This window comes from Pseudomonas sp. Tav-5-1A (assembly GCF_055755055.1).
Genome location: NZ_CM146901.1, coordinates 4565906 through 4620496 on the forward strand (window position 1 = coordinate 4565906; position 54591 = coordinate 4620496).

The 54591-nt window shown below is 65.9% G+C and carries 54 protein-coding genes and 1 pseudogene (2 of these 55 only partly in view); 31 read left to right on the forward strand and 24 right to left on the reverse strand.

Annotated elements, in window-relative coordinates:
* On the forward strand, positions 1-483 hold the 3' portion of the coding sequence (locus AC0J42_RS20650; RefSeq protein ID WP_473003476.1) for an ATP-binding protein. It extends 411 nt beyond the left edge of the window; 483 of the gene's 894 nt are visible here — the last part of the coding sequence; its start codon lies off the left edge, out of view; the stop codon is at positions 481-483.
* Here the strand turns inward: AC0J42_RS20650 and ptrR are convergent.
* Positions 453-1331 carry a putrescine utilization regulator PtrR gene (gene ptrR / locus AC0J42_RS20655; protein ID WP_473003477.1) on the reverse strand — a complete coding sequence of 293 codons (879 nt, stop codon included), beginning with the start codon at positions 1329-1331 and terminating at the stop codon, positions 453-455. The genes AC0J42_RS20650 and ptrR overlap by 31 nt on opposite strands.
* Before the next feature lie 102 nt (positions 1332-1433).
* Here ptrR and AC0J42_RS20660 point away from each other — a divergent pair, with 102 nt between their 5' ends.
* Complete coding sequence (locus AC0J42_RS20660; protein WP_473003479.1) at positions 1434-2825, forward strand: aldehyde dehydrogenase family protein; 1392 nt, start codon at positions 1434-1436, stop codon at positions 2823-2825.
* Between the two features lie 92 nt (positions 2826-2917).
* Positions 2918-3220 carry a hypothetical protein gene (locus AC0J42_RS20665; protein ID WP_416425527.1) on the forward strand — a complete coding sequence of 101 codons (303 nt, stop codon included), beginning with the start codon at positions 2918-2920 and terminating at the stop codon, positions 3218-3220.
* A 113-nt stretch (positions 3221-3333) separates the two neighbouring features.
* Here the strand turns inward: AC0J42_RS20665 and AC0J42_RS20670 are convergent, their stop codons facing one another.
* From AC0J42_RS20670 to AC0J42_RS20680, 3 genes are all read right to left on the reverse strand, one after another.
* Positions 3334-3876: a GGDEF domain-containing protein gene (locus tag AC0J42_RS20670; RefSeq protein WP_416425528.1), complete on the reverse strand. Its 543-nt coding sequence runs from the start codon at positions 3874-3876 to the stop codon at positions 3334-3336.
* A 154-nt stretch (positions 3877-4030) separates the two neighbouring features.
* The gene (locus tag AC0J42_RS20675) at positions 4031-5149 is read right to left on the reverse strand and encodes an L-dopachrome tautomerase-related protein (RefSeq protein WP_473003481.1); all 1119 of its coding nucleotides are present in this window, start codon (positions 5147-5149) and stop codon (positions 4031-4033) included.
* A 30-nt stretch (positions 5150-5179) separates the two neighbouring features.
* Positions 5180-6340: an SMP-30/gluconolactonase/LRE family protein gene (locus AC0J42_RS20680; protein ID WP_473003483.1), complete on the reverse strand. Its 1161-nt coding sequence runs from the start codon at positions 6338-6340 to the stop codon at positions 5180-5182.
* A gap of 191 nt (positions 6341-6531) precedes the next feature.
* Here AC0J42_RS20680 and AC0J42_RS20685 point away from each other — a divergent pair, with 191 nt between their 5' ends.
* Positions 6532-7056, forward strand: coding sequence for a GlcG/HbpS family heme-binding protein (locus AC0J42_RS20685; RefSeq protein ID WP_416425531.1), 525 nt, complete (start codon positions 6532-6534; stop codon positions 7054-7056).
* A gap of 254 nt (positions 7057-7310) precedes the next feature.
* Here AC0J42_RS20685 and AC0J42_RS20690 read toward each other — a convergent pair whose 3' ends face one another.
* Positions 7311-7517 (reverse strand): hypothetical protein, encoded by a 207-nt coding sequence (locus tag AC0J42_RS20690; protein ID WP_416425532.1) that lies wholly within the window; start codon positions 7515-7517, stop codon positions 7311-7313.
* Positions 7518-7744: 227 nt separating this feature from the next.
* Between AC0J42_RS20690 and AC0J42_RS20695 the strand changes: the two genes are divergently transcribed.
* The 5 genes from AC0J42_RS20695 (at position 7745) to AC0J42_RS20715 (ending at position 14026) form a co-directional block, all read left to right on the forward strand.
* Positions 7745-8752: an iron ABC transporter substrate-binding protein gene (locus AC0J42_RS20695; protein ID WP_473003485.1), complete on the forward strand. Its 1008-nt coding sequence runs from the start codon at positions 7745-7747 to the stop codon at positions 8750-8752.
* A gap of 55 nt (positions 8753-8807) precedes the next feature.
* Positions 8808-10343, forward strand: coding sequence for an ABC transporter permease (locus AC0J42_RS20700; RefSeq protein WP_473006888.1), 1536 nt, complete (start codon positions 8808-8810; stop codon positions 10341-10343).
* Complete coding sequence (locus AC0J42_RS20705) at positions 10340-11380, forward strand: ABC transporter ATP-binding protein (protein ID WP_473003487.1); 1041 nt, start codon at positions 10340-10342, stop codon at positions 11378-11380. Before AC0J42_RS20700 ends, AC0J42_RS20705 begins: the two co-directional genes overlap by 4 nt.
* 154 nt (positions 11381-11534) lie before the next feature.
* Entirely contained in the window at positions 11535-13349 is a 1815-nt protein-coding gene (locus AC0J42_RS20710; protein WP_416425535.1) for a monovalent cation:proton antiporter-2 (CPA2) family protein, read from the forward strand.
* Positions 13350-13459: 110 nt separating this feature from the next.
* Positions 13460-14026, forward strand: a complete 567-nt coding sequence (locus AC0J42_RS20715; protein ID WP_416425536.1) for a DUF4337 domain-containing protein — start codon at positions 13460-13462, stop codon at positions 14024-14026.
* Between the two features lie 319 nt (positions 14027-14345).
* On the opposite strand, the gene AC0J42_RS20720 is transcribed toward AC0J42_RS20715, so the two are convergent.
* Positions 14346-15485: an N-acetylmuramoyl-L-alanine amidase gene (locus AC0J42_RS20720; protein WP_416425537.1), complete on the reverse strand. Its 1140-nt coding sequence runs from the start codon at positions 15483-15485 to the stop codon at positions 14346-14348.
* 175 nt (positions 15486-15660) lie between these two features.
* Between AC0J42_RS20720 and AC0J42_RS20725 the strand changes: the two genes are divergently transcribed.
* The 3 genes from AC0J42_RS20725 to AC0J42_RS20735 all read left to right on the forward strand — a co-directional run bounded on the left by AC0J42_RS20725 (position 15661) and on the right by AC0J42_RS20735 (position 19066).
* Entirely contained in the window at positions 15661-16338 is a 678-nt protein-coding gene (locus tag AC0J42_RS20725; RefSeq protein WP_416425538.1) for a response regulator transcription factor, read from the forward strand.
* Positions 16316-17689: a sensor histidine kinase gene (locus AC0J42_RS20730; protein WP_473003489.1), complete on the forward strand. Its 1374-nt coding sequence runs from the start codon at positions 16316-16318 to the stop codon at positions 17687-17689. Before AC0J42_RS20725 ends, AC0J42_RS20730 begins: the two co-directional genes overlap by 23 nt.
* 201 nt (positions 17690-17890) lie before the next feature.
* The gene (locus AC0J42_RS20735; RefSeq protein ID WP_473003490.1) at positions 17891-19066 is read left to right on the forward strand and encodes a D-alanyl-D-alanine carboxypeptidase family protein; all 1176 of its coding nucleotides are present in this window, start codon (positions 17891-17893) and stop codon (positions 19064-19066) included.
* A 376-nt stretch (positions 19067-19442) separates the two neighbouring features.
* Here AC0J42_RS20735 and AC0J42_RS20740 read toward each other — a convergent pair whose 3' ends face one another.
* The 6 genes from AC0J42_RS20740 to AC0J42_RS20765 form a co-directional block, all read right to left on the reverse strand.
* Positions 19443-20798 carry an MATE family efflux transporter gene (locus AC0J42_RS20740; RefSeq protein WP_473003492.1) on the reverse strand — a complete coding sequence of 452 codons (1356 nt, stop codon included), beginning with the start codon at positions 20796-20798 and terminating at the stop codon, positions 19443-19445.
* Positions 20799-20860: 62 nt separating this feature from the next.
* Positions 20861-21316 (reverse strand): DUF5625 family protein, encoded by a 456-nt coding sequence (locus tag AC0J42_RS20745; RefSeq protein ID WP_473003494.1) that lies wholly within the window; start codon positions 21314-21316, stop codon positions 20861-20863.
* Positions 21317-21473: 157 nt separating this feature from the next.
* Positions 21474-22307 (reverse strand): sugar phosphate isomerase/epimerase family protein, encoded by an 834-nt coding sequence (locus tag AC0J42_RS20750; RefSeq protein WP_473003495.1) that lies wholly within the window; start codon positions 22305-22307, stop codon positions 21474-21476.
* Positions 22308-22309: 2 nt separating this feature from the next.
* Complete coding sequence (locus tag AC0J42_RS20755; RefSeq protein ID WP_473003497.1) at positions 22310-23542, reverse strand: NAD(P)/FAD-dependent oxidoreductase; 1233 nt, start codon at positions 23540-23542, stop codon at positions 22310-22312.
* Positions 23539-23859, reverse strand: a complete 321-nt coding sequence (locus tag AC0J42_RS20760; RefSeq protein WP_416425545.1) for a MocE family 2Fe-2S type ferredoxin — start codon at positions 23857-23859, stop codon at positions 23539-23541. Before AC0J42_RS20760 ends, AC0J42_RS20755 begins: the two co-directional genes overlap by 4 nt.
* Positions 23856-24947 carry a fatty acid desaturase family protein gene (locus AC0J42_RS20765; RefSeq protein WP_473003499.1) on the reverse strand — a complete coding sequence of 364 codons (1092 nt, stop codon included), beginning with the start codon at positions 24945-24947 and terminating at the stop codon, positions 23856-23858. The genes AC0J42_RS20760 and AC0J42_RS20765 overlap by 4 nt, the downstream gene beginning before the upstream one ends.
* A gap of 169 nt (positions 24948-25116) precedes the next feature.
* Between AC0J42_RS20765 and AC0J42_RS20770 the strand changes: the two genes are divergently transcribed.
* Positions 25117-26160, forward strand: a complete 1044-nt coding sequence (locus AC0J42_RS20770) for a LacI family DNA-binding transcriptional regulator (protein ID WP_473003501.1) — start codon at positions 25117-25119, stop codon at positions 26158-26160.
* Between the two features lie 90 nt (positions 26161-26250).
* Here AC0J42_RS20770 and AC0J42_RS20775 read toward each other — a convergent pair whose 3' ends face one another.
* From AC0J42_RS20775 to AC0J42_RS20785, 3 genes are all read right to left on the reverse strand, one after another.
* A complete protein-coding gene (locus AC0J42_RS20775) occupies positions 26251-27444 on the reverse strand; it encodes an amino acid aminotransferase (protein ID WP_473003504.1) in 1194 nt (397 codons plus the stop codon).
* 27 nt (positions 27445-27471) lie between these two features.
* Complete coding sequence (locus AC0J42_RS20780; protein WP_473003505.1) at positions 27472-28083, reverse strand: YitT family protein; 612 nt, start codon at positions 28081-28083, stop codon at positions 27472-27474.
* Positions 28084-28280: 197 nt separating this feature from the next.
* Positions 28281-28739 (reverse strand): Lrp/AsnC family transcriptional regulator, encoded by a 459-nt coding sequence (locus AC0J42_RS20785; protein ID WP_416425550.1) that lies wholly within the window; start codon positions 28737-28739, stop codon positions 28281-28283.
* A 132-nt stretch (positions 28740-28871) separates the two neighbouring features.
* Between AC0J42_RS20785 and AC0J42_RS20790 the strand changes: the two genes are divergently transcribed.
* The 3 genes from AC0J42_RS20790 (at position 28872) to AC0J42_RS20800 (ending at position 32292) form a co-directional block, all read left to right on the forward strand.
* Positions 28872-30245 (forward strand): amino acid permease, encoded by a 1374-nt coding sequence (locus AC0J42_RS20790; protein WP_416425551.1) that lies wholly within the window; start codon positions 28872-28874, stop codon positions 30243-30245.
* A 135-nt stretch (positions 30246-30380) separates the two neighbouring features.
* On the forward strand, positions 30381-31346 hold the full coding sequence (locus tag AC0J42_RS20795) for a 5'-nucleotidase (RefSeq protein ID WP_473003507.1): 966 nt from the start codon (positions 30381-30383) through the stop codon (positions 31344-31346).
* Positions 31347-31416: 70 nt separating this feature from the next.
* Positions 31417-32292, forward strand: a complete 876-nt coding sequence (locus AC0J42_RS20800) for an undecaprenyl-diphosphate phosphatase (protein ID WP_416425553.1) — start codon at positions 31417-31419, stop codon at positions 32290-32292.
* A gap of 117 nt (positions 32293-32409) precedes the next feature.
* On the opposite strand, the gene AC0J42_RS20805 is transcribed toward AC0J42_RS20800, so the two are convergent.
* Genes AC0J42_RS20805 through AC0J42_RS20820 form a run of 4 tightly spaced genes read right to left on the reverse strand, consistent with a single transcriptional unit; the run spans position 32410 to position 36619 of the window.
* Complete coding sequence (locus AC0J42_RS20805) at positions 32410-33525, reverse strand: acetoin dehydrogenase dihydrolipoyllysine-residue acetyltransferase subunit (protein ID WP_416425554.1); 1116 nt, start codon at positions 33523-33525, stop codon at positions 32410-32412.
* Complete coding sequence (locus tag AC0J42_RS20810) at positions 33525-34541, reverse strand: alpha-ketoacid dehydrogenase subunit beta (RefSeq protein ID WP_473003509.1); 1017 nt, start codon at positions 34539-34541, stop codon at positions 33525-33527. The genes AC0J42_RS20805 and AC0J42_RS20810 overlap by 1 nt, the downstream gene beginning before the upstream one ends.
* 20 nt (positions 34542-34561) lie before the next feature.
* Positions 34562-35539 carry a thiamine pyrophosphate-dependent dehydrogenase E1 component subunit alpha gene (locus tag AC0J42_RS20815; protein WP_416425556.1) on the reverse strand — a complete coding sequence of 326 codons (978 nt, stop codon included), beginning with the start codon at positions 35537-35539 and terminating at the stop codon, positions 34562-34564.
* A gap of 3 nt (positions 35540-35542) precedes the next feature.
* Complete coding sequence (locus tag AC0J42_RS20820) at positions 35543-36619, reverse strand: ATP-NAD kinase family protein (protein WP_473003510.1); 1077 nt, start codon at positions 36617-36619, stop codon at positions 35543-35545.
* Positions 36620-36900: 281 nt separating this feature from the next.
* Between AC0J42_RS20820 and AC0J42_RS20825 the strand changes: the two genes are divergently transcribed.
* The 7 genes from AC0J42_RS20825 to AC0J42_RS20855 all read left to right on the forward strand — a co-directional run bounded on the left by AC0J42_RS20825 (position 36901) and on the right by AC0J42_RS20855 (position 45763).
* Positions 36901-38763, forward strand: a complete 1863-nt coding sequence (locus AC0J42_RS20825; protein ID WP_473003511.1) for a sigma-54-dependent Fis family transcriptional regulator — start codon at positions 36901-36903, stop codon at positions 38761-38763.
* Positions 38764-39143: 380 nt separating this feature from the next.
* Complete coding sequence (locus tag AC0J42_RS20830; RefSeq protein WP_416425559.1) at positions 39144-39551, forward strand: ExbD/TolR family protein; 408 nt, start codon at positions 39144-39146, stop codon at positions 39549-39551.
* Between the two features lie 3 nt (positions 39552-39554).
* Positions 39555-40292 (forward strand): energy transducer TonB family protein, encoded by a 738-nt coding sequence (locus AC0J42_RS20835; protein ID WP_473003512.1) that lies wholly within the window; start codon positions 39555-39557, stop codon positions 40290-40292.
* Positions 40293-40333: 41 nt separating this feature from the next.
* Entirely contained in the window at positions 40334-42565 is a 2232-nt protein-coding gene (locus tag AC0J42_RS20840) for a TonB-dependent receptor family protein (protein WP_473003514.1), read from the forward strand.
* Between the two features lie 51 nt (positions 42566-42616).
* Positions 42617-43261 (forward strand): MotA/TolQ/ExbB proton channel family protein, encoded by a 645-nt coding sequence (locus AC0J42_RS20845; protein ID WP_473003515.1) that lies wholly within the window; start codon positions 42617-42619, stop codon positions 43259-43261.
* Between the two features lie 18 nt (positions 43262-43279).
* Positions 43280-44980, forward strand: coding sequence for a bifunctional metallophosphatase/5'-nucleotidase (locus AC0J42_RS20850; RefSeq protein WP_416425563.1), 1701 nt, complete (start codon positions 43280-43282; stop codon positions 44978-44980).
* Between the two features lie 162 nt (positions 44981-45142).
* A complete protein-coding gene (locus AC0J42_RS20855) occupies positions 45143-45763 on the forward strand; it encodes a TetR/AcrR family transcriptional regulator (RefSeq protein ID WP_416425564.1) in 621 nt (206 codons plus the stop codon).
* A gap of 82 nt (positions 45764-45845) precedes the next feature.
* Here AC0J42_RS20855 and AC0J42_RS20860 read toward each other — a convergent pair whose 3' ends face one another.
* Positions 45846-46976 carry an SMP-30/gluconolactonase/LRE family protein gene (locus tag AC0J42_RS20860; RefSeq protein WP_473003516.1) on the reverse strand — a complete coding sequence of 377 codons (1131 nt, stop codon included), beginning with the start codon at positions 46974-46976 and terminating at the stop codon, positions 45846-45848.
* 204 nt (positions 46977-47180) lie between these two features.
* Between AC0J42_RS20860 and AC0J42_RS20865 the strand changes: the two genes are divergently transcribed.
* From AC0J42_RS20865 to AC0J42_RS20890, 6 genes and pseudogenes are all read left to right on the forward strand, one after another.
* Positions 47181-48707, forward strand: a complete 1527-nt coding sequence (locus AC0J42_RS20865) for a nucleobase:cation symporter-2 family protein (protein ID WP_416425566.1) — start codon at positions 47181-47183, stop codon at positions 48705-48707.
* A gap of 304 nt (positions 48708-49011) precedes the next feature.
* The gene (locus AC0J42_RS20870) at positions 49012-49194 is read left to right on the forward strand and encodes a hypothetical protein (RefSeq protein WP_473003517.1); all 183 of its coding nucleotides are present in this window, start codon (positions 49012-49014) and stop codon (positions 49192-49194) included.
* Positions 49195-49491: 297 nt separating this feature from the next.
* Entirely contained in the window at positions 49492-49722 is a 231-nt protein-coding gene (locus AC0J42_RS20875; RefSeq protein WP_473003518.1) for a hypothetical protein, read from the forward strand.
* A gap of 981 nt (positions 49723-50703) precedes the next feature.
* A complete protein-coding gene (locus AC0J42_RS20880) occupies positions 50704-51138 on the forward strand; it encodes a hypothetical protein (RefSeq protein WP_473003520.1) in 435 nt (144 codons plus the stop codon).
* 3 nt (positions 51139-51141) lie between these two features.
* Positions 51142-51252 (forward strand): annotated as a pseudogene (locus tag AC0J42_RS20885) (transposase); the annotation flags it as partial.
* Between the two features lie 747 nt (positions 51253-51999).
* The gene (locus AC0J42_RS20890) at positions 52000-52200 is read left to right on the forward strand and encodes a hypothetical protein (protein ID WP_473003521.1); all 201 of its coding nucleotides are present in this window, start codon (positions 52000-52002) and stop codon (positions 52198-52200) included.
* Between the two features lie 356 nt (positions 52201-52556).
* On the opposite strand, the gene AC0J42_RS20895 is transcribed toward AC0J42_RS20890, so the two are convergent.
* The gene (locus tag AC0J42_RS20895) at positions 52557-52853 is read right to left on the reverse strand and encodes a hypothetical protein (RefSeq protein WP_473003523.1); all 297 of its coding nucleotides are present in this window, start codon (positions 52851-52853) and stop codon (positions 52557-52559) included.
* Entirely contained in the window at positions 52853-53077 is a 225-nt protein-coding gene (locus tag AC0J42_RS20900) for a hypothetical protein (RefSeq protein ID WP_473003524.1), read from the reverse strand. The genes AC0J42_RS20895 and AC0J42_RS20900 overlap by 1 nt, the downstream gene beginning before the upstream one ends.
* A gap of 302 nt (positions 53078-53379) precedes the next feature.
* Between AC0J42_RS20900 and AC0J42_RS20905 the strand changes: the two genes are divergently transcribed.
* Positions 53380-53715: a hypothetical protein gene (locus AC0J42_RS20905; RefSeq protein ID WP_473003525.1), complete on the forward strand. Its 336-nt coding sequence runs from the start codon at positions 53380-53382 to the stop codon at positions 53713-53715.
* A 61-nt stretch (positions 53716-53776) separates the two neighbouring features.
* Positions 53777-54043 carry a hypothetical protein gene (locus AC0J42_RS20910; RefSeq protein ID WP_473003526.1) on the forward strand — a complete coding sequence of 89 codons (267 nt, stop codon included), beginning with the start codon at positions 53777-53779 and terminating at the stop codon, positions 54041-54043.
* A gap of 212 nt (positions 54044-54255) precedes the next feature.
* Here the strand turns inward: AC0J42_RS20910 and AC0J42_RS20915 are convergent, their stop codons facing one another.
* Both AC0J42_RS20915 and AC0J42_RS20920 read right to left on the reverse strand, forming a co-directional pair.
* Positions 54256-54516, reverse strand: coding sequence for a hypothetical protein (locus tag AC0J42_RS20915; RefSeq protein WP_473003528.1), 261 nt, complete (start codon positions 54514-54516; stop codon positions 54256-54258).
* On the reverse strand, positions 54513-54591 hold the 3' end of the coding sequence (locus AC0J42_RS20920) for a hypothetical protein (protein WP_473003529.1). 296 nt of this gene lie beyond the right edge of the window; only the last 79 of its 375 coding nucleotides appear in the window; its start codon lies off the right edge, out of view; its stop codon occupies positions 54513-54515. Before AC0J42_RS20920 ends, AC0J42_RS20915 begins: the two co-directional genes overlap by 4 nt.

Sequence of the window (54591 nt, forward strand, 5' to 3'; positions counted from 1 at the left end):
CTCGACTTCACCACCGGCCGCCCCGAGCGCTTCATCCTGTTCTGCGACGACCTGTCCTTCGAGCAAGGCGATATTGGCTACAAGAGCCTGAAGACCGTGCTCGACGGCTCGGTGGCTGGCCAGGCGGCCAACACGCTGATCTACGCCACCTCCAACCGCCGCCACCTGATGGCCGAGCGCGCCAGCGACAACCTCAACTGGAAACGCGGCGAAAATGGCGACCTGCACCCCGGCGAGGAGTCGGAAGAAAAGATCTCGTTGTCGGAGCGCTTCGGCCTGTGGATCTCGTTCTACCCCTTCTCCCAGGACGAGTTCCTTGGCGCGGTGAACGAATGGCTGGCGGCCTGCGGGGTGCCCGCGGACGCCTTTGCCCAGGCCCACGTCGAAGCCCTGCGCTGGGCCACCCAGCGCGGCTCGCGCTCAGGGCGCATCGCCGCGCAGTTTGCTCGCGACTACGCCGGGCGCGTGGCCGCCGAGGCCTGACTCTCCAGCATCTCCTGCATGCCCAGCAAATTGGGCGAACGCGTGCCGCGGCGCCAGGTCAGCCAGGTCTGGCGCCAGCTGTATTCACCGCCCAGGGGCCAGGCGCTGACGTTGCTGCTGCCCGGCATGCTTTCCAGCATGCTGCGCGGCACCATGGCCAGCCCGGCGCCGGCGCTGACGCAGGCGAGCATGCCGTGGTAGCTCTCCATCTCGAAAATGCGCCCCGGGGTGGCGCCGTCGGCGATGAACCAGCTCTCCAGGTGCCGCCGGTACGAACAGTTGGCGCGGAAGGCGTACACCGTCTCGCCACTCACATCCAGGGCGCGGGTCACCGGCGCATGGCCCTTGGCGGTCACCAGCAGCATTTCTTCCTCGAACACCGCAATGCCGTCGAGCAGCGGGTGCAGCGGGCCGTCGACGAACGCCGCAGCGAAGCGCCCGGCCAGCACGCCGTCGATCATGTCGCCTGAGGGCCCGGTGGACAGGTCCAGCTCCACCTTGGGGTAGCGCTGGTGGTAGGCCGCCAGCAAGGGCGGGATGCGCACCGCCGCCGTGCTTTCCAGCGAGCCCAGGGTAAACACGCCCTGGGGCTCGCCGCTGGACACGGCCAGCCTGGCCTCGTCCACCAGGTCGAGAATGCGCCGGGTGTAGTCGAGGAAGCTGTGGCCGTTGGCCGACAGCCGCAGGCGCAGTTTCTCGCGGATGAACAGGTCCACGCCCAACTCGCTTTCCAGCTGCTTGATGCGCGTGGTCAGGTTCGACGGCACCCGGTGAACCTTGGCGGCAGCGGCAGTGATGCTGCCCTCCTCGGCGACGGCCTTGAACAGTTCGAGCTGGGTCAGGTCCATGATACTTTCTCGTTTCGTGAGCATTTCACTTATTATTATTCATTATTCATGAAGCGATCAAGGGCATAAGGTAACGCTCATCTACTGCCTTGGAGGTTTGCCATGAATGCCCCCGCCGTTATCGACTACGCCGTTTCCCTGAACCCGGCCACCGGTGAAGAACTGGCGCGCTACCCGTTCCAGACCGCCACCCAGCTGGACCAGGCCCTGGCCCGCAGCGCCGACGCCTACCGCCAGTGGCGCCAGGTATCGGTGGCCGACCGCGCCGCCGTGCTGGTCAACGTCGCCACTGCCCTGCGCAACAACAGCGAGGCCCTGGCCCGCAGCATGACCCTGGAAATGGGCAAGCCGATTCTGCAAGCCCGCGCCGAAGTGGAAAAATGCGCCGGCCTGTGCGAGTGGTACGCCGCCCAGGGCCCGGAACTGCTGGCGCCTGAGCCGACCCAGGTGCCGGGCGACAAGGCCTTTATCGAATACCGCCCGATCGGCCCGATCCTGGCCGTGATGCCGTGGAACTTCCCCATCTGGCAGGTGCTGCGTGGCGCCGTGCCGATCCTGCTGGCGGGCAACACCTACGTGCTCAAGCATGCGCCGAACGTGATGGGCAGCGCGCTGCTGCTGGCCCAGGCCCTGCGCGAGGGCGGCGTGCCGGAAGGTGCGTTCGAAGTGCTGAACGTGGGCAACGACGGCGTCTCCAGCGCCATCAATGACCCGCGCATCGCCGCCGTGACTGTCACCGGCAGCGTGCGCGCCGGCGCCGCCATCGCCTCCCAGGCCGGTGCCGCGCTGAAGAAATGCGTGCTGGAACTGGGCGGCTCCGACCCGTTCATCGTGCTGGCCGACGCCGACCTCGACGAAGCCGTGAAGGCCGCCGCCATCGGCCGCTTCCAGAACGTGGGCCAGGTGTGCATCGCCGCCAAGCGCTTCATCATCGAAGACAGCGTGCTGCCGGCCTTTACCGAGAAACTGGTGGCGGCGGTCCAGGCCATGCAGGTCGGCGACCCGCTGGAAGAAGGCAACTACATCGGCCCCATGGCCCGCTACGACCTGCGCGACGAGCTGGACGGCCAGGTGCAACAGACCCTGGCCGAAGGCGCCACCCTGCTGCTGGGCGGCCACAAGGTGGAAGGCGTGGGCAACTACTACGCGCCGACCATCCTGGGCGACGTGACGCCGGACATGACCTCGTTCAAGCAGGAGCTGTTCGGCCCGGTGGCCTCGATCATTGCCTGCCGCGACGCCGCGCATGCGGTTGAGTTGGCCAACGACAGCGAGTTCGGCCTGGCCGGCAGCGTCTGGACCGCCGACGTCGCGCTGGCCAAGCGCCTGGCCGCAGCGCTGGACACCGGCGGTGTGTTCATCAACGGCTACTGCGCCTCCGACCCCCGCGTGGCCATTGGCGGCGTGAAGAAAAGCGGTTTCGGCCGCGAGCTGTCGCACTTCGGCCTGCGCGAGTTCTGCAACGCCCAGACCGTGTGGGTTGACCGCCGGTAAGATGAAATATCGCCGTCGGTCGCAACATTGGATCGACGGCGCCCCGCCCCCTGCCTAAGCTGGTGAAACGTCCTTATCGAGGGAGCGCTACCATGTTCAGGAAAACCTTGCTTACCCTGGCGGTCGCCAGCCTGCTGTCCGCCACCTCGGCGGTGGCCCTGGCGGCGTCCGACATTTCCATCAACAACGGCACCGATGCCTCGCCGTCCAGCCCTGGCGCCGACCCGCGTACGCAAGGCGCCGACCCGGGCCGCAGCGGCGGCACCGACAACGGTGGCGGTGGCTACAGCGGCAAGCAGGACACCTCGGGTGGCGCTGGCACCAGTGATGACGATGACGACGATGATGATGGTGGCGACAGCGGCGGCGACAGCGCTTCGGCCCCGCCTAACTGATCGCGTCTTTTTGTGGGAGCTGGCTTGCCAGCGAGCTTTAGGGCCTCAACAGCTCGCTGGCAAGCCAGCTCCCACACGTCCACGTGGATCTGTAGAAACGGATTCCCCCATCTTCAGGCGCGCATGGCACCGGTGTAGGACTGGCCGAAATGCCGCGTTGCCACGCGATCGCCGCCCGCCCGGGCGGCTTCGTCGCACAACTGCGCCACCGCATTGAAGAACGCCGAATGCCCCGCCTCGCTGCGGGGTATCAGCGTGCCTGCGCCAATGCTGGCGGTCAGTGGGTGTTCGGCCTGGGCTGCGCGAATGGCCTGGTGGCAGCGCTCGGCCACCACTTGCGCGCCGTCTGCCGGGGTTTCCGGCAGCACCAGCATGAACGCATCGGCAGAGCAGCGCCCGGCGCTGTCGCGGGCCCGCCGGGCGATGGCGTCGAGCAATTGGCCTAAGTGGCCCAGATGCACCTCGCCCTGCTCGCGGCCCTGCTGGCGGCAGAACGCCGGGAACTGGTCGACGGTCACCACGATCAACGACAAGGGTTGCCGCAACCGCAGGGCCTGGGCCCATTCGGTTGCCAGCAGCGTCGCCACCGCCCCCGTGGGGGCGTCCTGGGCAGCGTCGCTGGCGACGCCCATCAGCCGTTCTCTGTGCAAGCTCACCGTCGGCTCCTTGAGGGACATGCATTGACGAAAACGCCGGGCGGCGATGTTCGCCCCCGACGTGGCGAATACCTTATCGCCTGCGCTTTCGCACTGTCCAGCATAGAGCCTGGCTGGCGGGTAGCCAGTGAGTAACAGGCCCGGTACGCAGTTTTTACATTGCCGTCTTGAACCGCAGGATGTTGTACGGCGCGGTGCGCAGGTCCTTGCCGCCGTGCAGCCCCGGCACCCGCTGCCATTGCCCTACGGTGACGTACAGGTAGCCGCCCTGCCAGTACAGGCCATCCGGCCAGATCAACCGCGGGTCGCGGCCCACCAGCGCAAATTGCCCGGCGTTGTCGCGGCTGATGATGGAGTAGCGCGAGGCGTCGCCGAAGTACAGCGTGCCCTTGGCGTCCACGGCGATGCCGCCGTTGGAGGCAACCTGGCCCTCGAAGTGAATGTCCTTGACCAGCGCGTCCTCAGGGCGGTTGAAGTCGCTGAGCGCGGCGGTGTCGATGCTGTAGTAGTTGGGGTTGGTGGGAATGGTCCAGTACAGCTTCTTGTGGTCCGGCGACAGCTCGATGCCGTTGACCCCGCCCTGGGGCATGGTCGGGTGGTCGAGGCTGTAGGCGTGGGGCTGGCCTTCGACGTAGGTCATGTAGCCGGGCGCGGGCGAGGTCTGCGGCAGGTTGTGGAACAGCTCGCGCATCTTGCCCGTGGCGATGTCCACCACGATCAGCGAACAATCCGAGGGGCTGGAAAAACCATTGTTGGAGATGTACACCGTGCCCTGGGCGCCGTGGTCGGGGTCGATGCGCAGGTCGTTGAGCTGCACGCTGTCGCGCAGGAACGGCTTGTGGAAGACGATGGTCTTGAGCACCTTGCGCGTGGTGATGTCGATGCCCACAAGCTTCGCCGAGCCGTCGGGAATGCCGTCGATGCCCGGGCGCTTGCCCTCGTCCAGCACCCACAGGGTGTTGCCGGCCAGCGTCAGGCCCAGGGGCGACACCAGCCAATCGGTGAGCGGCTTGCCGGTGTCGGTGGTGGTGGCAAGGTCGGGGAACGGCACCTGCTTGCCCTTCACCAGTTCCACCACCGAGGGGAATGTGTGGTTGCTGCCGGCCCGGGGCAGCGTCAGGAAGGTGCGGCCGCCGGGGGTGACGACAATGCCGCTGGCCTCGGTGTTCTGCAGGGCGGCCACCAACTCGCCCTGTGGCGCAAGGGCTGGCTGGGCGTTAGCGACAGAGGCGACTGCCAGCAGCGCCAGGGTCATGGGTTTTATCGCGTTCATTGCGGGGGGTGCCTCCATGTCAGTGAGCAATCAGTGCGGCTGCGCGTCGTACACCGGCGTGCCGTCGATGGGCGTGCGAATCAGCAGGTAGGGCGGCTTGCGGGTGTCGCTGTGCTGGCCCAGGCGGTCCCACTGGCCCAAGGTCACGTAGACCTGGTTGCCGGCCACGAAGATGCCGTCCGGCCACACCAGCCGCGGGTCGCGCAGCACCACGTCGAAATGACCGTCGGGCCAGCGGCGCAGGATCTGCCGGTGTTCGGAGTCGGTCAGGTAGATACGGTCTTGGGCATCGGTGGCGATGCCGTCGGTCATGACCTTCTCGCCCTCGTCACGAATCTGCGCGGCGAGCTGCTTGTCGCTGTAGTCGAAATTGGCCAGGGCGCCGGTGGGAATGCTCCACAGGTGGCGGCTGGTCAGCGGCGAGTAATACAGGCGGGTGCTGTCGGCGCTGAGGGTGATGCTGTCGACGCCGCCGTGGGGGAAGGCGCTGGCCTTGCCCTGGTAGCGCATGGGCACGCCGTCCAGTTGGGTGACGAAGTCCTGTTGCGGCAGCACCGACGGGTCTTTGCTGAGCACCCGGCGCTGATGCCCGGTGGCCAGGTCGACGACGACAATGGCCGGGGCTTCGCCAAACGACGAGTCGGCCACGTAGGCGGTGCCCTGGGCGCCATGGGTGAGATCGATGCGCAGGTCGTTCATGTGGCTGTCCTGGCGCAGGGCGTCCTTGAGCACTACCGAGGCGAACACCTTGTTGGTCTGCGGGTCGATGCCCACCACCTTGGCGGCGCCGGGCTTGATGCCGTCGATACCGCCACGCTTGCCGTCGTCGATCAGCCACAGGCGGCCCTGGGTGTCGGTGGTCATGCCGTGCACGGAGATCAGTTTCTGCGCGTCGCTGCGGTCGGACGGCAGGCTGGTGGCCGCGTCGGGATACGGCACCAGTTTGCCGCCCACCAGCTCGCCCAGGGTCATGCCGGTGTGGTTGATGGCGTGGCGCGGGAAGCCGACGAAGGTGCGCCCCGACGGCGTGACGACGATGCCGGACGGGCCCAGGCCCTGGAACGCAGCCACCTCGTCCAGGGAGCCGATGGGGATATCGCTGCGGTCGACGGTTTCGGCCAGGGCCAGGGCAGGCAGGGCACTGCCCAGCAGCAGCCCCGCGGTTAACAACAGGCTTGCGGACGTTTTCACACATCATCTCCGGATTTGACTGAAACCGGTTTCAGGCCGATGCTGAAAAAAACCCGAGCAACAGCATCGGGCCTGGTCATAGCGTCTGAAACCCGATCTCAGTGAAGGTTCCAGCCGCCAGGCCAGTATTGGGAACTGCTTTCGCCACGGCGAGTGAAAGGATTTTCATCAACCTCGAAAAGGAAACTGCCATGCCCACCTCTCCCCTGCTGCGCAGCGGCGCCACCCTGGCGCTGACACTGGCCGCGCTGTGCGCCCAGGCCGCTCCCAGCCACCTGGTCAGCAGCCAGAAACTGCCCTGGCAAGTGGCCCAGCAACTGGCCGCCGAGGCCGTGCAGACCTGCGCCGCCAAGGGCTGGTCGGTGACCGCCACGGTGGTCGACCCGTCCGGCCACGCCCAAGCGGTGATCAAGGGCGATACCGTGCCGCTGCAGTCGTTGTCGGTGTCCTACCGCAAGGCGTACACCGCCTTCTCCTACGGCCAGGCGTTCGACAAGGACACCATCAGCGAACTGCTGGCCGCCAAGCTCGACGGCCCGGCCAACGGCGCGTTGAACACCGTGCCGCAGGTGCTGTTCATTCCGGGTGGGGTGACCTTGCGCAAGGCCGACCGCCAGGTGCTGGGCGGGCTGGGCGTGTCCGGCGCACCAGGCGGCGACAAGGACGAAGGCTGCGCCCTGGCGGCGGTAAAAAAATTCCAGCCACAGTTCGAATAACCCGTAGCAGGCATTGTGGGAGCTGGCTTGCCAGCGAGCTGTTGAGGCCCCAAAAGCTCGCTGGCAAGCCAGCTCCCACAGAAACAGCCGCTGCTACAGGGATCAAGAAAAGCCGCCGTAATGAAAGTATTTTCACCTTGGCGGCTTTTCACATCGCCTTCACAAAGCAAGGTGCACAGTACACCCACTCCTTTGTGATGATTCATTTAGCCCGCCTCGTTGCGGGCTTTCTTTTGCCTGGGCAAAAGTGCCGGTCAGCGCGCGCCACCGCCCGGGCCACCGCCGTTGCCACCTGGGCCACCGCCGCCACCAGGCCCGCCGCCGCCAGGGCCACTCATGCCCGGGCCGCCACCACCGCCGCCATGACCACCGCCGCCTCCATGGGGGTCAAAAATCCAGCAGCCGCCCAGGCTCGACATCAGCGCGGCGACCAGCATCAGCTTGGCAAGGTATCTGTGCATAGCATTTCTCCGGGTTGCGAACGGGAACGCCGTCCTTGTCAGTTGTGACCGGCGTTACCGCACTTTGCTCGCAGGATTTGGCAACAAACTCGATACATTTACGAAACGCCAGCATCGCCTTGACGATTTTTTGTCATTCGCCGCACTACCGTCCGGCACGAATAGTCATGCAAATGATTCGTATTGAATTATCCTTTTTCACACAAGAACAACACTGGAGCGCGGTCATGAAGTCGTCCCTACCCCTGCTGAAAACCACGGTATTGGCCTGCGCCCTGTTCGGTGCCGGTCACGCTCTGGCGCAAGACTCGGACCTGGTGGTGTACAACGCCCAGCACGAGACCCTGACCAAGGCCTGGGTCGCCGGCTTCACCCAGGACACCGGCATCAAGGTCACCCTGCGTAACGGCGATGACACCGAGATGGCCAACCAACTGGTGCAGGAAGGCGCGGCCTCGCCCGCCGACGTGTTCCTGACCGAGAACTCGCCGGCCATGATGCTGGTGCAGCACGCCGGCCTGTTCGCCCCCGTGGCGCCTACCACCCTGGAACAGGTGGGCGCGCCCTACCGTCCGGCCCAGGGCAAGTGGGTGGCCATTGCCGCGCGCTCCACGGTGTTCGTCTACAACAAGGACAAGCTCAAGGCCGACCAACTACCCGCCTCGCTGATGGACCTGGCCACCCCGGCCTGGAAGGGCCGCTGGGCCGCCTCGCCGGCCGGCGCCGACTTCCAGGCCATCGTCGCCGCGGTGCTGGCGCTCAAGGGCGAAGCCGCCACCCTCGACTGGCTCAAGGGCATGAAGGCCAACGCCACCGCCTACCGCGGCAACAGCGCGGTGCTCAAGGCAGTGAATGCCGGGCAGGCGGAAGGTGGGGTGATCTACCACTACTACAGCTTCGTCGACCAGGCCAAGACCGGCGAGAACAGCAAGAACACCGAACTGCACTACTTCAAGCACCAGGACCCGGGCGCGTTCGTCAGCCAGTCGGGCGGCGGCGTGCTGGCGTCCAGCAAGCACCAGGAGCAGGCCCAGGCGCTGCTCAAGTGGATCACCGGCCCCAAGGGCCAGGCCATCCTGAAGGACGGCAAGTCGTTCGAGTACGCGGTGGGCCAGGGTGCGGCGTCCAACCCGAAACTGGTGCCGCTGGCGCAGCTGGACGCCCCCGTGGTGGATGTTTCCAAGCTCGACAGCAAGAAGGCCGTCGAGCTGATGAACCAGGCCGGGCTGCTGTAAATTGCTGCCATCTTCAGGCTTGACCAAGGCCGCCGTACCGGCGGCCAGCTTGCCCCTGCGCCGCCGCCAGCGGCGGCGCAACGCCTGGCTGGTGGGCGCCGCCCTTGGCCTGTCGCTGCTGGCGCTGCTGCCCCTGGGCTTCATCGTCGGCGTGGCCGTGCAACAAGGCTGGCAGAACATTGCCGCCCTGGTGCTGCGCCCGCGCATGGCGCAGTTGCTGCTCAACACCCTGGCGCTGACCCTGCTGACCTTGCCGCTGTGCGTGCTGCTGGGTGTGTCCCTGGCCTGGCTCACCGAACGCACGCGGCTACCCGGGCGGCGGCTGTGGGCATTGCTGGCCACCGCGCCCCTGGCCATCCCGGCGTTCGTGCACAGCTACGCCTGGGTCAGTGTGGCGCCCGGTTTGCACGGTTTACCGGCGGCGGTGCTGATCTCGGTGATCGCCTATTTCCCCTTCCTGTACCTGCCCGTGGCCGCCACCCTGCGCCGCCTGGACCCGGCCCTTGAAGACGTCGGCCAGTCCCTGGGGCTCAAACCCTGGGCAGTGTTCTTTCGCGTGGTGCTGCCGCAACTGCGCCTGGCCATCAGCGGCGGCACGTTGCTGGTAGGCCTGCACCTGCTGGCCGAGTTCGGGCTGTACGCCCTGATTCGTTTCGACACCTTCACCACCGCCATCTACGACCAGTTCCAGTCCTCGTTCAACGGCCCGGCCGCCAACATGATGGCCGGCGTGCTGGCGCTGTGCTGCCTGTTGCTGCTGACGGTCGAGGCCGCCAGCCGTGGTCATGCCCGCTATGCGCGGGTGGGCTCCGGCAGCCCGCGCGTGCTGCCCGGCTGGCGCCTGAACCGGCGCGACACCGCGCTGGGCCTGGGCCTGATGCTGGCGACCTGCGCGCTGACCCTGGGCGTGCCGCTGCTGACCCTGGGCCGCTGGCTGCTGGCCGGCGGCCTGGAGGTGTGGCGCAACGACGAACTGTGGACCGCCTTGTGGCAGACCCTGCTACTGGCCAGCGCCGGCGCCCTGCTGACCACCCTGGCGGCGATACCGGCGGCGTGGCTGTCGGTGCGCGCACCCAGCCGCCTGCAACGGCTGCTGGAAGGCGGCAACTACCTGTCCAGCTCGCTGCCGGGCATTGTCGTGGCCCTGGCACTGGTGACCCTGAGCATTCACCTGGCACCGCCGCTGTACCAGACCCTGTTCACCGTGCTGCTGGCCTACCTGCTGATGTTCCTGCCACGGGCCCTGGTCAGCCTGCGCGCCGGCATCGCCCAGGCGCCGGTGGAGCTGGAGAACATCGCCCGCAGCCTCGGCCGTTCACCGGGCCAGGCGTTGTGGCGCGTCACCCTGCGCCTGGCCGCACCGGGCGCAGCGGCGGGTGCGGCGCTGGTGTTCCTGGCCATCTGCAACGAGCTCACCGCCACCCTGCTGCTGGCGCCCAGCGGCACGCGCACCCTGGCCACCGGCTTCTGGGCCATGAGCAGCGAGATCGACTACGCCGCTGCGGCGCCCTATGCGCTGATCATGATTGTGCTGTCGCTGCCGCTGACCGCCCTCCTCTATCAACAATCGAAACGGACCGCCGGCCGATGAGCGCCCTTGAACTGCACCACCTGCACAAGCGTTTCGGCGCCTTCACCGCCCTCGACGACGTCAGCCTCAGCGTCCCCAGCGGCAGCCGCACCGCCATTGTCGGGCCGTCCGGCTCGGGCAAGACCACCCTGCTGCGGCTGATCGCCGGCTTCGAATTCCCCGACCAGGGCAGCATCGCCCTGGGCGGCCAGCCGCTGGCCGACGGCGGCCGCGAAGTGCCCGCGCACCAACGCCAGATTGGCTACGTCCCCCAGGACGGCGCGCTGTTCCCGCACCTGGACGTGGCCGCCAACATCGGCTTCGGCCTGCCCGGCAGCGCCGCCGCCAAGCGCGCCCAGGTCGAGGCGCTGCTGGAGCGCGTGGCGCTGGACCGGCGCTTGCTGCACAGCTGGCCCCACGAGCTGTCCGGCGGCCAGCAGCAACGGGTGGCCCTGGCCCGCGCCCTGGCCCAGCGCCCGCGGCTGATGCTGCTGGACGAGCCCTTCTCGGCGCTGGACACCGGCCTGCGCGCCTCCATGCGCAAGGCCGTGGCGCAACTGCTGAGCGAGGCCGGCATCACCACCGTGCTGGTCACCCACGACCAGGGCGAAGCACTGTCGTTCGCCGACCAGCTGGCCGTGATGCGCCAGGGCCGCCTGGTGCAGGCCGGCCCACCGCTGGAACTCTACCGCCACCCCAACGACGCCCAGACCGCGCTGTTCCTCGGCGACGCCGTGCTGCTCCCCGCCCAGCTCGCCCACGGCCACGCCACCTGCGCGCTGGGCAGCCTGCCCGTGCGTGACCCCAGCCTGCACGGCAGCGCCCAGGTCATGCTGCGGCCGGAGCAACTGCACCTGTGCGACGAAGCGCCCGGCGCGGTGCGCGGGGTGGTCAGCGAGACCGACTTCATCGGCAACAGCTGGACGTTGACGGTGCAGCTGGAGTCAGCCCAGGGAACCCCATTGCGGCTGCGCAGCGCCGGAGTGGAGGTGCCGGGGATAGGCAGCCGGGTTTATGTGCGGGCGCAGGGTGTGGCGCATGTGGTGGGGATGGGTTGAGGCCATGTTCTAACAGAAACAACTTTATCGAGGCATCAGCTGAGCCACGGCATAGCGCCTGTGGCTTTGGTCCTACCTACCCACCTGCATAATATTAATGAGGGTTATAAAACCAGTAGACTACCCGTTTCGCCTCACCCCCAGGAGTAACCCAATGCCCCAAGAAGGGAGCCTGCTACAAGCCGCCGTGGTCTTTCTGTTCGCCGCCGTCATCACCGTGCCGCTGGCCAAGCGCCTGCAACTGGGCGCGGTGCTGGGGTATCTGTTCGCGGGGGTGATCATCGGCCCGCAGGTGCTGGGCCTGATCGGCAACCCGCAGAGCGTCTCGCATATTTCCGAGCTGGGCGTGGTGCTGCTGTTGTTCATCATCGGCCTGGAACTGTCGCCGCGGCGGCTGTGGGTGATGCGCAAGTCGGTGTTCGGCGTGGGCCTGGCCCAGGTGCTGCTGACCGGTGCGGTGATTGGCGGCGTGGCGATGCTGGGCTTTGGCCAGCCGCTGCCCACGGCGGTGGTGCTGGGACTGGGCCTGGCGCTGTCGTCCACGGCGTTCGGGCTGCAGAGCCTGGCCGAGAGCAAGCAGCTGAACAGCCCCCACGGGCGCCTGGCGTTTGCCATTCTGCTGTTCCAGGACATCGCCGCCATCCCGCTGATCGCCCTGGTGCCGCTACTGGCCACCGGCGACCATGACACGGCGCCGGGCGACAGCCTCAACCATGGCCTGCGGGTGCTGGGCAGCATCGCCGTGGTGGTGATCGGCGGGCGCTACCTGCTGCGCCCGGTGTTCCGCGCCGTGGCCCGCACCGGCCTGCCGGAGGTGTCCACCGCCACCGCGCTGCTGGTGGTGATCGGCACCGCGTGGCTGATGGACCTGGCCGGCGTGTCCATGGCCCTGGGCGCGTTCCTGGCCGGCCTGCTGCTGGCGGATTCCGAATACCGCCATGAGCTGGAATCGCAGATCGAGCCCTTCAAGGGCCTGCTGCTGGGGCTGTTCTTCATCAGCGTGGGCATGGGCGCCAACCTGCAGTTGCTGCTGGATGCGCCGGCCACGGTACTGGGGCTGATGCTGCTGTTGATCGCCATCAAGCTGCCGCTGCTGCTGTTCATCGGCCGCCTGGCCGGGGGCTTGAGCAAGCTCAGCGCGGTGCGCCTGGGCGTGGTGCTGGCGGCAGGCGGCGAGTTTGCCTTCGTGGTGTTCAAGATCGGCAAGGACGAAGGCCTGTTCGACCAACACCTGTTCGACACCCTGCTGCTGACCATCACCCTGTCGATGGCGGTGACGCCGCTGTTGCTGCTGGCCTGCGCACGCTATATCAAGGCGCAGCCCAAGCCGGTCAAGCCGGTGCCCGAGCACCTCAAGGCCATCGACGCCGACGCGCCGCGCGTGGTCATCGCCGGCATGGGCCGCATGGGCCAGATCGTCTCGCGTATCCTGCGCGCGCAGAACGTCTCGTTCGTGGCCCTGGACACCTCGGTGGACACCATCGAGCTGACCCGCAGCTTCGGCAACGTGCCGGTGTTCTACGGCGACCCGCTGCGCCCCGAGATCCTCAGCGCGGCGAAGGTGGGCGAGGCCGAGTACTTCATCATCGCCACCGATGACCCCGAGACCAACATCAAGACCGCCGAGCTTGTGCACCGCCTGTACCCGCACATCAAGATCATCGCCCGGGCCCGCAACCGCCAGCACGTGCACCGCCTGGTGGACGCCGGGGCCGTGGCCATCCGCGAAACCTATTACTCGAGCCTGGAGATGAGCCGCCGCACCCTGGTGGGCCTGGGCCTGACCCAGGAGCAGGCCGACTGGCGGATCCAGCGCTTCAAGCAGCACGACGAACAGGTGCTGGCCGCCCAGTACCTGGTGCGCGACGACGCGGCCAAGGTGATGCAGACCGCCCAGGAAGCGCGAGGCGAATTGGCGACCCTGTTCGAGTCCGACAGCGGCGAGCAGGACCGCGCGCACCTGCCCTAACTCGGGCCGCATGAAACTTGCGGGGTGCGGCCTTTGGGCCGCTAGGCGGGCGCAGGGTTTTACCCTATATTCGCGCCCGCGTTTCCACCCCCCAAGGCAGCCCGAGCACCATGTCCGAGTCGTTCGAAGTCCCCTCCCCCCATGAAGAACACGTCGAGCACGCCCACCACCGTGGCGACAGCTTCGCCAGCAAGATCGCGGTGATGACGGCGGTCATGGCCACCATTGGCGCGCTGCTCAGCTACCAGGCCGGCTCCACCGAGAGCGAGGCGGCGATGAACAAGAACAACGCCGCCATCAAGAAGACCGAAGCCGCCAACCAGTGGAACTACTACCAGGCCAAGTCCAGCCGCCAGAACCTCGCCGACCTGGCCAGCCACATCCCGGGCATGGACGTGGCCCACTACCAGGCCGAGGTCGCGCGCTACAAGCAGCAAAAGGAAGAGGCGCGGCAGAAGGCCGAGGCCATGGAGAAGGAAGCGGCCGAGTGGGACGTGAAGTCCGAGACCATCCTGCACCAGCACCACCGCTGGGCCCAGGCGATGATGGCGATCCAGATCGCGATCTCGCTGGCGGCCATGACCTTGCTCACGCGCAAGGAATGGCTGGAGAAAATGTCCCTGGGTGCCGCCGCCCTGAGCCTGGTGCTGGGTGGGCTGGCCTGGTTCCACATCTGATCAACAACCCGTAGCAGCGGCCACAGGCCGCGTCATGGGCTTTGCGGTGAGCCTGATGCACCGCGCATGCAAGACGCAGCCTGCGGCAGCTGCTACGCGGATGCGCATACCGCTTAGATTGCGTCGCCTGCATCGCGGCCAAGGCCGGCTCCTACCACGAACGCGGTAGGAGCCGACTTTAGTCGCGATGCAGACGACGCCATTTCAAGACAGTTGCTGTTACGTCGTCGGGATACACACTGTGGGAGCTGGCTTGCCAGCGAGCTGTTGGGGCCATACAAAGCTCGCTGGCAAGCCAGCTCCCACAAGACAGTTGCTGCTACGCGACGTGCACCGGGTATTTGCGGAAATAATCGCCAATCGACGCATGCAGCGCCTGCGCCAGCTCCACCTGGTGGCGGTGGTCGATCAGCCGCCCGCAGTCGTAGGGGTTGCTCATGAAACCATGCTCCACCAGGATCGACGGGATGTCCGGCGACTTCAGCACTGCGAAGCCGGCCTGTTCCACGCGCTGCTGGTGGATGTTGGTGACCTGCTTGAAGTGCCCCAGCACCGTGCGGCCCAGGTCGAGGCTGGAGGCGATGGTGGCGTTCATCGACATGTCCACCAGCACCTTGGAGACCATGGGGTCGTCGTTGCTCAGGCTTTTGTCGAACACCCCGGCGTAGGCGTCGGAGCTGTTCTCGCTTTCGGCGATGTAGCGGGCCATGGCCGAGGTGGCGCCGTGGGACGACAGCACGTACACCGAGGCGCCGCGCGCCGAGCGTGACGGCGCCGCGTCGGCGTGCAGCGACACCAGCATGTCGGCGCGGCGCTGGTGGGCCAGCAGCACGCGCTGGTGCAGCGGCACGAAGAAGTCGCTGTCGCGGCTCATGGTCGGGGTGAAGCGCGGGTCCTTGGCCAGCTGCTGGTGCAACAGGCTGGCGATGCCCAGCACCACGGTCTTCTCGTAATGCCTGGTGCCGCTGACGGCGCCGGGATCCTTGCCGCCGTGGCCGGCGTCGATGGCGATGATCGCCGGGCGCTGGCGCGGCACGTGGCGCGCCAGCGCGGCAGCGGCCTTGCCCACCGGCAAATCCACCACCAGGCGCTGATGCCCACCGGCCAGCGGCACCAGCCGCGCCTGGGCGTGGGCAGGTTGATGCATGTCCAGCACCAGGCGCATGCCAGTCTTGGTCGGGCCGCTGCGCAGGCCCTGCACCGGCGTGCCGGCGAAGTTCAACGCCGCCGGCGGCAGGTGCGCGGCCACCCCGTGCAGGTCGATCACCACGCGGTCAGGCGCGCTGAGGGTAAACACCTGGTACTGCACCTTGCCAGCCAGGTCCAGCACCAGGCTGGTCACGCCGCCATGCTGGCTGACCTGGCAATGGCTGACACCCGGCAACGGCGCGGCCAGCAGCCAGGCGGGCGACATCAGGGACACGGCGCTGATCAGGCCGAGAAAATTGCGACGGTTCACGGCAGCGGACAACCTCGGTTCACGGGGGTAGCCCATTAAACTCCTGCGCGTGCAAGCAACTGAATTAAGTCGATTAAATTAAAATTTAATAGAGCCCGACGCGCGGTCTCCCTAGGGTAGCCAAGCCTTTACAATGGCCACCCCGAAAAATCGCGGAGCAACAGAGGATTCCCCCATGAGCAGCGCCCTGGTCATCGAAGACGACGAAGTGACCGCCCACGTCATCATGACCGAACTGAGCCTGCACGGCTTTACCGTGGAATGGTGCGCCAACGGCCGCGAGGGCCTGGCCCGGGCGATTGCCGGCGGCCACGACGCCATCACCCTGGACCGCATGCTGCCTGACTTCGACGGCCTGACCATCGTCAGCACCCTGCGCAGCCTGGACATTCACACGCCGGTGCTGATGATCAGCGCCCTGTCGGACGTGGACGAGCGCGTGCGCGGCCTGCGCTCGGGCGGCGACGACTACCTGACCAAGCCGTTCTCGCCGGTGGAAATGGTGGCGCGCCTGGAGGTGCTGTTGCGCCGCCCGGCGAACGGCGCCAGCCACCCGCGCCTGCAGGTCGGCGACCTGTGCCTGGACCTGGTGGAGCACCGCCTCAACCGCGGCGACGAGCACATCGCCCTGCTGCCCACCGAGTTCAAGATTCTCAACTACCTGATGCGCAACGCCGGCCAGCTGGTGACGCGGACCATGCTGTTCCAGGAGGTGTGGGGCTACCACTTCGATCCCGGCACCAACATCATCGACGTGCACCTGGGCCGCCTGCGCAAGAAAATCGAGGGCGAGCACTCGCCCATTATCCAGACCGTCAGGGGTACCGGCTATGTCCTCGCGCCCCGCGCTTGAACCCTGGGGCTCGTCCAGCAGCCGCCTGATCGGCTTCTACGCGCTGTTCTTCGTGGCCTGGGGCGCGCTGTTCACCGGCGTGCTGTACTGGCAGATCTCGCAGTACCTGGGCAGCATCGCCGAGCGCACGCTGATGCAGCGCGCGCACTACTACGCCAAGGTCGACGACGACAACCTGCTGGGCGAACTGGCCGCCAGCGAGGCCTACTCCACCCCCAACATCGACGCCTATGGCCTGTTCGACGCCCAGGGCCAACACCTGGCCGGCGACCTGCTGAAACTGCGCGCCAGCCTGCCCGACGACGGCCAGGTGCACTACCTGCAGAAAGGCCTGAGCGTGGCCCAGGCCAGCGAGGAGCCGCGCAGCAGCTACGCGCTGCTGGTGCACCGCGGCGACGGGCGCATGCTGGTGCTGGCCCGCGACGGCGGTTCGGTGTCGGCGGTGGGCGGCATCATCCAGCAGGCGCTGGCCTGGGGGCTGTCGCTGACGCTGATCCCCGGCCTGATCGGCTGGCGCCTGCTGCGCCGGCGCCCGCTCAAGCGCGTGCAAGGCCTGCAGCGCAGCACCGAGAGCGTGGTCTCGGGCAACCTCGCCGACCGCCTGCCGCTGTCGCCCCGGCGCGACGAACTGGACATGTTGGCCAGCGCGGTGAACACCATGCTCGACCACATCGAACAGCTGATGCTGGAAGTGAAAGGCGTGTGCGACGGTATCGCCCATGACCTGCGCACGCCGCTGACGCGCCTGCGTGCGCGCCTGCACCAGTTGGACCAGATGCCGCTGGACGCGCCCCAGCGCGCCACCCTGGAACAGGCGCTGGCCGAAAGCGAATCGATCATGGTGCGCTTCCAGGGCCTGCTGCGCGTGGCCGAGTTGGAGGACACGCGCCGGCGCGGCGCCTTCCAGCCCTACTCGCCGCTGGAACTGCTGCAGCAGGCCCACGAGTTCTACGAGCCCCTGGCCCTGGAGCGCCAGCAGACCCTGACCCTGGACATCCAGGGCCCGCTACCGACGCTGATGGGCGACGTGGCGCTGCTGTTCGAGGCGCTGGTGAACCTGCTGGACAACGCTATCAAGTTCACCCCGGTAGGCGGCGCCATCGTGTTGCGCGCCCGTTGCCAGGGCCGGCAAATGACCCTGGACATCCTCGACACCGGCCCCGGCATCGCCCCCGTGGAACGCAGCCAGGTCATCCGCCGCCTCTACCGCGGGCCCAGCGCCGACGCACAGCCGGGGCATGGCCTGGGGCTGTCGCTGGTGGCGGCGATCGTGCGGCTGCATGGCTACACCTTGCACATCGGCAGCGCGGAAGGCGGCGGCGCGCTGGTCAGCATTCATTGTGCGACCTGACGCGGCCTGCGGCCGCTGCTACGGGTGCGCGTGTACCTTGTCGATCGCGATGCAAACGGCGCCCCTCCCCGTAGCAGCGGCCGCAGGCCGCGTCCGCGCTCAACCCCCCTTTCATTAAGTTTACTTAACCCAGGTTAAGTTGAGCCCCCAGGCACCCACCGCCACAGTCTCGGCCCCCTTCCCCACCGAGGCCCCGCCGCCGTGAAACGCCTGCTCCTGCGCACCCTGATCGTGCTGATCCTGCTCGCCTGCCCCTACGCCGTGTTCGCCAAGCCCGCACCCGCCGCGCCGCTGGTGCCGCGCCCGCCAAGCCTGGACGCCAAGGCCTGGGTGCTGATGGACGCGCGCACCGGCACCCTGATTGCCGAGCACGCCGGCGATGAACGCCTGCCGCCCGCCAGCCTGACCAAGCTGATGACCGCCTACCTGGCGACCCGCGAAATGCAGGCCGGGCGGCTGAAGCCCGAGGACCTGGTGCAGATCAGCGAAAACGCCTGGCGCACCGGCGGCTCGCGGATGTTCCTCGACCCCGGCAGCCAGGTCAGCGCCCACGACCTGCTGCGCGGCATCATCATCGATTCGGGCAACGACGCCAGCGTCGCCGTGGCCGAGCACATCGCCGGCAGCACCGACAGCTTCGTGCCACTGATGAACGCCGCCGCGGCCAAGCTGGGCATGCACAACAGCCACTTCGCCAACCCCACTGGCCTGCCGTTGCCCGACCACTATTCCTCGGCCCACGACATGGCCATCCTGGCGCGGGCGATCATTGACGACGAATCCGGCTACTACGAGCTGTACGCGCACAAATACCTGACCTGGAACGGCATCCGCCAGGCCAACCGCAACCTGCTGCTGTGGCGCGACCCCAGCTACGACGGGCTGAAGACCGGCCACACCGAAGCCGCCGGCTACTGCATGGTGACCTCGGCGGTGCGCAACGGCCGCCGCCTGATCAGCGTGGTGTTCGGCGCCCCCAGCGAACGGGCGCGGGCCGAGGCCAGCGCCAAACTCATGGGCTACGGCTTCCGCTTCTTCGACACCCAGACCTACGCCACCGCTGGCCAGCCGCTGGCGACCCCCAAGGTATGGCTGGGCAGCCAGGCCAGCGTCAGCGTAGGCCTGGCAAAGGACGTGGTGCTGACCTTGCCGGTCAACCAGCAGCGCCATACGCGCACCCAACTCGACCTGGATGAACCACTGAAGGCGCCTTTGGCGGCCGGCAGCCCGGTGGGCGCGCTCACCCTGTACGACGGCGACCTGCTGCTCAGCAGCCAACCGCTGGTGGCCCTGCAGACCGTGCCTGCCGGCAGCTGGCTGGGGCAATGCTGGGATCGCTTGCAGCTGTGGATAAGAGGCCTGATCGCCAGCGCTTGAGGCGTCGGAAATACGACAAGATTCGTAACGTAAATGCGCCATTAAATCCGCGTGAAACAGGTGCTTACAGCTTGACCCCAGTGCCGCTGCATGCCTTCGAAGCGTTCACCCACCCGATTGATCATTTCTTGGCCAGTGCCGCCAACCTCCTGTGCTGACTGGCTTTGGCGAAGTTATCCACAGAGATACCCACGATTTTCGGGGACAAGTGCCGGAGGGGAGTTTTTGCCAGGGTGGGCGTGTCAACCCCCAATACGCTGTTGGGCCTCGGACGCAGCCTGCGGCAGCTGCTACATCCTGTGGGAGCTGGCTTGCCAGCGAGCTGTTAGGGCCATAAAAGCTCGCTGGCAAGCCAGCTCCCACAAAACAGTTGCTGCTACACCAACCGTTCGATCGTGCGGTGCTGCCACACGCCCTTGTAGTACGCGACCTGCAGCGCCAGCATGGCCAGGTAGGTCACCGGGAACGCCATCCACACCCCTTCCAGGCCAAAGTGCGCGTTCAGCAGCCAGGCCGCCGGCAGTTCCACGCCCAGGATGCAGAAGATCGAGATCAGCACCGGCACCAGCACCGTGCCGCTGGCGCGCATGATGCCGCCCACCAGGGCCTGGAAGCCGAACACCAGCATGCTCCAGAGCATGATGTGCAGCAGGTGCTCGGCCTGGGCCAGGGTGCTGGCGTCGGTGATGAACAGGCCCAGCAGCCAGTGCGAGAGCAGGTAGCCCAGCACCACCAGGCCGCCGGTGAGCCACACGTTGATCATCAGGCCGGTGCGCAGGATCGGGCCCATGCGCTCCAGGCGGCCGGCGCCGATGGCCTGGGCGCCGAGGATGGACGCGGTGATGGCGATGGACAGCGCCGGGAACTGCACGTAGTTGACGATCTGCGTGACCGCGCCGTAGGCCGCCGTGGCCTTGGAGCCGTAGCCGTTGACCAGCGACAGGATGACCAACTCCGACAGCGAGATGACCACCATCTGCAAGCCCGTGGGCAGGCCGATGCGCAGCACCTTGGCGAGAATCCAGCGGTCCAGGCGCAGGGCCTTGAAAAACGCCCGATCCGGCGCCAGCACGTGGCCCTGGCGGTTCAGGCGCCAGGCCAGCAGGGCGATGGCGGCAACGTTGCCGGCCAGGCCCGCCAGCGCCGCGCTCTGGATACCCATCTGCGGCATGCCCAGCCAGCCGCGGATCAGCGCCGGGGTCAGGGTCAGGCCCACCGCGGTGGACACCAGCAGCGCCAGCAGTGGCGACAGCGTATCGCTGACCCCGCGCAGCAGCTGGGTGAACAGCACGAACACCAGCAGCACCGGCATGATCCACATCATCACTCGCGCATAGGCGACGGCGTCATCCAGCACGTCCACTGGCGTGCCCAGGCCCTGCAGCGCCTGGCGCGCGAAGACGCTGCCGAACACCGCCGCCACCAGGCCGATCAGCGCACCCAGCAGCAGCGTGGCACCGGCGATCTGCTTGACCATGTGCGGCTCGCGCGCCCCCCAGGCCTGGCCGATCAGCACCCCGGCGCCCGCGCCCAGGCCAATCACCAGGGCAATGAAGAAGAACACGATGGGGAACATCCCCGACACCGCCGCCAGCGCCTGGGTACCGAGCATCTGGCCGATGTAGATGCTGTTGAGGGTACCGGACATGGACTGCAGGAAATTGGACAGGACCATGGGGGCCAGGAAGGCCAGGTAGGTCTTCCACAACGGGCGTTGGACTGGGGTTGGCATGCGGTTCTCGGGCAGGTGATGAGGCACCGGGGCATTCTAGCGCAAACCCCGTGGCCGCAGGTTCAGTAGGCCCTGACCACGCTGACCCCGGCACGATAATCGTCGATCGGCTCGGCACTGCCGCGCCGCTCGATGGTGATCTGGTAGTGCCCCGGCCGCAGCCGCACCTCGCTCAACTCGGCATGCAACACGCCGCTGCCCCACGACGACACGGTGGGGTGGCTGATGCGCCGGTCCTGCACCACCACGGCGGCGTCGATGTCGTAGATGCGCAGGAACACGTTGAACGGCGCGCCCTGTTCGTGGAGCTGGCCGGCAGGGTCCTGCCAGGCGCCGCCCACGCCTTGCCACAGCGCCTTGCGGGCGGCGGCATCGGTGGCGGGGTAGAAGTAATCGATGCGGACGGAATAGCTGTCATCCTCGACGATGCGCACCGCCAGGCCGGTGACCGCGCCGGAGCTTTTCAGGCTCAGCGGCGCGGCTTCGGCGGCCTGCACCAGGGTGCTGCAGCGGGCCATGCAAAGGAGACACAGGGTGAACGGCAAACCTTTCAAAACCAGACCTTGGATGCGTGCATGTGTATCGAAGCTTAAACGATTTTTCAGGGCTTGCCCGCGACCGCGGCGCCTGGGACGCGGCCTGCGGCCGCTGCTACGGACTATGTAAGCCTGTACGTCAGCGACAGGCCCGACGCCACAGGTCGCGAATCAGCTGCTTGAGGTGCAGCGCCTCCTGCCAGCGGTCGGTCAGCTCCAGGCCATGGGCGTCGGTGATGGCGTAGGGCGGCGGCCCCAGTTCGCAGGTGAACGACAGGCTGGCCCGGTCGGTGCCCGGGCGCGCCAGCCAGTCGCGCATCCCCCACTGCCACCACCCCAGGAAGCGCTGCACCCAGGCCTGGTGCTGGGGAAACACCAGCCCCACCTGCACCTGTTCGCTGCTGGCCACGCGGCCATGGAAGCCCCAGCTGCGGCGCAGCACCTGATGGATTGCCTCGTCGTCCTCGGCGCAAGCCGCTTCGGGCAGCTCGCGGCCCACCACGTAATGAGACAGGTCAGCCAGCAGTTTGAGTTCCGGCAGCTCCGCCAGCAACTGCAGTGTGAACGGCAAGTCATTGGTGACCCGGTAGCGATGGGTCTCCACCAGCACCGGGAAATCCACCTGCTCGATCAGCCGCTGCCAGCCGTGGAGCAGCGGCAGCACCTGCCCCAGCGACGCCGCGCGCACGTCGGCCTGCACGGTCAGGTGATGGCAGCCATGCTGGCTGGCGACGTCCAGCGCTGCCGCCAAGTCGTCAACGGTGCACGGGAACACCTGCCCTTCGATGGCCAGGCCCAGGCTGCCCGCCACCTGGCTCAGGCGCCTGGCCTGGGCGGGCTGCCAGTAGTGATCGGTGATGCCGTCGAAACCGGCAGCGGCGATCTGCTCCAGCTGCGCCTCCAGGGGCAGGGTCGCCCGCCCCTGATGGTCGAGCATGGCCCACAACGATTGAAACACCAGCAGACGTGGCATGGTCAATTCCTCAGCAGGGTTTTCAAGGCCACGCCGGGGTCGGCCAACTGGCTGGCGGCCAGGGGCTGGCCGGCCGTGATCAGGCGTTCGCACAGCTTGATATCCTTGGCCACGCTGTTGCCCACGCCCCAGCCGCAGGCGCCTTGCAGGCGTTGCCGGCCGTCGAGGTAGAACAGCAGGAAGCCACTGGCCAGGGGCCGCCGCGCCGACGCCGCGCCAACGCCCAACTGGCCGACGGTCTGCAACCCATGGTCGTACTGATCGGACCAGAAACCCGGCACCTGCTGGAACGGCAAGCCGGCGCCCAGCAGGTTGAGCGCGGCATGGCGGCCCTGGGCCTCGGCGTTGCGCCAGGTCTCCTGGCGCTGGTAGGGCCCTTCGGGATGCAGGCGAAACTCGCAGACATCGCCGGCCACGAACACGTCCGGCGCACTGGCGCGCAGGCAGGCGTCGACGCGAATGCCCTGCCCTATCGCCAGCCCCGCCGCCTGCGCCAGAGCAACGTTGGGCTGCATGCCGATGCCCACCACCACGCTGTCGCAGAGGATGCGCGAGCCATCGTCCAGACGCACGCAAGTCACCTCACGGGCGCCTTCGAATGCCTCGATGCGCGCGTTCAGTCGCACGTCCACGCCCTGCTCGCGGTGCAGCGTCAACAGCGCCATGGATACCTCCGCCGGCAACACGCGCCCAGCCAGCCGCGGGCCGGCCTCCAGCAGCGTCACTGCGCAGCCCAGGGCCCGGGCGCTGGCCGCCACCTCCAGGCCGATGAAGCCACCGCCGACCACCACCAGCCGCACGCCGCCGCGCAAACTGGCGCGCAGGGCCAGGGCTTCGTCATGGGTGCGCAGGTAGCGCACGTTCGTCCAGCCAGTGGCCATTCCCGGGAGGCGCCGGGCGCTGCCGCCGGTGGCCAGCAGCAGGCCGCTGTAGAGCAGCCGGCGGCCATCGTTCAACTGCACCTGCCGCGTGCCGACGTCGAGGTGCTGCACGCCCTGGCCGGCGACATGTTCGATGCCCAGCCGCGCCAGCTCATCAGCGCCGCTCAGCGAGTAGCCGCCCAGCTCGGCAGTGCCCTGCAGCACGCCCTTGGACAACGGCGGCCGCTCGTACGGCGCATGGGCCTCATCGCCGATCAACAGCAGCTCGCCGTCGTAGCCCTGCTCGCGCAGGGTCAGCGCCGCGCGGCCACCGGCATGGCCGGCGCCGACGATGATCAGTGGCGCAGCGTTCATGGCTGCACCGCCAGCAGCACGCGGCCGCCTTCGACGCGCACCGGGTAGGTCTTGAGGTTGACGCACACCGGCGCGCCCAGGGCCTTGCCGGTGCGGTAATCGAAGCGGCCGTTGTGCTTGGGGCACTCGATCACATGGTCGAGCACCAGGCCGTCGGCCAGGTGAATGGCTTCGTGGGTGCAGCGGCCGTCGGTGGCGAAGAACTCGCTGGCGGCCGAGCGGTACACCGCGTAGCTGTGCTGCTGGTGGTCGAAGCGCATGACGTCTTCGGCGTCGATGTCGTCGATGGCGCACACATCAATCCATTGTTCGCTCATGCTGGGCACTCCTGGCGTTCGGCGCTGGCAGCGGGCACGGGGCGGCGCACATGCCAGGTGGGGTCGCGGCGCTGGCGCCACAGGGTCGGCAGAATCTCGCGGTAGGCCGCCAGCAGGTTGGGGTACGGCGGCGGGCAGTCGTGGCGGATGGCTTCATGCAGCTGCGGCAGCGCGTGGTACGGCACCATCGGGAACATGTGGTGTTCCAGGTGGTAGTTCATGTTCAGGTACAGGAAGCGCAGCAGCGGGCCCATGTAGATGGTGCGGCAGTTGTAGCGATGGTCCAGCACATCCTCGGCCAGGCCCACGTGCTGGGACACGCCGAACACATAGTTGAGCCAGCCGCCGTACAGCGTCGGCAGGCCGATGAGCATCAGCGGCAGCCAGCTGTGCCACAGCAGCGCGGCGGCCAGGGTGCAGGCCAGGATCGTCAGCCAGATGCGCGCGGTCCACACCACCTTCGGCCATTCGGAGGCTGGAATGAAGGTCTGTTCCTGGGCGTCCAGCCTGCCACCGGCATGCCGCAGCATGGCGCCCAGGGTCTTGTAGACGTGGGGCAGGCTGAACAGGCTCAGGGCCATCTTGAAGAAGCTGGGCGGGCGCGGCTCGACGATCTCCGGGTCGCGGCCGACGATGATGGTGTCGGTGTGGTGCCGGGCATGGCTCCAGCGCCACACCTGGGGTTCGAACAGGATCATGAAGCTGGCCAGGTGGTAGACCGTGTCGTTCAGCCAGCGGGTGCGGAACGCCGTGCCGTGCCCGGCCTCGTGCCAGCGGGCGTTGGCGGCGCTGCCGTAGAGCACGCCGTAGGCGAAGAAAAACGGCACGCAGGCCCAGCTGCCCCACAACCAGCAGCCAGCGGCGCCGGTCACCAGCAGCGCCAGCAGCCACAGGCCGGTGTCGCGCAGGGCCGGGCCGTTGCGGCGCTGCATCAGGGCCTTAAGCTGTTTGCGCGCAATGGGTGACTGGTACCAGGTGGCCGAGGCCAGGCCCAGGTCCACCGCGCGTTGGGCGTCATGGCCGGTCAAACGGTAATCGCGGCGCGCGGCAGGCGCACGGCGGGCATAGGCTGCACTGGGGTCGCTCATCTTGTTGTTCTCCGCAGGCGTATGAGTGGGCGGCCCGAATGGCGCGCTTGCGGAAAATATAGGGAGGCCCCCCTGCCCCCTCAATGCCTTGAAGACATTCACTCTCAAGCTATCATCGCAAGGCATGGACGCTTGATAGTTTTCTCTCAAGGCATGCACAAGGGCCGTCATGACCAATAACAAACGCCCCACCATCGCCACCGTCGCGGCCCAGGCCGGGCTCAGCGTGGCCACCGTCGACCGGGTGCTGAACGCCCGCGCACCGGTCACCCGCGACACCGCCGAGCGGGTGTTCCACGCCGCCGAGGCGGTGGGTTACTTCGCCGCCCGGCTGATTGGCCAGCGCTTGCGCGAGCGGCGCCCCACCTACCGTTTCGGCATTCTGCTGCTGGCCACCGCCCAGGCGTTCTACGGGCAACTGGCGGCAGCCATCGAACACAGCGCCCGCCGCCACGCCAGCGCCAACCTCAGCTGCCAGTTCGAGTACGTGGTGGACCGCAGCCCGGCGGCCATCATCGAGCAGATCGAGCAACTAGCGGTGCAATGCGATGCCCTGGCGGTGGTAAGTTTCACCGACCCGCGCATCAACGCCTGCATCGAGCAGATACGTGCGGCCGGGGTGCCGGTGGTGGCCTTGCTGTCAGACGTCGATATCCAGGGGCAGATGCCGTACGTGGGCCAGGACAACCGCCAGGTGGGCCGCACCATGGGTTGGCTGCTGGCGCACCTGTGCGGCGCGGCGCAGGGCAGCGTGGCGGTGCTGTTGGGGGGTTATCGGTTCCTGGGGCACCAGGCGCGGGTCGACGCCCTGCGTGCGTACTTGAACGAGCACGCGCCGGGGCTGCGCCTGCTGGACGCGGTAATCAACCTGGATGACGACCGCCTGACCGAGGAGGCAAGCCTGGAGCTGCTGGCCCGCCACCCGGACCTGCGTGGGCTGTGCGTGGTGGGCGGCGGTGGCGACGGCGTGATCAGCGCGCTGCGCCTGCGGCCGCCGGGGCCGGGATTGTGCAGCATAGTCCCGGAGTCCACCGCGCTGTCGCGCCAGGCCCTGGCGGACGGCGTGCTGAGCCTGGTGATCGACTCCCAGGTGCAGGCCATCGCCGGGGCCTTGATCGAGGTGCTGCTGGGCTTGCAGGCGCAACCGGCGTTCGACGCGGCCACCCAGCGGGTGTTCGTGCCGTTGCAGATTATTACCCGCGAAAACCTGTAGCAGCAACTGTGTTGTGGGAGCTGGCTTGCCAGCGAGCTTTTATGGCCCCAACAGCTCGCTGGCAAGCCAGCTCCCACAGGCCGCGTCCGGTCAGGCCAGGCGGGCGATGGCGTGGGCCACGGCGGCGACGTTGTGCTCGTTCAGGCCGGCCAGGCACAGGCGGCCGCTGTCCACCAGGTAGATGCCCGAATCTTCACGCAGGCGGCGTACCTGTTCGGCGCTCAGGCCGGTGTAGCTGAACATGCCCTGCTGGCGCAGCAGGTAGTCATGGCGGCCGTCCGGACACTCGTCGCGCAGCAGCGACGCCAGCTGGGTGCGCATGGCCTTGATACGCACGCGCATCTGCTCCACTTCGGTCAACCACTGGGCGCGCAGTTGCGCGTCACCCAGCACGCCGGCCACCAGGCGCGCGCCATGGCTGGGCGGGCTGGAATAGTTGCGGCGCACCGTGGCCTTCAGCTGGCCCTGGACGTTGGCGGCGGTGGCAGCATCGGCGCACACCACCGACAGCCCGCCGACGCGCTCGCCATACAGCGAGAAAATCTTCGAGAACGAGTTGCTCACCACCAGCGTCAGGCCGGCGTCGGCCATGGCACGAATGGCGTAGGCGTCCTGCTGCATGCCCTCGCCCAGGCCCTGGTAGGCGGTGTCGAGGAAGGCGATCAACTGGCGCTCGGCAAGAATCTTCACCACTTCATCCCACTGCCCCGGGGTCAGGTCGGCGCCCGTGGGGTTGTGGCAGCATGGGTGCAGCAGCACGATGCTGCGCGCCGGCAGCTCGGCCAGGGTTGCACACATGGCGGCGAAATCGACGCCACCGGTGGCGGCGTCGAAGTACGGGTAGGTGTTGACGGTGAAACCCGCGCCGCCGAACAGCGCGTGGTGGTTTTCCCAGGTGGGGTTGCTCACCCACACCTGGGCGTCCGGGAACCACTGGCGCAGGAAGTCGGCACCGACCTTAAGCGCACCTGAGCCGCCCACGGTCTGGATGGTCGCCACGCGACCCTCGGCCAGCACCGCGGCCTGTTCGCCGAACAGCAGGTGCTGCACCTGCTGGCAGTAGTCGGCCAGGCCGTCCATGGGCAGGTACAGCGACGGCCCCTGCTCGCTGGCCAGCCACCGGCGCTGGGCCTCGGCCACCGACGGCAGCTGCGGGATGCGGCCCTGGGCGTCGTAATACAGGCCGATGCTGAGGTTGACCTTGTTGGCACGCGGGTCGGCCTGGTAGGCCTCCATCAGCGACAGGATGGGGTCACCGGCGTAGGGACGGACGTGTTCAAGCATGTTGAGCTCCAAGCAGAAAATGACAGGTCAGGCCAGGTAGCGACCGGCGCGATGGTTGAGGGCCACGATCAGGTTGAGCACCACCACGCCCACCACCGACACCGCCAGCACTACTGGCGATACCGTGGTCAGCGACAGCGACAGCACCAGCACGTCGGTGCCCATCTGCAGCCAGCCGGCGCGCCAGCCCAGGCGCTGTTGCAGGTACAGCGCCAGAATGTTGAAACCGCCAAGGCTGGCACGGTGGCGGAACAGGATCAAGAAGCCGGTGCCGAGAATGATGTTGCCCATCACTGCGGCGTACAGCGGCTGGATCTGCGCCAGGGCGATCAGCCCGTGCAAATGGTCGGAGAACAGCGACACCAGGCCGATGCACAGGAAGGTCTTGAGGCTGAACGCCCAGCCCATGCGCCGCACGGCCAGATAGAAAAACGGCAGGTTGAGCAGGAAGTAACTCAGGCCGAACGCATAGCCGAACGCGTAATGCAGCAGCAGCGCCACGCCGGCCATGCCGCCGGTCATGATGCCGCCCGTGCGCAACAGCAGCAGGCCGAAGGAGATCATCACCGTGCCTACCAGCAGGGCCAGGCAATCCTCGACTCGGCTATGGGGGCACGCAGGGGCGGTGGCTGTATTCATGCTGCACTCGACTGAAAAAATTCATGGGGGGCTGGCGGGCCGCAAAGCACACCATGACCGAATCGAGCGCGAAATTAGCAAAAAACAAAATTAATGTGTATTTAAAAATCGCCTCATGCACACATCACGCATATACATCACATTTAATGCACTAAGCAGGTGCAGAAAAACGCCCTGAAGCCCATTTGCGGTGCGCTTTACAGCGCCGCAATCCCCGCTTCCTTGATGCGCTGCAACACCACCGCCGTCTTCATGTGGCCGATGCTGCCGCTGTCGGCCAGACGCCCCATCAACGCGTTCAATTCACCCAGGTCGGCCACTGCCACCTTCAGCGTGTAGTCGGCGTCTCCCGTGGTCTTGTAGGTGTCGATGATCGCGCTTTCATCCTGCACGAACGCTTCGAACGCCTGGGACTGCGCCGGGCTGTGGCTGACCAGGCGCACCTCGACCATGGCCACCATCTGCGTGTTCATGGCCTGGGGCGCCAGCCGCGCGTGGTAGCCCAGGATCAACCCGGCCTGTTCCAGGCTGATGCGCCTGCGCGAACACTGGGACGCCGACAGCCCCACCAGCTCGCTGAGGTCCTGGTTGGTCAGGCGGCCATTGCCTTGCAGAAGGGTCAGGATCTTCAGGTCGAAATCGTCGATGGCGGACATGCCGGGCTCCGTTGCGCATGGGGGTGGCCGGGCAGGTTACCAGCAACTGGCACCTGATTTGCAAACGAGCCTTGCCAAGACGTCACGCAGGGCATCGGCCAATGCTCGCCTCCCATTGATCAGGACATCGCTATGAGTCAAGCACCCACCCCTGCGTTGCACCGGGGTTTGAAAAACCGCCACATCCAGCTGATCGCCCTGGGCGGCTCGATCGGCACCGGGCTGTTCCTGGGCATCGCCCAGACCATCAACATGGCCGGCCCCGCCGCCATCCTGGGCTATGCCATCGCCGGCGTGGTGGCCTTCATGATCATGCGCCAGCTGGGCGAGATGGTGGTGGAGGAACCGGTCAGCGGTACCTTCAGCCACTTCGCCCACCGCTACTGGAGCCCGTTCGCCGGCTTCATGTCGGGCTGGAACTACTGGGTGCTGTACGTGCTGGTGGGCATGGCCGAGTTGACCGCAGTGGGCCTGTACGTGCAGTACTGGTGGCCGGCGATTCCCACCTGGGCGTCGGCGGCGGTGTGCTTCGTGCTGATCAACCTGGTCAACCTTACCCACGTGAAATGCTACGGCGAGGTGGAGTTCTGGTTCGCACTGATCAAGGTGGTGGCGGTGGTCAGCATGATCGCCTTCGGCGGCTGGCTGCTGGCCACCGGCACCGGCGGCCCGCAGGCCGGGGTCAGCAACCTGTGGGCCCAGGGCGGCTTCCTGCCCCACGGCTGGACGGGGCTGGCCATGGCCATGGCGGTGATCATGTTTTCCTTCGGCGGCCTGGAACTGGTGGGCATCACCGCCGCCGAGGCCGACGACCCGCAGCGCAGCATTCCCAAGGCCACCAACCAGGTGATCTGGCGCATCCTGCTGTTCTACATCGGTGCCCTGGCGGTGCTGCTGTCGCTGTACCCGTGGCAGCACGTGGTGACTGGCGGCAGCCCCTTCGTGCTGATTTTCCATGCGCTGGACAGCAACGTCATCGCCTCGGTGCTCAACGCCGTGGTGCTCACCGCCGCGCTGTCGGTGTACAACAGCTGCGTGTTCAGCAACAGCCGCATGCTGTTCGGCCTGGCGCGCCAGGGCAATGCCCCGGCCGCGGTGCTGCGCACCAACCGCCGGGGCGTGCCGGTGGTGGCGCTGGGGGTGTCGGCGCTGGCCACCGGCGCCTGCGTGGTGATCAACTACCTGATGCCCGGCGATGCCTTCGGCCTGCTGATGGCCCTGGTGGTGTCGGCGCTGGTGCTGAACTGGGTGGTGATCAGCGTCACCCACCTGAAATTCAAGCGCCAGCGCCTGCGCGAGGGCCTCGCCAGCCTGTACCCCAGCTGGGGCTACCCACTGAGCAACTGCCTGACCCTGGCGTTCCTGGCCGGCGTGGTGGTGGTGATGTGGCTGACCCCGGGCATGCGCCTGTCGGTGTATTTGATGCCGGTGTGGCTGGCGGTGCTGGCGGTGGCGTATCGATTCCGCGCAGTGAATGCGCATTCGGCGGCGCCGCAAGTCGCGTAGCCGCTGCCGAAGGCTGCGCTGGGCCTGGAGTGCGCTGAAAATATCCAGTGGCAACAAGGGCCAGCGCAGCCTGCGGCAGCGGCTACAGGGCGCAAGCAGGATACACTGTGGTTTTTCATCGAATGGATGCCCCCCATGCCCTACGCCCTGGACCACCGCCTCGTCATCGGCGTCGCCTCGAGCGCGGTGTTCGACCTGTCCGAATCCGATGCGGTGTTCAAGCGCCAGGGCGAGCAGCAGTACCGCAGGTTCCAGGAAGAACACCTGGACACGCCACTGCCCAAGGGCATCGCCTTCTCGTTCATCCGCCGCCTGCTGTCGCTCAACGACCTCAGCGACGACCCGCACAACGACCCGCTGGTGGAAGTGGTACTGCTGTCGCGCAACGACCCCGACACCGGCCTGCGGGTGATGCGCAGCATCGAGCACTACGGCCTGGGCATCACCCGGGCCATCTTCATGCAGGGCCGCTCGCCCTACGAGTTCATCCCGGCGCTGAACATCGCCCTGTTCCTGTCTGCCAACCAGCAGGACGTTGAGGCCGCCATCAAGGCCAACTTCCCCGCCGGCCAGGTGTTGGATTCGACCCTGGTGGACGACGAACAGGACAATTCCCTGCGCATTGCCTTCGACTTCGACGGCGTGCTGGCCGGCGACGAGTCGGAACAGGTGATGCAGCGCGAGGGCCTGGGCCGCTTCCATGACCACGAGGTGAAGAACGTGATGCAGCCCCACAACCCGGGGCCGCTGAAGGAGTTCCTGGTGCGCATGGGCCGCATCCAGACCGCCGAGGAACAGCGCAAGCAGCTCGACCCCACTTACGAGAACCGTTTTCGCGTGTCCATCGTCACCGCGCGCAACGCGCCGTCCCACGAGCGGGCGCTGAACACCCTGAAAAGCTGGGGGGTGATGGCCAACGACGCGTTTTTCCTCGGCGGCATCGAGAAAGGCAAGGTGCTGGGGGTGCTGCGCCCGCATATTTTCTTCGACGACCAGCCGGCCCACCTGCGTTCGGCCAGCACCGTGGTGCCCTCGGTGCACATCCCGTTCGGGGTGATCAACCACGGGCCACTGGATGAAATTGTGCAGCAGCCTGAATAGCGCGGTTTACGCGTCACACTTCCCAGCTACGCTCTTTGCTCAAGACTCACTTTTCTGCAAGGACCTCGCCTTGGCAACTCTATGTTCCAGCGGCCTCGACACCGGCTTCGCTTCACTCGACTACCTGCAAATCGGCATTCTGGGCGTGATCCAGGGCATTTCCGAACTGCTGCCCATCTCCTCCACCGCGCACATGCGCATCGTCCCCGCCCTGCTGGGCTGGCCCGACCCCGGCTCGGCGTTCTCGGCGGCCATGCAGCTGGCGGCCCTGGCAGCCGTGGTCAGCTACTTCTGGCGTGACGTGCAGCAGGTGGTCAGCGGCAGCATTGGCGCGGTGCGCCGGGACGACTACGACGACCCGTGGTTCAAGCTGGCGGTGGCGATCATCCTGGCGACCATCCCCATCGTGATTTTCGGCGTGGCGCTGTCGCCGCTGCTCAACACCTGCAACTCGCCGCTGCGTGGGCTGATGGTGATTGGCGTGTCGTGCCTGGTGATGGCGGTGCTGCTGGCCGGCGCCGAATTGAGCTGCCGGCACCGCCGCGACATGGACCAGATGCGCCTGCGCGACGCCCTGATCGTTGGCCTGGCCCAGGTGGGCGCGTTGATTCCGGGGGTTTCGCGCTCGGGCTCGACCTTGACTGCGGCCTTGTTTCTCAACTTCAAGCGTGAGGAAGCTGCGCGCTTTTCGTTCCTGCTGGGCCTGCCGGCCATTGCCCTGGCGGGGTTGAAGGAATTGTGGGTGCTGCTGCATGCGGGCATTGGCACCGAAGCCTGGGGGCACCTGGTGTTCGGGCTGGTGATTGCCAGCATCTCGGCGTTCTTTGCCATCTGGGGGTTGATGAAGTTCCTGGAGCGCTTCAGCACCTGGCCGTTCATCATCTACCGGGCGGTGTTGGGGGTGTTCCTGATCGTGGCGGTGAGCAGCGGCTTGCTAGGCGCATAGAGCACCTGTAGCCGCTGCCGTCAGGCTGCGCTGGCCCCTGAGTTCACTGAAAATCTCCAGTGGCCATCAGGGTCAGCGCAGCCTGGCGGCAGCGGCTACGCGATTGCACCGGGCTTGCTATTGGCGGCCAGCGACAAACCCCTCGATCAAGCGGTTGACCTGCTCGGCCGCTTCCATCTGCACCATGTGCCCCTGCCCCGGCAACACCTCTACCTGCGCCTTCAGGCCCTCGGCGTGGGCCGCCGGGATGATCGCGTCGTCACTGCCCCAGATCACCAGCGCCGGTACCTCGCCCTCCTGCAGCACCGCACGCAAGTCATGGCCCTGGCGGCCGTCGGCGAACAGCTGGCCGAGCAGGCTGCGCAAGGCTGCCTCCACGCCTTCCAGGCGCTTGTACTTGAGCATGTCTTCAAGCATCTGCCGGTTCACCAGTTCGGCGTTGGCGAACAGCTGCACCAGCTGCGGCTTGAGGGCATTGCGGTTGCTGGCGTCGACGAAGCCTTGCAGGTAGCTGCCGTTGATTTCGGCGCCCAGCCCGGCGCTGCCGATCAGCGCCAGCGAGCGCACCCGCTGGGGCGCCAGGCGGGCGGTATTCAGGGCCACGGCGCCGCCCATGGAGTGGCCCACCAGGTGCGCGGCCGGGATGGCCAGGTGGTCGAGCAAGGCCAGCAGCGCCGCGCTCAACTCGTCCAGGCCGCCACCGGCCAGTTGCTTGCCGGACTCGCCGTGGCCCGGCAGGTCCAGGGCTATCACCCGGCGCCCCGCCGCCAGCGCCTCGTGGTTGAACAGCCAGTTGTTGAGGTCGCCGCCAAAGCCGTGCACCAGCACCAGCGGCACGCCGCCCTCGCCGCGCTCGAAATAGCGAATTATTCGGCCATCAAGCTCGACCTTGCGTGGCGCCGGGCCGCTGTCTTCGTCGCCGCCGGCACCGGGCACGAAGCTGGCCTGGAACTGCGCGATGACCGCGTCGATCTCGGCGTCGCTGGCCTCGCCGTCGACGACGATGGCCAGCAGCGCGCCCACGGCCAGGGTTTCGTCCTGGCGGGCGATGCAGCGGCGCAGCACGCCGGCGAACGGCGCCTCGACGCTGCTGGAGATCTTGTCGGTCTCCACGTCCAGCACCTCGTCGCCCTTGCTGATCGGCTGGCCCTCCTCCTTGAGCCAGGCGTCCACCCGGCCCTCGGTCATCGACAGGCCCCACTTGGGCATGGTCAGGGTATGGATCTGGGTCATCAGCGCTTGCTCCACTCGATCAGCTTGAGCACGGCGGTCTCGATCTTCGCCGCGTCGGGAATGTACAGGTCTTCCAGGGCATCGGAGAACGGCACCGGGGTGTGCGGCGCGGTGACCATTTCAATCGGCGCCTTCAGCGCGCCGAAAGCTTGCTGCGCCACCAGCGCGGCGATGTCAGTGGCCACCGAGCAGCGCGGGTTGGCCTCGTCGATCACCACCAGGCGCCCGGTCTTTGCCACGCTTTCAAGGATGCTGTCCTCGTCCAGCGGGCTGGTGGTGCGCAGGTCGAGCACCTCGCAGTCGATGCCGCGCCCGGCCAGGCTGCGCGCCGCGTCCAGGGCGGTGTTCACCGTGCGGCCGTAGGACACCAGGGTGACGTCCTTGCCGTCGCGCAGGAAATTGGCCTCGCCGAAGGGGATGGTGTACAGCTCTTCGGGCACCTCGCCCTGCAGGCTGTAGAGCAACTTGTGCTCGCAGAAGATCACCGGGTCGTTGTCGCGGATCGCCTGTATCAGCAGGCCCTTGGCCTCGTAGGGCGACGAGGGGCACACCACTTTCAGGCCGGGGATGTGGGTCCACAGCGAGGTGAGCATCTGCGAGTGCTGGGCCGCCGCGCGCAGGCCGGCGCCGACCATGGTGCGGATCACCAGCGGCGTGCTGGCCTTGCCGCCGAACATGTAGCGGAACTTGGCGGCCTGGTTCAGCAGCTGGTCCAGGCAGCAACCGGCGAAGTCGACGAACATTAATTCGCACACCGGGCGCACGCCGCAGGTGGCCGCGCCCACTGCCGCGCCGACGTAGCCGATTTCCGACAGCGGCGTGTCCAGCACCCGGCCGGGAAATTGGTCGTACAGGCCCTTGGTGACACCGAGCACGCCGCCCCAGGCGTCGTTGGCGCCCGGCGCACCGGCCCCGCCGGCGACGTCTTCGCCCATGATGAACACGCTGGGGTCGCGGCGCATTTCCTGGGCCAGGGCTTCGTTGATGGCCTGCTGGTAACTGATTTTTCTCGCCATGATGGTGATCTCTCTTGTTCTTAGGGGTAGGCGACGTAGACGTCGGTCAACAGGTCGGCGGCGGTTGGCTTGGGATCGGCCTTGGCCTTGCGCACGGCGTTGTCGATCAGTTGGTCGACCTCGCGGTCGATCTGCTCCAACTGGCTGGCCTGCAACTGGCCGGCGCGGGTGGTGCGCTCGCGGAACTGCATCAGGCAGTCGCTGCGTTCACGGAAGTTTTTCACTTCGTCGGGCGCGCGATAGGTCTGGGCGTCGCCCTCGAAATGACCGTAGTAGCGGGTCAGCTTGACCTCGATCAGCGACGGCCCTTCGCCGGCGCGGGCACGCTCGATGGCGGCGCCGGCGGCTTCGTGCACGGCGAAGAAATCGAAGCCGTCGACGGTGACGCCGGGCATGCCGAAGCCGGCAGCGCGGTCGGCGATGTGGTCGCAGGCCACCGACCAGTTCGACGCGGTGGCCTCGGCGTAGCCGTTGTTCTCGGCGACGAAGATGCACGGCAGGTTCCACACCGAGGCCATGTTCATGGCCTCGAACACCGCGCCTTCGTTGGAGCCGCCGTCGCCGAAGAAGGCCACGCCGACGCCGTCGGTGCCCTTGAGCTTGGCCGCCAGGGCCGCGCCCACGGCCAAGGGGGCGCCAGCACCGACGATGCCGTTGGCGCCGAGCATGCCTTTCTCCATGTCGGCGATGTGCATGGAGCCGCCCTTGCCCTGGCACACCCCGGTCTTCTTGCCGTAGATCTCGGCCATCATGCCGTACACCTCCACGCCCTTGGCGATGCAATGGCCGTGGCCGCGGTGGGTGGAGGCGATGAAGTCGGTGTCGCCCAGGTGGGCCATGACGCCGGCAGCGGAGGCTTCTTCGCCAGCGTACAGGTGCACGAAGCCGGGGATTTCGCCGGTGGCGAACTCCACGTGCAGGCGCTCTTCGAACACGCGGATGGTGCGCATCACCCGGTAGGCGTGCAGCAATTGGTCAGCGCTCAGCGGTGTCGACATTTTTTATTCTCCAAGGGTGTCTGGGTGCGTGAGGTTCAGCGGGTGCAGCGGGTGGCTGCGGTCGATGGCCAGCAGGCGCTGCTGCGCCGCGCAGGCCAGGACCGCGGGGACGTCGATGCTCAGCGGGCCGCCGGCATCGAGGGTGACCGTGGGCCGGTCGTGGGCGTTGAATTCGATTTCGCGCTCGCCGTCCAGGGCCAGGGTGCCGCTGGCCAGGCACAGCGGCTGCGGCACCCCAGGTTGCAGGTAGCCGGCGTCCAGCACCCCGCAGCCCTGCAGCAGGCCGGGGGCCAGGGGCGCCAGCAGCGTCTCGGCCGCCTGCGGGCCCAGGCGCATCCAGGCGCCGTGGGCGGCCTGGCGGCTGACTGGCAGCCACAGCCCGCACAGCGCCGAAAGGCCAATGGCCTGGGGCTCGGCGAAGGTGACGAAGACCTCGGCAAGGTCTTCGGCGCGGCTGATGGCGCGGGCACCGATGAACGGCAGGCCCGACACGGCCACGTCCACCAGCGCAGTCTCGCGCAGGCCGCGGGCCGGCTCGCGCACCAGCAGGCGCTTGTTGCGCCGCAAAGCCACGGCGGCCGGCACCCGGCCGCTGGCGAACAGGCCACCCGCCAGGCCGGCGCTGGTGGCTTCACGCAATTCGGGGAAGGCGTTGTTGGTGCCGGTGGACAGCGCCAGCAGCGGGATGTCGCCGACCTCGGCGGCCACTGCCTTGTGGGTGCCGTCGCCGCCCAGCACGGCGACCAAGGCGACTTCGCGTTCGGCCATCCAGCGCGCGGCCTGGCGGGTGTCGTCGACGCTCTGGCGCAGGGGCCGGTCGAGGAACTCCAGGGTCGGCCAGTGGCCTTCACGGGCCTGGCGGCCGTGGCTATTTTTCTGCACGGCGGCGGCGATGCCGGTCATGTCGGTGGGCATCAGCACCCGCTCGATACCGGTGGCCCCGAAGGCGGCCAGCAGGCGCTGGATCACCGAGACCTTGTCGGTGCTGGAGAACAGCCCGGCGTTGGCCGTCAGGCGGCGCACGTCGCGGCCCGAGGCAGGGTTGGCGATGATGCCTACGGTCAGGGGCCGACGGCTCATGGGTGACCTCGTTGTTATTGTGGTTTGCCAAGGCCAGAGCAAGGCCGGTGCCAGGTGTCGGCTGCATGGCTGAAATGCCCGTTCCAGGGCCTCTGCGCCTACTTGGCAAGCTACTATTCAAGGGCCCGTTTGAGACGCGCGGTCGCAACCTGCACGGTGCCCCGGGGAGACGCTGAGACGTGGCGTCTCACCGCCTGCGCAGGCGGCCTGCCCCTTGTCGACGCCTGCGGATAGGGGCTTAATGCCCAAACAACTACAAGAAGCTCGACCCGGAGGCCCTGATGCTTTCCGCACATTCGAAGGCCCACGTGGAGTGCGTCAGCCGCGTGCTCAAGCACGCCGCGCACCTGCCGCAGCTGCCCGTGCCCGACCTGATCCTGGACTCGTGGCGGCGTTCGATGGACCAGCACCATCTGGACCCCGGCTCCCTGCAAGGGCCGCGCATCCTGTCGCACAACGTGCTGCGCGAATGCCGCGAGCGCGCCGAGCTGTTCCTGCGCATCGCCAGCGAAGAAGTGGCGCGCCTGCATGGCCGGGTGCGCGACGCCGACTATTGCGTGCTGCTGACCGACGCCCAGGGCCAGACCATCGACTACCGGGTGGAAAGCGCCATCCGCAACGACTGCCGCAAGGCCGGGCTGTACCTGGGCACCTGCTGGTCGGAGGGCGAGGAAGGCACCTGCGGGGTGGCCGCCGTGCTCACCAGCGGCGCGCCGGTGACGGTGCACAAGCGCGACCATTTTCGCGCCGCCTTCATCGGCCTGACCTGCTCCGCCGCCCCGGTGTTCGACCCACAAGGCCAGTTGCTGGGGGTGCTGGACGTGTCGGCCGTGCGCTCTCCCGACGAGCGCCGCTCCCAGCACCTGATCCGGCAGATGGTGGTGCAGAGCGCCCGCGAGATCGAACAGGCATTTTTCATGAACAGCGCCCAGGGCTACTGGGTACTGCGCGCCCACCGCAGCCCCGGCTACGTCGACAGCCAGCCCGACTACCTGTTCGCCTGGGACGACGACGGTTGCCTGCAGGCGCTGAACCCGGCGGCCCGTCACTACCTGTTGCAACGCCACGGCCAGGTGCCGGGGCACATCAGCCAGGTGTTCGACCAGGACCTGCTGCACGGCGCCCGCGACCAGGCGCTGTGCCAACTGCATGACCTGCACGGCCGCCTCAGCGGCCCGCGCCGCCCCGCCACGTCTGCCCGCCGCCCTGCCCTGGCGCCCGCTGAACTGGACCCGCGCATCGAGGAAAGCCTGCGCCTGGCGGTGCGGGTGAAGGACCGCAACCTGCCGGTGTTGATCCAAGGCGAGACCGGCTCGGGCAAGGAGGTGTTCGCCCGCCAGTTGCACCAGGCCAGCCAGCGCCGGGCGCGGCCGTTCGTGGCGCTGAACTGCGCGGCCATTCCTGAAAGCCTGATCGAGAGCGAGCTGTTCGGCTACAGCGCCGGCGCCTTCACCGGGGCCTCCAGCAAGGGCATGCAGGGCCTGCTGCAACAGGCCGACGGCGGCACGCTGTTCCTCGACGAGATCGGCGACATGCCGCTGGCCCTGCAAACGCGCCTGTTGCGGGTGCTGGCCGAAGGCGAAGTGGCGCCCCTGGGCGCGGCGCGGCGCCAGGCCGTGGACATCCAGGTGGTGTGCGCCAGCCACCGCGACCTGGAGGCCATGGTGGCGGCCGGCGCGTTCCGCGAGGACCTGTATTTCCGCCTCGGTGGCGCGCGCTTCCAGCTACCGCCGCTGCGCGAGCGCAGCGACCGGCTGACCCTGATCAACCGCCTGCTCAAGGAAGAGGCCGCAGGCGGCGACGCCCCGCTGCAGCTCAGCGACGCAGCGCTGGAACTGCTGCTGGGCTACCGCTGGCCGGGCAACGTGCGCCAGCTGCGGCATGTGCTGCGCTACGCCTGCGCGGTGTGCGACGGCGCGGTGATCCAGCTGGCGCATTTGCCCGACGGCCTGCAAGGCGACGCCAGGGCTGCCGCGCCGGACGAGCCCGCCGGCTGCCCGGAACGCCAGGCCCTGCTCGACGCCCTGGTGCGCCACCGCTGGAAACCGGCGCCCGCTGCCCAGGCCCTCGGCATCTCTCGCGCCACCCTGTACCGCAGGGTGCACCAGCACGGCATCGAGATGCCCGGCAGAAGCCCGGCTTAACGCCCCCCCGTAGCAGCGGCCGCAGGCCGCGTCCCCTCCCCGCAGTACATCAGGCACCCAACGAAGCAGAAACGGTTCACCCATCCTGACACCTGCGACCAACTTCCCAGCAACCCCGCCAAAAAGCGCACCATCGTCCCATAAAACCACAATAAACGCCGATCAAGCAGCCAATGCACAACAGTCTGCATCCATCGTGTTTTCAAAATATTTCGTGAAAAAATCGTTCACGCTGCAATGAAACTTAAACATCCCCTCCCTATCTTGCATCCTGCCGCTGGCGTCAGGTTCCAAACAACCCCTGCCCAGACGCCGCGCCACCACAGAACCTGAGCGACTGCCCAGGTTTCAAAGGACCACTGTGAAAAGGGTGTAGAGCCATGCGTACCTGGGAAGAACCAAAGAAAAAACGCCTGCACATCGAAATCGTGCCGATGATCGACGTGATGATGTTCCTGCTGGTGTTCTTCGTGCTGATCAGCCTCAACGTGATCCCGGCGCTGGGCATCAAGACCCAGCTGCCCGGCGCCAGCCACGCCCAGCAACTCAAGCCGCAGAACAAGGCGATCATCACCCTGGGCCTGGACCAGCGCCTGCAACTGGACGGCAAGGACATCGGCGAAGAGGCCCTGGTCAGCCAGCTCAAGCCACTGCAGCAGTCCAGCGACAAGCTGGTGATCATCCTCAACAGCGACCAGGGCGTGGAAGTGGCCCGGCTGGTGGCGGTGATGGACCTGCTGAAAAGCAATGGCTTCGCCTCCGTGTCCATCGCTACCCGGAAGCACTGAGCCATGTGGATGCTATTCAAGTCGCGCAAGGCCCTGGCCTGCCTGCCAGCCCTGTGCCTGCTGGCGGCGGCGATCCACAGCGCGTTGCACAGCGAGCTGAAGATCACCCCCAAATACGACGACAGCACCGTGGAGGTGGCGCTGGTCGAGCCCGAAGCGCCGCCACCGCCACCCGAGCCCGTGGCCCAGGCCGAGCCGCCACCGCCGCCGGTGGAAGAAGCCCCCGAGGCCATCGAACAGGCGCCACCGCCCAAGCCCAAGCCGCCGGTGGTGAAACCGCAGCCACCCAAGCCACGGCCGCAGGTGGCCAAGGTGGCCCCGGCGAAACCGGCGCCGGCAACGCCTACCCCGCCCGCCCCCGCCGCAGCGCCTGCGCCGGTGGCCCCGGTGGTCGCCGCCCGGCCCGCCTCGCCACCGCCGCCGCCCAACCCTGCGGATGCGGAAAACCGCTACATCGCCCGGCTGCTGGCGGAGCTGGAAAAGTACAAGCAATACCCCACCGGTCGCGAAGCGTCGCTGCAGCGCCCCCAGGGCAATGTGGTGGTGTGGCTGGAGGTGGACCGCAGCGGCAAGGTGCTGGACTCGGGCATCGAGAAACGCGCCACCAACATGCTGCTCAACCGCGCCGCGCAAACCAGCCTGCGCCGCCTGGAACAGGTGGTGCCGTTCCCGGACACGGCGTTCTCGGGCAAGGACAAATACCGCTTCAGCGCAACGCTTGTTTACAACCTGGACAACTAAAAAAACCTCGACTGCAACACTGACCTCCTTAGGGGAACACCTTGAAACTCAATCAGTTATTCATGACGCTACTGGCCGTGGGGGCTGGCGGCTGGACGCTTGCCGCCCTGGCGGACGACTCGATGAACATTGGTGACGTGACCGTGACCGGGCAAAGCCTGGGTGGCGGCCACATGGTGCAGGAGGACAGCGCCAAGGCGCGTTCCACCGTGACCAAGGAAGCCATGGACCAGATGTCCAGCACCGCCAACGCCCTGGACAAGCTCAAGTACACCCCCGGCATCAACGTTTCCAGCACTGACGCCACGGGCCTGGTGGGGACCAGCCTGACCATGCGCGGGATGAACGCCGACCAGATCGGTATCTCCGCCGACGGCATCCCGATCAACGACTCGGGCAGCTACGCCATCTACCCCAACCTGCTGGGCGACCCGGAAAACATCGGCGAAGTGTTCGCCACCCAGGGTTCATCCGAGGCCGATGGCCCGCACATCGGCTCCAGCGGCGGCAACATTGGCCTGGTGACCCTGCGCCCGGAGAAAGACTTCGGCGTGTTCGTCAAGCAGTCGGTGGGCACCAACAACCTGCGCAAGAGTTTTGCGCGGCTCAACACCGGCGACCTCAACGGCTTCCGCACCTGGGTGTCGGCCTCGCACACCGAGGGTGACAAGTGGCGCGGCGGTGGCGGCGTGCGCGCCGACAAGGTGGAATGGAACACCCTGTTCGACGACGGCAGCGGCAACTCCACCAACCTGATCGTCAAGTACAACCGCCAGGAAGGCTACAACTACAACACCCTGAGCAAGGCGCAGTTCGAGGCCGACCCACGGGCCGACTACCCGACCTCGCCGGTGTACAAGAACGGCAAGCTGTCGAGCTACTACAAACTCAACCGCAACAACTTCGAGAACTTCAACGCCTCGCTGACCCAACGCTTCCAGCTGCGCGACAACCTCTCGCTGTCGGTGGCGCCGTATTACTCCTGGGGCGCGGGCGGCAGTTTCTCGGGCAGCGCCTCGACCCTGTCGAGCACCTCGTCCACCGCCGGCAACTACAACCTCGCGGGCCTGGCCTCCAACACCTACTACCGGCCGTCGTGGACCGAGACCTGGCGCTCGGGCGTGACCAGCAAGCTCAAGTGGGACATCAACGACGAACACAGCGTCGACTTCGGCTACTGGTACGAACTGGCTCGCCAGCGCCAGACCCAGCCGTACATCAGCATCAACGCCGACGGCACGCCGTCCAGCGTGTGGGCTGACTACAACGGCGCCAACCAGGTGACCGACAACAACGGCGTCACCGTGCAGGGCCGCCACTACTACACCGAAACCCCGGCGCAGAAGCTGTGGGCCCAGGACACCTGGTCGCTGGCCCCGGACTGGACCGTGACCGGCGGCCTGGCCTACCAGTACGTGGAGCGCAAGGGCAACCTGATGGCCAGCCTCACCGACGTGCCGGAAAAACGTGACCGCACCTACCACGAGTTCCTGCCCAACTTCAGCCTTCGCTACCAGATCAACGACCGCAACCAGGCGTTCTACAACATCACCCGCAACATGCGCACGCCGCCCAACTACGTGCTCTACGACACCGCCGACTCCATGTACCTGGCCCCCGAGCTGAGCTGGAACCAGGAGCTGGGCTGGCGCTACACCACCAAGGACACCGCCCTGAGCGCCACCTTGTTCCACATCGCCTACAAGGACCGCGAGGTGTCCACCACCAACGCCGACGGCGAATACGAGATGCTCAACGTCGGCACCGTGGTCAACCAGGGCCTGGAGCTGGAGTGGAGCGGCCTGCTGCCGCACAACTTCAACTACTACACCTCGTACACCTACACCGACTCAACCCAGAAGGACGACGTGACGTACAAGGGCGTCGACCTGCCCACCACCGGCAAGCAGTTGGCGAACGTGCCGAAGAACATGTTCAACGCCAGCATCGGCTACGACGACAAGCACTACTACGGCAACGTCGCCGGCAAGTACGTAGGCAGCTACTACGGCGACCTGACCGACGACCAGAAGATCAGCGGCCGCACCGTGTTCGACCTCAACGCCGGCGTGTACCTGCCCGTGGACAAAAAGGTGGTCAAGTCGGCCACCCTGCGCTTCTCGGTGCTGAACGTGTTCGACAAGCACTACCTGGCCTCGGCCAGCACCGTGGCCTTCAACGCCCAGGCCCACAACGGCCTGAGCGCCAGCACGCCGTACTACAACGTCGGCGAAGAGCGCACCGCCATGGTGTCCCTGGAAGTCGGCTTCTGACCCCCGCGGCCGGCGCCCGGGCGCCGGCCATTTAGATAAGGATGCGTATCGATGAACATGAACCTGCTGCACGACCTGACGTTCTACGTGATGTACGGCGCCGCCGCCCTGGCTGCCTTCGTGGTGGTGGAACGCTGCATTTTCTTCAGCTACTCCCTGGGCCGCGCGCGCAAACTGGTGCCGGCGCTGAACCCGCGCGTGCGCGCCGTCGCCGACCTGCCGGCCGAGCTGACCGGCCGCGACAGCCTGCCCTTGCAGTTGCTGGAGCAACTGTATGAAGGCCGCCGCCACCTGCATTCGCACCAGGAGCTGGAAGACCTGGGCCAGGCCATCTACATCGAACTGCGCGGCAAGCTCTCGCGCAGCCTGTGGATTCTGGAAGCGGTAGTGGCCGGCGCGCCGCTGCTGGGCCTGCTGGGCACCATCATGGGCATCATCGACACCTTCAAGGCGCTGGCCGAGGCCGGCGTGTCGGACCCGGGCGAAGTGTCGCGCGGCATCGGCACCGCGCTGTACGCCACTGCCCTGGGCATCTCCATCGCGCTGGTGGGCCTGGTGTTCAACAGCCACCTGCAGGACCGCCAGGAGCAGATCGCCGACCACCTGAAAATGCTACTGTTGCGCGCAGGCCTGGGCACCCGCTATGCGCCCAGCACCGACACCAGCGCCGCTGCCGCCCAGCACCGTACCGCCTGACCTGGACAAGGAGTGCCCATGCCCGCCCTACCGTTCGCCCCGCGCCGCGCCAGCCTGCTGGCCGCCGCACTGCTGCTGGGCGCCTGCACCCAGGCCGCCAGCCCGACCAAGCCGGTCACGGTCAACATCGCCGCGGTCAATGATTTCCACGGCAACCTGCTGCCCACGCCCCTGAGCTACCCCATGCCCAGCGCGCCGGGCGGCAAGGTGACGATGAAGGCCGGCGGCATCAACGCCCTCAGCGGCGTGGTTGCCCAGTTGCGCCAGCAAGACCCGCACCTGCTGCTGATTGGCGGCGGCGACATGATCGGCGGCAGCCCGCCGATTTCGTCGATGTGGGCCGACGAGCCGACCCTGGACGCCCTCAACCTACTGGGCCTGGACCTCAGCGTGGTGGGCAACCATGAACTCGACCAGGGCAGCGCCGAGCTGCTGCGCCAGGTGCACGGCGGCTGTGACTCGCCGCGCCCGGACAAGGCCTGCCAGTTCGACAAGGCCTACCGTGGCGCGCGCTTCCCCTACATCGCCGCCAACCTGATCGACCAGGCCAGCGGCAAGCCGCTGTTCGCGCCGTACCAGATCGAGCAGGTGAACGGCGTCAAGGTCGCCTTCGTCGGCGCGGTGCTGCGCGACGTGGCCTCGGTGGTCACCGCCAAGGGCATGCAAGGCCTGGGCACCGTGGATGAGGCCGACGCCATCAACGCGCAGCTGCCAGCCCTGCACCAGCAGGGCGTGGACGCGGTGGTGGCGGTGATCCATCAGGGCGGCGAGACGTCCGAACACTTCGACCAGGCCGACTGCAGCCACCTGCAGGGCGACATCGTCGAGGTGGCCAAGCGCCTGGCCCCGGAGATCAAGGTGGTGCTGACCGCCCACACCCACCAGGGCTACCTGTGCCGGGTGGGCGACAAGCTGGTGACCCAGGGCGCCTCCTACGGCCGCCTGCTGACCTACTTGACCCTGACCATCGACCCCGACAAGCACCAGCTGCTCAATGCCAGCGCGCGCAACATCGTCGTCGACCCCAAGCGCTACACCGCCACGCCGGAAATCGCCGCGCTGGAAGCCCGCGTCGAGCAACGCAGCCAGGCGCTGCTGGGCAAACCGGTGGCGCGTATCGCCGGCAACGAGCTGACGCGCAACCTGAGCCCGGCTGGTGAATCCAGCCTGGGCGACGTGATCGCCGACGGCCAACTGGCCGCCACCCGCGGCCTTGGCGCGCAGGTGGCGTTCACCAACCCCGGCGGCATGCGCAGCGACCTGATCCTGGAGCCTGGGCAGAGCGCGCTGAACTTCGGCCAGGTGGCCAGCGCGCAGCCGTTCAACAACACCCTGAACGTGCTCACCCTCACCGGCACCCAGCTGCAGGCCCTGCTGGAACAACAATGGCAGGACGGCGACAAGGCCTTCCGGCCGCTGCAGCCCTCCGCGACCTTGCGCTACCGCTGGGATGCCACCCGCCCCGCTGGCCAGCGCGTGGTGCCCGGCAGCCTGACTGTGGACGGCCAGCCGGTGCAGGCCAGCCAGGCCTACCGCGTCACCGTGAACTCGTTCATGGCCGAGGGCGGCGACAACTTCAGCGTGCTGGCCCACGCCGAAAAACGCCTGGACACCGGCCTCAACGACCTGGACGCGCTGATCGCCTACCTGCAAGCCCAGGACCGCGCCGGCACCCCCGCCGGTGCCGAGGCCCCGCCGCGCATCCAGCGTATCCGCTGAGTTCACCTTCCCGTAGCCGCTGCCGCCAGGCTGCGCTGGCCCTCGTGTGCACTGAGCATTTTCAGCGTACGCAATGGCCAGCGCAGCCTGCGGCAGCGGCTACGCGGCGCGGTGTATTACCCGCTAGAATAAAAAACCACCGCGTTTTCAATCAGGCAAGCGATGACCAACCCGAAAATCAAGATTCGCCAAAAAAACGTCGAGAAAATCCTCCTCGCTGCTGAAAAGGTCTTCGCGCAAAAAGGCTATGCCGGCACCGCCATGGCCGACATCGCCCAGGAAGCCGACCTGCCGCGCACCAACCTCAACTATTACTTCTCCACCAAGGAAGACCTGTACCGCGAGGTGCTGATCAACCTGCTGGGCAGCTGGCAGCAGGAAGGCGCCTGCTTCGAGCACTTCGACGACCCGCGCGTGGTGCTCACCAGCTACATCCTGGAAAAGATGACCCACTCGCGCCTGCGCCCGTACGGTTCGAAGCTGTGGACCAACGAGATGATGCACGGCGCGCCAATCTTCCGGGACAAGCTCGACGAACACCTGGCCATCGACGCCAAGCTCAAGGAAGCCAAGATTCGCCAGTGGGTCGAGGAAAAACGCATCCGCCCGGTGAGCCCCTCGGCGCTGCTGTACATGATCTGGGCGTCCACCCAGCACTACGCCGACTTCGACCACCAGGTGGCGGCGCTCAACGGCCACCAGCCGCTGTCGGATGCACAGTTTGCCGAGGCGGTGCAGACCATTACCACGGTGATATTGCGCGGGATCGGGCTGGAGCCTTGAGCACAGGCGCTACCGTGTGGGAGCCGGCTTGCCGGCGAGCTTTTCGAGCGCAAAAACTCGCTGGCAAGCCAGCTCCCACAGGTCAGGCATGATCAAGCGGTGACGGCTGGGCGTCGATGCGTATCTTGTACAGGTGCACCGGGTATTCCACCGTCGACGGCTTGCCGCCGGTGGTGGCCGGGGTACGGTTGATCTGCGCGGCCGGCAGGTACAAGAAGCCGTCCTGAATCCATAGCGCATCCACCCACACCAGGCGCGGGTCGGCCACCACCGTGGTCACGGTCTTGTCCGGGGCGATGCGCTTGACGCTGCGGGTGTTCACGTCCGAAGCGTAGATGTTTCCCGCCGCGTCGATGGCCGTGCCCCCGGTGCTCCACGTGTCCAGCCAGTGCTCGGCATGGGCCTCGACAGTCTTGGCGGGGATTTTCGGATCATCCAGGTATTGGGTGGCGATGCGCGCCAGCGGCCCCGGAATGGCCTGGTAGTACAGGTACTGGCCGTCCGGCGAGACCTCGAGCTGGTCTAGCCCTACCCGCTTCTCCTGGCCGCTGGGAATGAACAGCTTCTGGCCATCGGCGTACATCGGCAGATGGTCGACGGACCAGGCGTGGCCCTCCAGTAGCGTACGCGCCTTGCCGCTGTCCAGGTCCAGCACCACCAGGCGCTCGGCACCGGGGTCGGTCAGGTAGGCCAAGCGCGAGCGAAAGCGCACGTCATCGAAATAGCTGTTGTCCTTCTGGATGGCGCTGTCGAAGCTGTACACCTTGTCAACCTGGTTGGTGGCAAGGTCGATGCGTACCAGCTTGCCGGCGCCCGGCACTGCATGGGCGCCGGTGTTGATGCCGGTGTTGCCGGCGTCCACGGCCCACAGCTTGCCATCGGGCCCCACGCGCAGGGCGTTGACGTGGAGGAAATGCTTGCCCGGCTCGGCCGCGTTCCAGCGGTTCCACTGGGCGTCGGGGAAAGGCTGTAGTTGGCCGTCCTTGCCGATCTCGGCCAACGACATGCCAGGGCCTTCGGACTGGGTCAGCGACACAAAGGTGCGGCCATCGGCGGTCACCGCCGCGCCGTTCCAGATATGCGGCGAGGTCGCCACCTCGATCAGGCGGCTGTCTTGCTGGGTGGGCAGCGTGGGTGGCAGCGCGTCGGCGGCAGTCGCCAACCACGGGCAGGTCAGGGCGAGGGCAAATAGCAGGGGCTTGCTGAAGGGCATGGGCATTTCTCCGGCTTATTGTTTGTCCTGAGTATTGCCGCCGGTGATAGTTCGAATCCATTTGCGAATTTTCACGCATCGATGCCTGCAAGGAATGAATCGTGCCAGCCATCGACCGATCCAAATATTGTATACAACTTTATGGACATAATGACGAAACATTGAATACAGTATAAAAACAACAAAAACCAGGGAACCACCATGATGATCGAGTCCCCGCCTGCCGCTGTGCGTCCTGAAGATGAGAACCTCGGCCCGTTCGCCAACGCGGCGTATGGCCTGCAACACGTGTTGACCATGTATGGCGGCATCGTTGCCGTGCCGTTGATCATCGGCCAGGCCGCGGGCCTGTCGCCGGCGGAGATCGGCCTACTGGTGGCCGCCTCGCTGTTCGCCGGCGGCCTGGCCACGCTGCTGCAAACCCTGGGCATCCCCTTCTTCGGCTGCCAGCTGCCGCTGGTGCAGGGCGTGTCGTTCTCCGGCGTGGCCACCATGGTGGCCATCGTTGGCAGCCAGGAAGGCGGTGGCGTCGCCTCGATTCTCGGCGCGGTGATGGCCGCCTCCTTGATCGGCCTGCTGATCACCCCGGTGTTCTCGCGCATCACCCGCTTCTTCCCGCCGCTGGTCACCGGCATCGTCATCACCACCATCGGCCTGACCCTGATGCCGGTGGCGGCGCGCTGGGCCATGGGCGGCAACAGCCGCGCAGAAAACTTCGGCAGCATGGCCAACATCGGCCTCGCCGCCATGACCCTGGTGCTGGTGCTGTGCCTGAGCAAGGTCGGCAGCGCCACCATCTCGCGCCTGTCGATCCTGCTGGCCATGGTCATCGGCACGGTGATCGCCAGCCTGCTGGGCATGGCGGACTTTTCCGGCGTGAGCCAGGGCCCGATCTTCGGCCTGCCCAGCCCTTTCCACTTCGGCCTGCCGACCTTTCACCTGGCGGCGATCATCTCCATGTGCATCGTCATCATGGTGACCCTGGTGGAAACCTCCGCCGACATCCTCGCCGTGGGCGAAATCATCAACACCAAGGTCGACGCCAAGCGCCTGGGCAACGGCCTGCGCGCCGACATGCTGTCCAGCCTGCTGGCACCGATCTTCGGCTCGTTCACCCAAAGCGCCTTCGCCCAGAACGTCGGCCTGGTGGCGGTTACCGGGGTTAAAAGCCGCTACGTGGTGGCCACCGGCGGCGTGTTCCTGGTGATCCTCGGCCTGCTGCCCATCATGGGCCGGATCATTGCCGCCGTGCCCACCTCGGTGCTCGGCGGCGCCGGCATCGTGCTGTTCGGCACCGTGGCCGCCAGCGGCATCCGCACCCTGTCGAAGGTCAATTACCGCAACAACATGAACCTGATCATCGTCGCCACCTCCATCGGCTTCGGCATGATCCCCATCGCCGCGCCTAACTTCTACGACCACTTCCCCACCTGGTTCGCCACCATCTTCCACTCCGGCATCAGCTCGTCGGCGATCATGGCCATCGTCCTCAACCTGACCTACAACCACTTCACTGCGGGCAACTCCGACCAGCAATCGGTGTTCGTCGCCGGCACCGAGCGCAGCCTGCAGTACCGCGACGTCGCCGCCCTGCGCGACGGCGACTACTTCAGCGGCGGCAAGCTGTACGACGCCGAGCACAACGAAATCCCGCTGCTGGGCGACGCCTCCACCCACCACGCCGCGGCACCCCATCACGGCAGCGTGTCCGCCGTGTCGGAACATTCCTGAGCCTTGTAGGAAGCGTCCGTCGGACGCTTCTGATTCTCTCCCGACACCTTGTAGCCGGCTTCCACCGCGCCTAACCTGCCCTCTCCCAGCGGCCCTCCAGCCTTGATGAAGCCGGCTGGGAAACCGGTTGTTGGGTGGGCTGGTCGGCATGCTAATTGTCGATCCGCTGACGGGGGCGATGTATACGATGCCGGAGGATGTGACGGCGCGGCCGTTGGTGATGGTGGATCAGGTGGAGGCGGCGTGAATGCATTGCAGGCGAGACGGTGATCCCGACGGCAGAATTCCCGCCCTTGAAAGCGGCATGACTGAGGTGAAGGTGTCGCTGGGAAAAATCGAAGTTCGCCTGGACCATATCGAGCAGAACATGGTGACCAAGGGGCAACTGTCGATCTACGCCATGGTGGCAACGCTGGCGGTGTTTGGCGGTGGGTGGTGGATCATCCAACAGTATCTGGCGCCGATTCTCAAGGCGTTGCCCAAGTGATCCGCGCCGTGCCTGCGTGTACGCACATCCAGCATGGACAAAAGATCACTACCATCTCGGATCGTGCCGTAGTAATTTGGATCCGACGCTTTTCCTAGTCCGTTTTGCGTCACTGAGCCCCGGGCACTTGTGTTTCGGGGCTTTTTTGTGGGTGATCGCCAGACAGCCATCGCAGACACGTTTTTTGTCTGTAGGAAACCGGGTAGGACGGTTCTGTTTTTCCCCAACCCTGTTGAATGCCTACCTTTCCCCCCATACGCTGACAGCCGAATACAGGACTTCAGGACGGGTTATGAAATGGACGGAAGAATCGTGGCACTGGAAAAGTCGACCCTGGAGATCAGGGAGAAGTTGGTACGCGTGGAAACCAAGCTCGAAGGCATAGAGGCGACCATGGCCAGCAAGACAGACTTGGCCGACTTGAGAACAGCCATCGCCGAAGGTTTCACGGCACAAACCAAATGGGCCATCAGCACGGCCGTGGCCTTGGCCGTCATCGCCTTCACCGCAGCAAAGTTCATCGCCTAACCCTTGTAGCAGTGGCCGCAAGGCCGCGTCGGCGGCTCACCGCAGTGTCTGCAACGCGGCCTTCCGGCCGCTGCTACAGGTTTGCGTCGCTTGACGCATCGAGCCAGCCTCGGTCAGTATCCAACGACTGCACCACGCCTCCATTCAAGCCAGCCTCGCCAAAGCCATTTGCCGGGGCTTTGTCGTCTTTGGCTATTGGAGGCAAATATGTCTAGAGCGCAACGACGACACGATACGCGTCGAATCAAGGCAAAATATTATCGGCAGGCGCGCACCCGCCTATGGGATGTTGAGGCAAGCCCGCGGGATGCGGGCATGTTTGCCAACCATGGGAAGCTCTGCTCATGCTGGATGTGTGGCAACCCGCGTAGGTTTGGCTTGGTCACTTTGCAAGAAATGCGGGCGGGCGATTATTCAGAGCGAGAAGTTGAATAGGCAAAGGCCTACCTCGGTGAACCGCAAGCACGTTGTGGCCCCTAACACAGATAATCGCCCGCGACCCCGTTATTCTCGTGCGCGTGAGAATCTAAGATCAAAATCTTCGAATGACGGTGAAGCAATGAAGGGAATTTTGGCAGCCGGTTGCGCAGCGGTGACCATGGCATCGTACGCAGGTACGTATGAAACGATCGTTGACGAAAAGCAAATTAAAAAATAACCGAAGCCATTCCTGCAATTGGCGGCACTTTTGCGACAAGGGCCGCATCCCTCGGAATACAGATTCAGTCCATCACGATCCAGCATGTGGCCAAGGAAGATGCCGAAGGAGATCCTTTCTCCAAGGCTGGAGATATCGCCTATGGAATCAACACAGACGCAGCAAACGTGGTGCGCGACTGCAATCTGCTCGGGAGCGCCGATATCAATAAGCGAGGCACTCGGTACATCCTCGAGTCGAGGACTGCCAACTGGATAGTCAAAGGCGTCTGTGCTGCCCCATGACCTCCAAGCGCCGCGCAGTAAACTGCTGAGAAGCCCTGCATGGCTCGCGCGATGAGGGATACCATTCAACGGAATGACACCATGATAAAAATACTCCTACTCGCACTTCTACTGACACCGGCTATGGTTCGAGCGGACCCTGGCCCGCTCGACGACCTGACTAAGAAGTGCGAAAAAGAAAAGACCTCTATGTTCAAGGACAATGAGGGAACGCCGAGCTGTGACAAACTGGCAAAAATTTATGCTGACTTCGAAACCAGGACGATCACTGCGAGCAAAGAACTCAGGAAAAAATGCGACAAGGAACAAAAATCATTATTCAAGGAAAATAATGGAACGCCATCGTGTCAAAAGCTGAACGATTTCCTTCGCGATAGAGCTGCTTTTCCAGTTGGCCAAAAATACGGGCTGAACAAGGAAACCGGCCAATATTGCTACTTCAATGATGCGGGTGACGTATTGAACTGCCCCTGACGGATCGCCGTAACCGTGAATACCAACGGCCGCCGTGAAATACTGGGCATGATGGGCGGGCCCTCGGAAGCCGAGCCGTTCTGGACTGACTTCTTGCGAAGCCTGATGCGGCGGTCAGCGGTAATCCGCAGCCGCACCCGTAGCAGCGGCCGCAGGCCGCGTCCCAAGCACTGCGCGGGCCAGGACGCGGCCCATGGCCGCTGCTACAGGGCTGCGCCGGCCCTTTTTCCACGCTGGAGATCTTCAGTGCACGCAGGGGCCAGCGCAGCCTGGCGGCAGCGGCTACGCGAAATCCTGCGCACACCGCACCCGTAGCAGCGGCCGCAGGCCGCGTCTCAGGCACCGCGCTGGCCAGGACGCGGCCCATGGCCGCTGCTACAGAGCTGCGCCGGACCTTTTTCCACGCTGGAGATCTTCAGTGCACGCAGGGGTCAGCGCAGCCTGGCGGCAGCGGCTACGCGAAATCCTGCGCACACTGCACCCGTAGCAGCGGCCGCAGGCCGCGTCTCAGGCACCGCGCTGGCCAGGACGCGGCCCATGGCCGCTGCTACGGGTTTTGCGCAGCTAGCTTGAAAACCCAAACAGCAGAAACAACAAAGCCACCCGAAGGTGGCTCTGTTGAAGAATATGGTCGGGACGGAGTGATTCGAACACTCGACCCCTAGCACCCCATGCTTGAAAACGCCCGCAATGCGTTGATTTTACTGGGTTCTGACCGGCGCTCGCTGCAAACGTAGCCGTACAGTGCACCACCGAAAATCACCATCTCCCGAAAAAGTCCCCACCCTTCCCCGGCGTCCTGCCGAACAAAATCCCCTTCCTTATATAGGCTACCCTCCATCTTCAACCGGAGGATTCCCCATGATCGATGAAAAGCAACTGGCCGACCTGCTGCGACGTCAGCACCAGAACCAACTGGCCCTGGCCGCCGCGGTGGAAGAAATCGCGCTGTGGCTGGAGACGAATGGCGGCTCAGTAACCGCGAGTAATGCTCGGGATGCGTTGAAGGCGCTCGACGACACCCAAGACCAGATCTCTCAGGCTTTGGCCGGGATGCCATGATCTATGAGGCGGTAACCTGACCGCTCACGAATTGGCACGATCATTACCTATGAACGGCGCTAGCCAGGGAGCATGATGCCAACATGCCACCCACCAGGCGGACGTCATGCCAGATCGGCCGATAAAGCTCAAAAGATGGAACGAGTCCTGGAGGCTTGTGGGAGATAGCGTGCAATGCTCCCAGTGCGGCAGGTCGCAAGATAAGCGCTACCGCGGGAAGCCATTCGCCCACGCGACAGATTGCCCGGCAGGAACGGCATCTGACCAGGTGCCTTGGCGAGATCTTCACGACATCCTCCACTCAATATTCGGCGCGGAATGACGCCGCAAGAAAGCGGCTTTTTGCCGCTTACACACTAGGCCTCCCGGCACCACCAGGCCTGCGAGTACATCACCCCGTCGACCTCCTCGATGCCACTCAGGATGAACCCGGTCGGCCCCATGGCCGACAGCGTGACGTCCATCAGCATGGGGAACGCTGGCGGGTCATTCGGCCAGCCGCCCCTGATCTTGGCCACGCGCGATTGCCGGTGCAGGCATTCGACCATCTCATCCAGCACCTCAATGCCGCCACGCACGGCCTCGGCGCGCCGAAGCGCTTTCTGTTCCAGCGCCACACCCAGGTGCCGCCGGCGGGTGACCAGCATGTGCATCAGTTGGCACCAAGTGCGCGGGCCAGCTCGACGCGCAGTCCATCACGCTGGTGCACCAGCTCGTCGGTCAGCGTAACCAGCCTGGCGATCCGCTGCCGGGCAGCGCGCAGGTCACGGCGGCCTTCGGCCAGCTCTGCCTCCAGCAGCACGCATTGGTGCTTGTAAGTCTCCAACTGTGTGGGCATGCCCGGGTAGAAGGAGCTGTCGTCGATGAGGTCGGTCATGATGGGCTGCTTGGAACGCTGTATATAAAAACAGTATCCAAAAGTCGCCTGCCCGGTCAATGTTGGTTGGCGCGCAAACTTTCCGGCCAGTGCATCCCCACCGCCTTCACTGCTGAGCGCTTGCGGGTGCTGTCGGCTGTAGGGTTGTCAAACCAACTCGGATCCACAAAAAATAATTTTACGCGAAACTTGTACATACCAGGAGGTTGTACACAACGCGTACAGCTTAAAAATACCATCCATCTGAAAGATTTCTTATTTGACACATTCTCCGGGGCTATACGAGTTAATCAGCTAGGCTGGTGAATACCTATAAATTAATAGGAAAACATCCTGTGAGAAAGCGCGGAGAGAAGTATTGGGAGTGGATTGATTCTCAACAGCATAGCCGCTGCCACGCGGAAGAACTCTCAAATGGGACAGAGTTCGATGTTGAAGTAAGACTTAGTACCATGGGGGCAATACAGGTTTTTATTGGATTATACAAGAAGGATGGCGAGGCAATAATTGAAGAGTACGAGAAGCGATCCAATGCAGAAAGCTTAAGCGAAGCATTGCTGAGCGGAGTAGACCGCGCTCGCGGCCTCGCCACGGCTCTGGACCCCAGTGGATCAAGTGGCCAGCACCGCAAATTTTAACAAAAAAGCAAAATCTGTTTTTGCAAGTTCCTTCAATCATCACAACAATTAGGAATTAACCATGCGTATGCGTGGCGGGGCTTACTATCGCTGGGCAGACTGTCGACTTCCAAATATTTCGCATGCAGAAGAATATGGCGGCGACCGACTTATAGATGTAGTCGGACGTATCGCAAGAACAGGTGAAACCCAGATATTTTTAGGAATTTACGATACTACAGGATCGTTAATCTTTGAAGAATACAGTGAATCACTGCCCGGTCAAAATGTGTCACAAGGAATAGCTTGGGGGATTCGAAGAGCGAAAGCACTCATCGACGCCCCATAGTTACATTTGCCTTTTTTGAGCAAACTAGAACATCAGGCATTACGGGCCATCAGTAAAAAATCCAGATGATGCCCAGCACCACGCTCACCCAAGCAATGGTCATCAAAATCGACAAGCCTAGCAATCGCCTATCCATAGGCACTCCTTTTCAAAGATTGCCATTCTAGAGGGCCACGCCAATGTCGCAATGCTGGCTCTAGGCCCGATAGCGCTCATTGGCACGCCAAATTGGCGGCCACTAGCTTCTTCTCATAGCCCTGTCGCTGCTTGATCTCCGCCAGCAGCGCCCGGACCTTCATTTCCAGCGGGTCGGTCTTCTTCAGGCCCACCGTGGCGAAGGCCGGCACCTCTACGGCCGCCACCGTGCACGGCACCGGCACGGCCACCTCCACCCTCACTGTCCGCACCTCCGGCTCCTGGTGCGCGCAGCCCGCCAGCAACACTCCCAATCCCAGCACCAGCAATCGCTTCATAACCCCAGCTCCTTGTCGATCACCGTGGTTGCGGCCGCGCAGCTGTCGCCGCCGATGTGCTCACGCTGAATCCGG

Coding starts and splice junctions, on each gene's coding strand:
- ptrR (WP_473003477.1), bottom strand. CDS start 1,331: ATGGACCTGACCCAGCTCGAACTGTTCAAGGCCGTCGCCGAGGAGGGC.
- AC0J42_RS20660 (WP_473003479.1), top strand. CDS start 1,434: ATGAATGCCCCCGCCGTTATCGACTACGCCGTTTCCCTGAACCCGGCC.
- AC0J42_RS20665 (WP_416425527.1), top strand. CDS start 2,918: ATGTTCAGGAAAACCTTGCTTACCCTGGCGGTCGCCAGCCTGCTGTCC.
- AC0J42_RS20675 (WP_473003481.1), bottom strand. CDS start 5,149: ATGAACGCGATAAAACCCATGACCCTGGCGCTGCTGGCAGTCGCCTCT.
- AC0J42_RS20685 (WP_416425531.1), top strand. CDS start 6,532: ATGCCCACCTCTCCCCTGCTGCGCAGCGGCGCCACCCTGGCGCTGACA.
- AC0J42_RS20690 (WP_416425532.1), bottom strand. CDS start 7,517: ATGCACAGATACCTTGCCAAGCTGATGCTGGTCGCCGCGCTGATGTCG.
- AC0J42_RS20695 (WP_473003485.1), top strand. CDS start 7,745: ATGAAGTCGTCCCTACCCCTGCTGAAAACCACGGTATTGGCCTGCGCC.
- AC0J42_RS20705 (WP_473003487.1), top strand. CDS start 10,340: ATGAGCGCCCTTGAACTGCACCACCTGCACAAGCGTTTCGGCGCCTTC.
- AC0J42_RS20710 (WP_416425535.1), top strand. CDS start 11,535: ATGCCCCAAGAAGGGAGCCTGCTACAAGCCGCCGTGGTCTTTCTGTTC.
- AC0J42_RS20715 (WP_416425536.1), top strand. CDS start 13,460: ATGTCCGAGTCGTTCGAAGTCCCCTCCCCCCATGAAGAACACGTCGAG.
- AC0J42_RS20725 (WP_416425538.1), top strand. CDS start 15,661: ATGAGCAGCGCCCTGGTCATCGAAGACGACGAAGTGACCGCCCACGTC.
- AC0J42_RS20730 (WP_473003489.1), top strand. CDS start 16,316: ATGTCCTCGCGCCCCGCGCTTGAACCCTGGGGCTCGTCCAGCAGCCGC.
- AC0J42_RS20740 (WP_473003492.1), bottom strand. CDS start 20,798: ATGCCAACCCCAGTCCAACGCCCGTTGTGGAAGACCTACCTGGCCTTC.
- AC0J42_RS20745 (WP_473003494.1), bottom strand. CDS start 21,316: ATGGCCCGCTGCAGCACCCTGGTGCAGGCCGCCGAAGCCGCGCCGCTG.
- AC0J42_RS20750 (WP_473003495.1), bottom strand. CDS start 22,307: ATGCCACGTCTGCTGGTGTTTCAATCGTTGTGGGCCATGCTCGACCAT.
- AC0J42_RS20755 (WP_473003497.1), bottom strand. CDS start 23,542: ATGAACGCTGCGCCACTGATCATCGTCGGCGCCGGCCATGCCGGTGGC.
- AC0J42_RS20760 (WP_416425545.1), bottom strand. CDS start 23,859: ATGAGCGAACAATGGATTGATGTGTGCGCCATCGACGACATCGACGCC.
- AC0J42_RS20765 (WP_473003499.1), bottom strand. CDS start 24,947: ATGAGCGACCCCAGTGCAGCCTATGCCCGCCGTGCGCCTGCCGCGCGC.
- AC0J42_RS20770 (WP_473003501.1), top strand. CDS start 25,117: ATGACCAATAACAAACGCCCCACCATCGCCACCGTCGCGGCCCAGGCC.
- AC0J42_RS20775 (WP_473003504.1), bottom strand. CDS start 27,444: ATGCTTGAACACGTCCGTCCCTACGCCGGTGACCCCATCCTGTCGCTG.
- AC0J42_RS20780 (WP_473003505.1), bottom strand. CDS start 28,083: ATGAATACAGCCACCGCCCCTGCGTGCCCCCATAGCCGAGTCGAGGAT.
- AC0J42_RS20785 (WP_416425550.1), bottom strand. CDS start 28,739: ATGTCCGCCATCGACGATTTCGACCTGAAGATCCTGACCCTTCTGCAA.
- AC0J42_RS20790 (WP_416425551.1), top strand. CDS start 28,872: ATGAGTCAAGCACCCACCCCTGCGTTGCACCGGGGTTTGAAAAACCGC.
- AC0J42_RS20795 (WP_473003507.1), top strand. CDS start 30,381: ATGCCCTACGCCCTGGACCACCGCCTCGTCATCGGCGTCGCCTCGAGC.
- AC0J42_RS20805 (WP_416425554.1), bottom strand. CDS start 33,525: ATGACCCAGATCCATACCCTGACCATGCCCAAGTGGGGCCTGTCGATG.
- AC0J42_RS20810 (WP_473003509.1), bottom strand. CDS start 34,541: ATGGCGAGAAAAATCAGTTACCAGCAGGCCATCAACGAAGCCCTGGCC.
- AC0J42_RS20815 (WP_416425556.1), bottom strand. CDS start 35,539: ATGTCGACACCGCTGAGCGCTGACCAATTGCTGCACGCCTACCGGGTG.
- AC0J42_RS20820 (WP_473003510.1), bottom strand. CDS start 36,619: ATGAGCCGTCGGCCCCTGACCGTAGGCATCATCGCCAACCCTGCCTCG.
- AC0J42_RS20825 (WP_473003511.1), top strand. CDS start 36,901: ATGCTTTCCGCACATTCGAAGGCCCACGTGGAGTGCGTCAGCCGCGTG.
- AC0J42_RS20830 (WP_416425559.1), top strand. CDS start 39,144: ATGCGTACCTGGGAAGAACCAAAGAAAAAACGCCTGCACATCGAAATC.
- AC0J42_RS20835 (WP_473003512.1), top strand. CDS start 39,555: ATGTGGATGCTATTCAAGTCGCGCAAGGCCCTGGCCTGCCTGCCAGCC.
- AC0J42_RS20845 (WP_473003515.1), top strand. CDS start 42,617: ATGAACATGAACCTGCTGCACGACCTGACGTTCTACGTGATGTACGGC.
- AC0J42_RS20850 (WP_416425563.1), top strand. CDS start 43,280: ATGCCCGCCCTACCGTTCGCCCCGCGCCGCGCCAGCCTGCTGGCCGCC.
- AC0J42_RS20855 (WP_416425564.1), top strand. CDS start 45,143: ATGACCAACCCGAAAATCAAGATTCGCCAAAAAAACGTCGAGAAAATC.
- AC0J42_RS20860 (WP_473003516.1), bottom strand. CDS start 46,976: ATGCCCTTCAGCAAGCCCCTGCTATTTGCCCTCGCCCTGACCTGCCCG.
- AC0J42_RS20865 (WP_416425566.1), top strand. CDS start 47,181: ATGATCGAGTCCCCGCCTGCCGCTGTGCGTCCTGAAGATGAGAACCTC.
- AC0J42_RS20870 (WP_473003517.1), top strand. CDS start 49,012: ATGACTGAGGTGAAGGTGTCGCTGGGAAAAATCGAAGTTCGCCTGGAC.
- AC0J42_RS20875 (WP_473003518.1), top strand. CDS start 49,492: ATGGACGGAAGAATCGTGGCACTGGAAAAGTCGACCCTGGAGATCAGG.
- AC0J42_RS20880 (WP_473003520.1), top strand. CDS start 50,704: ATGGCTCGCGCGATGAGGGATACCATTCAACGGAATGACACCATGATA.
- AC0J42_RS20890 (WP_473003521.1), top strand. CDS start 52,000: ATGATCGATGAAAAGCAACTGGCCGACCTGCTGCGACGTCAGCACCAG.
- AC0J42_RS20895 (WP_473003523.1), bottom strand. CDS start 52,853: ATGCACATGCTGGTCACCCGCCGGCGGCACCTGGGTGTGGCGCTGGAA.
- AC0J42_RS20900 (WP_473003524.1), bottom strand. CDS start 53,077: ATGACCGACCTCATCGACGACAGCTCCTTCTACCCGGGCATGCCCACA.
- AC0J42_RS20910 (WP_473003526.1), top strand. CDS start 53,777: ATGCGTATGCGTGGCGGGGCTTACTATCGCTGGGCAGACTGTCGACTT.
- AC0J42_RS20915 (WP_473003528.1), bottom strand. CDS start 54,516: ATGAAGCGATTGCTGGTGCTGGGATTGGGAGTGTTGCTGGCGGGCTGC.